The 54450-nt window shown below is 71.5% G+C and carries 47 protein-coding genes (1 of these 47 cut by a window edge); 30 read left to right on the plus strand and 17 right to left on the minus strand.

All coding sequences use genetic code 11. The annotated features are described in order from the left end of the window. The 3 genes from ABD466_RS16135 to ABD466_RS16145 all read left to right on the plus strand — a co-directional run. Nucleotides 1–597 carry the final stretch of a glycosyltransferase family 4 protein gene (locus ABD466_RS16135; protein ID WP_344657862.1) on the plus strand. The gene continues 1041 nt to the left of window position 1, outside the view, so the window shows 597 of its 1638 coding nt (coding positions 1042–1638); its start codon lies beyond the left edge, outside the window; its stop codon occupies nt 595–597. Nucleotides 598–635: 38 nt separating this feature from the next. Next, nucleotides 636–2189, plus strand: coding sequence for a hypothetical protein (locus ABD466_RS16140; protein WP_344657863.1), 1554 nt, complete (start codon nt 636–638; stop codon nt 2187–2189). 73 nt (nt 2190–2262) lie between these two features. Continuing rightward, entirely contained in the window at nt 2263–3813 is a 1551-nt protein-coding gene (locus ABD466_RS16145; protein ID WP_344657864.1) for a glycosyltransferase family 4 protein, read from the plus strand. A gap of 66 nt (nt 3814–3879) precedes the next feature. Here the strand turns inward: ABD466_RS16145 and wecB are convergent, their stop codons facing one another. After that, a complete protein-coding gene (gene wecB, locus ABD466_RS16150) occupies nt 3880–4986 on the minus strand; it encodes a non-hydrolyzing UDP-N-acetylglucosamine 2-epimerase (RefSeq protein ID WP_344657865.1) in 1107 nt (368 codons plus the stop codon). 131 nt (nt 4987–5117) lie between these two features. Between wecB and ABD466_RS16155 the strand changes: the two genes are divergently transcribed. Both ABD466_RS16155 and ABD466_RS16160 read left to right on the plus strand, forming a co-directional pair. After that, a complete protein-coding gene (locus tag ABD466_RS16155; protein WP_344657866.1) occupies nt 5118–5630 on the plus strand; it encodes a SigE family RNA polymerase sigma factor in 513 nt (170 codons plus the stop codon). Then, complete coding sequence (locus tag ABD466_RS16160; RefSeq protein WP_344657867.1) at nt 5623–7014, plus strand: hypothetical protein; 1392 nt, start codon at nt 5623–5625, stop codon at nt 7012–7014. Before ABD466_RS16155 ends, ABD466_RS16160 begins: the two co-directional genes overlap by 8 nt. Before the next feature lie 84 nt (nt 7015–7098). Here the strand turns inward: ABD466_RS16160 and ABD466_RS16165 are convergent, their stop codons facing one another. Both ABD466_RS16165 and ABD466_RS16170 read right to left on the minus strand, forming a co-directional pair. Continuing rightward, complete coding sequence (locus tag ABD466_RS16165) at nt 7099–8355, minus strand: nucleotide sugar dehydrogenase (RefSeq protein WP_344657868.1); 1257 nt, start codon at nt 8353–8355, stop codon at nt 7099–7101. Nucleotides 8356–8675: 320 nt separating this feature from the next. Continuing rightward, complete coding sequence (locus ABD466_RS16170) at nt 8676–9620, minus strand: LuxR C-terminal-related transcriptional regulator (RefSeq protein ID WP_344657869.1); 945 nt, start codon at nt 9618–9620, stop codon at nt 8676–8678. A gap of 440 nt (nt 9621–10060) precedes the next feature. Between ABD466_RS16170 and ABD466_RS16175 the strand changes: the two genes are divergently transcribed. The 9 genes from ABD466_RS16175 (at nt 10061) to ABD466_RS16215 (ending at nt 19583) form a co-directional block, all read left to right on the plus strand. Then, the gene (locus ABD466_RS16175) at nt 10061–10459 is read left to right on the plus strand and encodes a hypothetical protein (protein ID WP_344657870.1); all 399 of its coding nucleotides are present in this window, start codon (nt 10061–10063) and stop codon (nt 10457–10459) included. 155 nt (nt 10460–10614) lie between these two features. Then, nucleotides 10615–12096 (plus strand): ArnT family glycosyltransferase, encoded by a 1482-nt coding sequence (locus ABD466_RS16180; RefSeq protein ID WP_344657871.1) that lies wholly within the window; start codon nt 10615–10617, stop codon nt 12094–12096. Nucleotides 12097–12122: 26 nt separating this feature from the next. Beyond that, a complete protein-coding gene (locus ABD466_RS16185) occupies nt 12123–13580 on the plus strand; it encodes a glycosyltransferase family 4 protein (protein WP_344657872.1) in 1458 nt (485 codons plus the stop codon). Between the two features lie 132 nt (nt 13581–13712). Further along, the gene (locus ABD466_RS16190; RefSeq protein ID WP_344657873.1) at nt 13713–14672 is read left to right on the plus strand and encodes an ABC transporter permease; all 960 of its coding nucleotides are present in this window, start codon (nt 13713–13715) and stop codon (nt 14670–14672) included. A gap of 13 nt (nt 14673–14685) precedes the next feature. Next, complete coding sequence (locus ABD466_RS16195) at nt 14686–15609, plus strand: ABC transporter ATP-binding protein (protein ID WP_344657874.1); 924 nt, start codon at nt 14686–14688, stop codon at nt 15607–15609. Nucleotides 15610–15616: 7 nt separating this feature from the next. After that, nucleotides 15617–16729 carry a glycosyltransferase gene (locus tag ABD466_RS16200; RefSeq protein ID WP_344657875.1) on the plus strand — a complete coding sequence of 371 codons (1113 nt, stop codon included), beginning with the start codon at nt 15617–15619 and terminating at the stop codon, nt 16727–16729. Between the two features lie 105 nt (nt 16730–16834). Then, entirely contained in the window at nt 16835–17455 is a 621-nt protein-coding gene (locus ABD466_RS16205; RefSeq protein ID WP_344657876.1) for an acyltransferase, read from the plus strand. Next, complete coding sequence (locus tag ABD466_RS16210; RefSeq protein ID WP_344657877.1) at nt 17452–18555, plus strand: DegT/DnrJ/EryC1/StrS family aminotransferase; 1104 nt, start codon at nt 17452–17454, stop codon at nt 18553–18555. Before ABD466_RS16205 ends, ABD466_RS16210 begins: the two co-directional genes overlap by 4 nt. Next, nucleotides 18552–19583: a Gfo/Idh/MocA family oxidoreductase gene (locus ABD466_RS16215; protein WP_344657878.1), complete on the plus strand. Its 1032-nt coding sequence runs from the start codon at nt 18552–18554 to the stop codon at nt 19581–19583. The genes ABD466_RS16210 and ABD466_RS16215 overlap by 4 nt, the downstream gene beginning before the upstream one ends. A gap of 102 nt (nt 19584–19685) precedes the next feature. Here ABD466_RS16215 and ABD466_RS16220 read toward each other — a convergent pair whose 3' ends face one another. Both ABD466_RS16220 and ABD466_RS16225 read right to left on the minus strand, forming a co-directional pair. Then, nucleotides 19686–19817, minus strand: coding sequence for a hypothetical protein (locus ABD466_RS16220; protein WP_344657879.1), 132 nt, complete (start codon nt 19815–19817; stop codon nt 19686–19688). 360 nt (nt 19818–20177) lie between these two features. Beyond that, on the minus strand, nt 20178–20906 hold the full coding sequence (locus ABD466_RS16225; RefSeq protein ID WP_344657880.1) for a hypothetical protein: 729 nt from the start codon (nt 20904–20906) through the stop codon (nt 20178–20180). Between the two features lie 262 nt (nt 20907–21168). Between ABD466_RS16225 and ABD466_RS16230 the strand changes: the two genes are divergently transcribed. Together ABD466_RS16230 and ABD466_RS16235 are read left to right on the plus strand one after the other, a co-directional pair. Next, on the plus strand, nt 21169–22089 hold the full coding sequence (locus ABD466_RS16230) for a glycosyltransferase family 2 protein (protein ID WP_344657881.1): 921 nt from the start codon (nt 21169–21171) through the stop codon (nt 22087–22089). Then, nucleotides 22086–25055, plus strand: a complete 2970-nt coding sequence (locus ABD466_RS16235; RefSeq protein ID WP_344657882.1) for a hypothetical protein — start codon at nt 22086–22088, stop codon at nt 25053–25055. Before ABD466_RS16230 ends, ABD466_RS16235 begins: the two co-directional genes overlap by 4 nt. Before the next feature lie 16 nt (nt 25056–25071). Here ABD466_RS16235 and ABD466_RS16240 read toward each other — a convergent pair whose 3' ends face one another. Next, nucleotides 25072–26178 (minus strand): glycosyltransferase, encoded by a 1107-nt coding sequence (locus ABD466_RS16240; RefSeq protein ID WP_344657883.1) that lies wholly within the window; start codon nt 26176–26178, stop codon nt 25072–25074. A 121-nt stretch (nt 26179–26299) separates the two neighbouring features. Between ABD466_RS16240 and ABD466_RS16245 the strand changes: the two genes are divergently transcribed. Continuing rightward, complete coding sequence (locus ABD466_RS16245) at nt 26300–27292, plus strand: lysylphosphatidylglycerol synthase domain-containing protein (RefSeq protein ID WP_344657884.1); 993 nt, start codon at nt 26300–26302, stop codon at nt 27290–27292. Nucleotides 27293–27513: 221 nt separating this feature from the next. Here the strand turns inward: ABD466_RS16245 and ABD466_RS16250 are convergent, their stop codons facing one another. Continuing rightward, on the minus strand, nt 27514–28440 hold the full coding sequence (locus tag ABD466_RS16250) for a glycosyltransferase family 2 protein (RefSeq protein ID WP_344657885.1): 927 nt from the start codon (nt 28438–28440) through the stop codon (nt 27514–27516). A 108-nt stretch (nt 28441–28548) separates the two neighbouring features. Between ABD466_RS16250 and ABD466_RS16255 the strand changes: the two genes are divergently transcribed. From ABD466_RS16255 to ABD466_RS16265, 3 genes are read left to right on the plus strand one after another with little or no spacing between them, the layout of a single operon-like run. Then, on the plus strand, nt 28549–29880 hold the full coding sequence (locus tag ABD466_RS16255) for a nucleotide sugar dehydrogenase (RefSeq protein ID WP_344657886.1): 1332 nt from the start codon (nt 28549–28551) through the stop codon (nt 29878–29880). Next, nucleotides 29880–30476, plus strand: a complete 597-nt coding sequence (locus ABD466_RS16260; RefSeq protein WP_344657887.1) for an HAD family hydrolase — start codon at nt 29880–29882, stop codon at nt 30474–30476. Before ABD466_RS16255 ends, ABD466_RS16260 begins: the two co-directional genes overlap by 1 nt. A 39-nt stretch (nt 30477–30515) precedes the next feature. Continuing rightward, nucleotides 30516–31043 carry a pyridoxamine 5'-phosphate oxidase family protein gene (locus tag ABD466_RS16265; RefSeq protein WP_344657888.1) on the plus strand — a complete coding sequence of 176 codons (528 nt, stop codon included), beginning with the start codon at nt 30516–30518 and terminating at the stop codon, nt 31041–31043. 15 nt (nt 31044–31058) lie between these two features. On the opposite strand, the gene ABD466_RS16270 is transcribed toward ABD466_RS16265, so the two are convergent. From ABD466_RS16270 to ABD466_RS16280, 3 genes are all read right to left on the minus strand, one after another. Further along, entirely contained in the window at nt 31059–32195 is a 1137-nt protein-coding gene (locus ABD466_RS16270; protein WP_344657889.1) for an LCP family protein, read from the minus strand. Between the two features lie 123 nt (nt 32196–32318). Beyond that, entirely contained in the window at nt 32319–34223 is a 1905-nt protein-coding gene (locus ABD466_RS16275; protein ID WP_344657890.1) for an LCP family protein, read from the minus strand. A 72-nt stretch (nt 34224–34295) separates the two neighbouring features. Then, nucleotides 34296–35129: a TIGR03089 family protein gene (locus ABD466_RS16280; protein WP_344657891.1), complete on the minus strand. Its 834-nt coding sequence runs from the start codon at nt 35127–35129 to the stop codon at nt 34296–34298. Nucleotides 35130–35234: 105 nt separating this feature from the next. On the opposite strand from ABD466_RS16280, the gene manB reads away from it, so the two are divergent. After that, nucleotides 35235–36329, plus strand: a complete 1095-nt coding sequence (gene manB / locus ABD466_RS16285) for a mannose-1-phosphate guanylyltransferase (RefSeq protein ID WP_344657892.1) — start codon at nt 35235–35237, stop codon at nt 36327–36329. Nucleotides 36330–36361: 32 nt separating this feature from the next. After that, nucleotides 36362–37408 carry a DNA-3-methyladenine glycosylase family protein gene (locus ABD466_RS16290; RefSeq protein ID WP_344657893.1) on the plus strand — a complete coding sequence of 349 codons (1047 nt, stop codon included), beginning with the start codon at nt 36362–36364 and terminating at the stop codon, nt 37406–37408. Here ABD466_RS16290 and ABD466_RS16295 read toward each other — a convergent pair. Continuing rightward, on the minus strand, nt 37386–37859 hold the full coding sequence (locus ABD466_RS16295) for a MarR family winged helix-turn-helix transcriptional regulator (protein WP_344657894.1): 474 nt from the start codon (nt 37857–37859) through the stop codon (nt 37386–37388). The two genes, ABD466_RS16290 and ABD466_RS16295, sit on opposite strands and share 23 nt — an antisense overlap. Nucleotides 37860–37970: 111 nt before the next feature. On the opposite strand from ABD466_RS16295, the gene ABD466_RS16300 reads away from it, so the two are divergent. Continuing rightward, on the plus strand, nt 37971–38405 hold the full coding sequence (locus ABD466_RS16300; protein WP_344657895.1) for a nuclear transport factor 2 family protein: 435 nt from the start codon (nt 37971–37973) through the stop codon (nt 38403–38405). Here ABD466_RS16300 and ABD466_RS16305 read toward each other — a convergent pair. The 3 genes from ABD466_RS16305 to ABD466_RS16315 are packed head-to-tail and all read right to left on the minus strand — an operon-like array spanning nt 38392 to nt 40856. Beyond that, nucleotides 38392–39582 (minus strand): coenzyme F420-0:L-glutamate ligase, encoded by a 1191-nt coding sequence (locus ABD466_RS16305; protein WP_344657896.1) that lies wholly within the window; start codon nt 39580–39582, stop codon nt 38392–38394. The genes ABD466_RS16300 and ABD466_RS16305 overlap by 14 nt on opposite strands. Nucleotides 39583–39584: 2 nt before the next feature. Further along, on the minus strand, nt 39585–40589 hold the full coding sequence (gene cofD, locus ABD466_RS16310) for a 2-phospho-L-lactate transferase (protein ID WP_344657897.1): 1005 nt from the start codon (nt 40587–40589) through the stop codon (nt 39585–39587). Nucleotides 40590–40601: 12 nt separating this feature from the next. Next, nucleotides 40602–40856, minus strand: coding sequence for a hypothetical protein (locus tag ABD466_RS16315; RefSeq protein ID WP_344657898.1), 255 nt, complete (start codon nt 40854–40856; stop codon nt 40602–40604). A gap of 475 nt (nt 40857–41331) precedes the next feature. On the opposite strand from ABD466_RS16315, the gene ABD466_RS16320 reads away from it, so the two are divergent. The 3 genes from ABD466_RS16320 to ABD466_RS16330 all read left to right on the plus strand — a co-directional run bounded on the left by ABD466_RS16320 (nt 41332) and on the right by ABD466_RS16330 (nt 47245). Next, nucleotides 41332–41589 carry a WhiB family transcriptional regulator gene (locus ABD466_RS16320; RefSeq protein WP_194896374.1) on the plus strand — a complete coding sequence of 86 codons (258 nt, stop codon included), beginning with the start codon at nt 41332–41334 and terminating at the stop codon, nt 41587–41589. Between the two features lie 185 nt (nt 41590–41774). Continuing rightward, the gene (locus ABD466_RS16325) at nt 41775–45467 is read left to right on the plus strand and encodes a glycosyltransferase family 2 protein (protein WP_344657899.1); all 3693 of its coding nucleotides are present in this window, start codon (nt 41775–41777) and stop codon (nt 45465–45467) included. Between the two features lie 161 nt (nt 45468–45628). Further along, nucleotides 45629–47245 (plus strand): DUF5719 family protein, encoded by a 1617-nt coding sequence (locus tag ABD466_RS16330; RefSeq protein WP_344657900.1) that lies wholly within the window; start codon nt 45629–45631, stop codon nt 47243–47245. A gap of 82 nt (nt 47246–47327) precedes the next feature. On the opposite strand, the gene ABD466_RS16335 is transcribed toward ABD466_RS16330, so the two are convergent. Further along, nucleotides 47328–47828, minus strand: a complete 501-nt coding sequence (locus tag ABD466_RS16335) for a metallopeptidase family protein (protein WP_344657901.1) — start codon at nt 47826–47828, stop codon at nt 47328–47330. Between the two features lie 106 nt (nt 47829–47934). Continuing rightward, a complete protein-coding gene (locus ABD466_RS16340; protein ID WP_344657902.1) occupies nt 47935–48294 on the minus strand; it encodes a DUF3499 domain-containing protein in 360 nt (119 codons plus the stop codon). A 215-nt stretch (nt 48295–48509) separates the two neighbouring features. Here ABD466_RS16340 and ABD466_RS16345 point away from each other — a divergent pair, with 215 nt between their 5' ends. The 3 genes from ABD466_RS16345 (at nt 48510) to ahcY (ending at nt 51618) form a co-directional block, all read left to right on the plus strand. Beyond that, a complete protein-coding gene (locus tag ABD466_RS16345; protein WP_344657903.1) occupies nt 48510–49874 on the plus strand; it encodes a phosphomannomutase/phosphoglucomutase in 1365 nt (454 codons plus the stop codon). 45 nt (nt 49875–49919) lie between these two features. Next, nucleotides 49920–50093, plus strand: a complete 174-nt coding sequence (locus tag ABD466_RS16350; protein WP_344657904.1) for a Trm112 family protein — start codon at nt 49920–49922, stop codon at nt 50091–50093. A 67-nt stretch (nt 50094–50160) separates the two neighbouring features. After that, nucleotides 50161–51618, plus strand: a complete 1458-nt coding sequence (gene ahcY / locus ABD466_RS16355) for an adenosylhomocysteinase (protein ID WP_344657905.1) — start codon at nt 50161–50163, stop codon at nt 51616–51618. Nucleotides 51619–51678: 60 nt separating this feature from the next. Here ahcY and ABD466_RS16360 read toward each other — a convergent pair whose 3' ends face one another. Next, nucleotides 51679–52725 (minus strand): RDD family protein, encoded by a 1047-nt coding sequence (locus ABD466_RS16360; RefSeq protein WP_344657906.1) that lies wholly within the window; start codon nt 52723–52725, stop codon nt 51679–51681. 167 nt (nt 52726–52892) lie between these two features. On the opposite strand from ABD466_RS16360, the gene ABD466_RS16365 reads away from it, so the two are divergent. Then, entirely contained in the window at nt 52893–53894 is a 1002-nt protein-coding gene (locus ABD466_RS16365) for a stage II sporulation protein M (protein ID WP_344657907.1), read from the plus strand. The last annotated feature ends 556 nt before the right edge of the window (nt 53895–54450 follow it).

Here is a 54450-nt window from a genome sequence, read left to right on the forward strand (position 1 = left end):
CTGCCGCAGCTGCCCCAGGCCCACCTCGCGCTGCTGGTCGGCTCGCGGTCCGGGTACGTCGCGGAGCTGACCGCCCTCGCCGGCGAGCTGCGCGTCGCCGGCCAGTTCCACGTGCTGGACTACGTGCCGGTGGAGGAGCTCACCGACTTCATCGCCTCGGCCACCATCGGCGTCGACACGCTGCGCCGCATCCCCACGCAGGAGCTCACGATCACCACCAAGTACTGGTCCTACATCGGGGCCCGGCTGCCGGTGGTGGTCAGCGACGTCAAGGCGGCGGGGGAGCTGACCCGGCGGCTCGGCAACGGCGAGGTGTTCGAGGTCGGCGACGTGGACGGCTTCGCCCGGGCGGTGCGCACCGTGGCCGCCGACCGCGCGCGCTACGCGGCCGTCTACACCGACCGGATGCTCGCCCAGCACAGTTGGGAAGGCCAGGTCCCGGAGCTGCTCGACCTCTACGAGCGGGTGAGCGGCCTGCGGCCGGTCCCGCGTCGGTTCGCGTCCGCCGCCGTGCCGACGATGCCGCCGCCCCGCGCGTCCTCACCCGAATCGGCTAACGTTGCGGCACCGGATGCCGCCGTTCCGGGAACGCCGTGAACGCGCGGCGCGAGTGACCGACCAGAAAGCCGCCGCGCATGCCCGAGCAGGACCAGCCGGACCACCAGGACCGCCCGTCGGACCACCCGCACCTGCCCGCCGCCCGCAACCGGGCCGTCGTCGTCTCCGCGGCCCCGGCCGGCACCGCCCGCGCCGCGCGCGCCGAGGCCGACCGGCTCCTCGACCAGGGCTACAGTGTCCTGTTCGTCACGCCGGCCTTCGGCAAGCGCAAGCCGGACCCCTCGCGCGGCGGCGTCCACGTCGTCGAGGCCCGGGTCGGCACCGCCTTCGACACCGCCCCCGGTGCCCTTGGCAAGCTCGGCCGCAAGGCGGTGCTGACCACCCGCAACGCCCGTGGCAGGGCGCTGCGCGACCCGGCCGCCACCTGGACCGCGGGCGACGTCGCCGCCGAGATCGGCCCCTACCTCGACGCCTTCGCGCCGGATGTCGTCGTGGCCGGCGACAAGACCGCCGAGAAGGCCGTCGCCAAGCTCGGCCGCACCGCCGTCGCCCCCGGCGCGGCGAAGCCCGTGGCCAAGACGGTGGACCCGGCGCCCTCCCTGCTCATCGGCTCCAACAACAACGCGGGCATGGGCTACGCCTGGGCCCGGGCCGTCGACACCCACGCCGGTATCAGGGCCCGCAACATCCAGAAGAAGAGCTACGCCTTCGGCTACGGCTCGGACATCAAGGCCGAGGACAAGGACTGGGTCGACCCGCTGTGGGGCCTGGGCCGCGTCGCCGACACCCTGGACACCGTCACGCACGTGCTGTCCGAGAGCGGCCTGGCGTTCTTCGGCCGGCTCAACGGCGGCCTGCTCGCCGACGACCTGCCCGAGCTGCGCCGCGCCGGCATCCGCGCCGGCCTGCTGTTCCACGGGTCCGACATCCGTTCGCCGGACCGGCACGTCGAGCTCTACAAGTTCTCACCGTTCCGGGCCCCGGCCACCGACGCCGACCGCGAGCTCACCGAGACGCTGCGCCGCAAGACCGCCGAGATGGCCGAGTGGGTGGCCGACTTCGACGGCCCGGTCTTCGTCTCCACCCCGGACCTGATCGACGACGTCCCGCAGGCCACCTGGCTGCCGGTGGTCGTGGACCTGGGGCAGTGGACCGAGGGCGCCCGCCCGCCGCTGGAGCGGGAGGTCCCGGTGGTGGTGCACGCCCCGTCGCGGCCGTTCATGAAGGGCTCGGACCTGATCGAGCCCACGCTGCGCGACCTGGAGGCCAGGGGCCTGATCGAGTACCGGCGCCTGGAGCACATCCCGCAGGCCGAGCTGGTCGGCGTGGTGCAGGACGCGGACATCGTGCTGGACCACTTCGTGATCGGCAACTACGGCGTGATGACCTGCCAGGCGATGGCCGCCGGCCGGGTCAGCATCGCCAACATCGACGCCAGGGTCCGGGGCCGGGTGCCGGTCGAGATCCCCACCATCCAAGCCGACCCCGACACGCTCGGCGAGGTCATCGAGGGTGTGCTGGCCGACCGGGACGCGGCGCGCGCGGTGGCCGCGACCGGCCGGGCCTTCGTCCAGGAGTTCCACGACGGCCGCAAGTCGGCCCAGGCGCTCGAGCCCTGGCTGCGAGGCTGAACCCGTCCGGGATGAAGGTCATATGAGCCGTTGCTAAACTCCGAGCCAGTCCACACCTGCCCCCGGAGGAACAGTGACCACGTCCGACCAGCGCCGTCCGAGAGTAGTCATGCTGGTCGGGAACTTCATCGACGGGGATTCCCGGGTGCAGAAGGAAGCGCGCTCGGCGGCCGAAGCCGGCTGGGACACCTACCTGATCGGGCGTCCGTACAGCGGCAAGCGTGAGGAGAGCAAGCTCGGCGAGGTCACGGTGCTGCGCCCGGCTGAGAGCATGGCGGCCACCAAGTACCGCACCTACCACCCGCGCCGTAGCGGCGTCGGCGGCCTGATCGCCTACTCCACGGTCGAGCTCGGCAAGGTCAAGCACCAGCGCCAGCGAATACGCCAGTCCAACCTGGCGGTGGAGCGCGAGCTGCTGGCCCGCCGCGCCGCCGAGGGCATGAACCCGGCCTCCAAGCTGGTCGACGGCGCCGTGCTGGCCGCCCGGGCCTTCGGCGTGAAGGCCGCCGGCTATTGGATCGCCGCGCGCAAGCAGGCGCTGGACCACAACTACGCGGTGGTGCAGGAGTCCCCGAGCACCGCCATCGAGCAGCTGCTCGTGAAGCGCGGCGGGGAGGGCGCGGTGTGGAACGCCCAGCCGCGCCTGGTCGACTTCGAGGACTCCTTCGGCCGGGCCGCCGACGAGCTGGAGCCGGACCTGATCCACGCCAACGACGCCGAGATGCTGGGCGTCGCGGTGCGGGCCGCGGCGCGTGCCAAAGCCAAGGGCCGCACCGTGAAGGTCATCTACGACGCCCACGAGTTCTTCGCCGGCGACACCCGCGACAACCCCACCTGGGCCCCGGCCATGGCCGCCCAGGAGGCCAAGTACCTGCCGCTGGCCGACGCGGTGATGAGCCCGATCGAGGGCTACGCCGCCTCGATGGTGGAGTTCCACGGCATCGAGAAGTTCCCCGGCCGCAAGCCGCCGGTGCTGGTGAAGAACATGCCGGCGCTGGCCGACCTGGCCGCGGCCGGGGACGACGTGCCGGGCGTGCGCGGGGCCCTGGGCCTGGCCGCGGACGTCCCGCTGCTGGTGCACCCGGGCAGCGTCACGAAGGTGCGCGGCCTGCAGACGGTGGTCGAGGCGCTGCCGGAGCTCGAGGGCGTGCACGCCGCACTGCTGGTCGGGCGCCGCGACGGCTTCGTGGCCGAACTGGTCACGATGGCGGAGCGGCTCGGCGTCGCCGACCGCTTCCACCTGCTGGACTACGTGCCCAGCGAGGAGCTGACCGCGTATCTGCGCTCGGCGACGGTCGGCATCGACACGCTGCTCCACATCCCGCTGCACGAGCTCACCATCACGACCAAGTTCTGGTCCTACATCAGCGCCGGCCTGCCGGTGGTGGCCAGCGACGTCAAGGCCACCTCGGAGCTGACCCGGGAGCTCGGCAACGGTGAGGTCTACACGGCCGGCGACGCGCACTCGTTCGTCGAGGCGCTGCGCAAGGTGCTGGCCGACCCCGCCGCCTACACGAAGGTCTACACCGACGAGACGCTGCGCGGGTACTCGTGGGAGGGCCAGGCCGAGGTCATGCTCCAGCTGTACCGGGACGTGACCGGGCTGGACGTCTCGGCCTCCTGATTTCCGGCCCGGACGTCTCGGCCCCCTGATTCCGGGCCGGACGCCCCGGTCTCCCGGCCGGTCGGGCTACTCCGGCAGGTCCGTCGGCCGCAGCCGCGTCGCCGCCGTTCCGCCGGACAGCAGCACCTCGGCGATCCGCTCCCCGGCACGGCCGTCCCACAGCGCGGGCCGCCGGGCCGCCGGCGGGTCGGCGAGCACGCGCTGGGCGATCTCCACGATCCGTGCCGGATCCCGGCCGGCCAGCACGTTGGTGCCCTCGGACACGGTGATCGGGCGCTCGGTGTTGTCGCGCAGCGTCACACACGGCACGCCCAGCGCCGTGGTCTCCTCCTGCACACCGCCGCTGTCGGTGAGCACGATGCGGGCGCCGGCCTGCAGGGCGACGAAGTCCAGGTAGCCGGCCGGCGGGATCAGGCGGATCCGGTCGGTGGCGACCAGCTCCCGCAGCGCCGCCGCCGCCCGCGGGTGGGCCGGCAGGATCAGCGGGAGCTCCTCGGAGACCTTCGTCAGGGCGCCGACCAGCGGGGCGAGCGCCTCCGGCGAGTCGACGTTGGCCGGGCGGTGCAGCGTCACCAGGCCGTAGCCGCCGGCGGTCAGGCCCAGCCCCTCCAGCGCCCCGGAGGCCAGGGCGCGGTCCCGGTTGGCGAACAGCGTGTCGATCATGACGTTGCCGACCAGGTGGACCTGGTCCTCGCGGTAGCCCTCGGCACGCAGGTTGTCCACCGCGTCCGCGGACGGCGCCAGCAGGTAGTCCGCCAGCCGGTCCACCACGACCCGGTTGACCTCCTCCGGCATCGACCAGTCCCGGCTGCGCAGCCCGGCCTCGACGTGCGCCAGCAGCGTCCCGGCCTTGGCCGCGACCAGGCCGCAGGCCACGGTCGAGGTCACGTCGCCGACCACCACCACCGCGTCCGGCGCCTCCTCGGCGGCCACCGGCTCGAAGGCCAGCATGATCCGCGCCGTCTGCTCGGCCTGCGTGCCCGAGCCCGCGCCCAGGTAGCGGTCCGGCGGCCGGATGCCCAGGTCCCGGAAGAACACGTCGTTCATGGCCTCGTCGTAGTGCTGGCCGGTGTGCACCAGCACGACCTCGGCGCCGCGCGCCTCCAGCGCGTCCATGACCGGCTTGATCTTCATGTAGTTGGGGCGGGCCCCCGCCACGCAGATGATCTTCAAGGATTCCGCCGTCTCGCTCGGGTCGCTGCCTGACCCGGCAACTCTAGACGACCTCCCGACGCAACCTCCGGGCCGCCGACCGCGTGCAGGGCTTGAGACCATCGACCGGCACGAGGAATTGGGGGAGGCACTTGGCGACGCCGAGCGACTTCGACGAGGTGTACGCGGCCACCGCGCCACGCCTGATCGGACAGCTGTATCTGGTCACCGGCGACCTGCACGACGCCCAGGACTGCGTCCAGGAGGCCTACGCGCGGGCCTGGACCCGCTGGGACCGGCTGACCCGGGACGGGAACGACCCCGTGGGCTGGGTCAAGACCACGGCCTACCGGCTGGCCGTGTCCCGGTGGCGGCACTACACCGCGGGGCTGCGGGCCATGGCCCGGCACGGCGCCCCGGCCGATCTGCCGCCGCCGTCGGCCGACGCGATAGCGGTTCGCGACGCGCTGGCGCTGCTGCCCAAGGGCATGCGCGCCGCGCTCGTCCTCTACTACCTCGGCGGCATGCGGGTGGCGGAGGTCGCGGAAGCACTGGACGTACCGGAGGGGACTGTGAAGGCCCGGCTGTCCCGGGGGCGCACGGCGCTCGCCGGACTGCTGGCCGACGCTCACGGATCCGAGGGATGGGAGATGACGCATGCCTGAGTTGGGGGACGAGATGAGCGAGCACTTCCGCGGTGTCCTCGCCGACGTGGTCGACGGCCAGGCCTGGGCGGGATACGCGGGACCGGCGGTGAGCGTGCGCAAGCGCGGGCAGCGCCAGCGGCTGCGGCACAGGGCGCTGACGGCGACCGGTGCCGCGGCGGCCGTGGTGGCGGTCGCGGCGGCGGGGACGGGCCTGGCGGGAGGCGGTTCGAACCGGACGGAGGGCCCGGCCTCGGTGCCGGGGACGGTGCAGACCACGCCGCTGAAGAGCCCGGTCCCGACGGGCAGCGGTCCTTACGTGGACCTGGCCAAGGGGCTCCTGCGCCCCGACGACCTCGGTTCCGGATTCACGGCCATGGCGGTCCAGCCCATGCGGCCGGCGTTCGACCGCGCGCTCTGCGCTCAGTTCAATCCGATCACCACCGCGGGCACCCCGATCCACCAGGAGCTCGACGGCCTGGACACGGACAATGTCCGCCTCATGACCGGCGAGACCGTCTTCCAGTTCGCCGACCCCGGCAGGGCGCACGACGCGTACCGATCCGCCTATTCGTCTGCCCAGGCATCCAGTTGCCACCGCGTCGCCGGACAGCCGGATCCCGTCTTCCAGGACGTCCCGGGCGTGGGCGACGGCGCGTTCGTCTTCCAACAGCCGTGGGGCATGTCGAGCGACCGCCAGTGGATCGCCTTCTCCCTTGTCGGCTCCGTCCTCATCGAATACGACGTCATGCCGGGCTCCGACAAGGGTCTGAAGACGCTGCCGGACGGCTGGCTGACGGGCGTGTTGCAGAAGGCGGTCTCCCGCGTGCGGAGCGCGCCGAGCGTCGACCAGCCGCAGAACCTGCCCCTGCCCACGCCGCAGCAGCCGCCGTCCGGGGTGACGGAGCCCTCGCCCACGCCGCTCCCGGTGTCAGAGCCGGTGGACGGCTACCTGTTCGCCCCCGCCGACCTCGGGAAGGGCTTCGGGGCGGACAAGGGCGAGGCGTGGCACGACAAGCGGGCGATCCCGGCGTCCACGTCGGTGGACGGGATGATGTACCGCGCCACGATCACCGGCGGCGACGGCGAGTTCATGGTCAACGAGCGCGTCTACCGCTTCGCCGACGCCTCGGCGGCCCGGGCGGGGCTGGCGGCCTACGACCAGTTCCAGGGCCCGAGCCTGGGCTCGCCCCAGCCGCTGGCCGGCTTCGGCGACAAGGCCTGGATCAAGCACTGGAAGGACCAACAGGGCGGCGTGACCGTGGCCGTCCAGGTGGGCGACAAGGTCCTCACGTTCGACGTGCTCGCCGGCGGAGCCTCGGCCGACCAGCCGATTCCCGGCGGCGACGCCTGGGTGCAGCAGATCGCGCACACCGCGCTGCAGCGTCTGGCGGCCGCGAAGTAGCACGCTGACCAGCGGCGCCGCCCGCTGGCGGAGAACGCCGGAGCCCGGCTCCCCACCCCACAGGGGAAGCCGGGTTCCGGCGTCTCACAACACTTCGACGTTCGGACCGCTCAATCGGTTCCGGCAGTCGAGCACGTATTTCGCGTGCCGCGCGACAGCCTCGTAGTCGAACTCGGCGTGTTCGGCGAGCAGCACCACCGCGTCCGCGGCCGCGATCTCCTCCGGCGTCGCCTCGACCCGGACCAGGCGGGCGTCGGCGTGGATGTCGTCCACCACGTGCGGGTCCGCGCCGCGCACCTGGGCGCCCAGGTCCAGCAGCAGCTCGGCGACCCGGGTGGAGGGGGACTCGCGCGCGTCCGAGGTGTTCGCCTTGTAGGCCAGGCCCAGCAGCAGCACGCGGGAGCCGTTGACGGTCTGCCGGCGCGCGTTGAAGGCCTCCATCAGCCGGCGCACCACGTAGTCCGGCATGTGGTTGTTCACATCGTTGGCCAGCTCGACGAACCGGAACGGGACGCCGACCGTGCGCTCCACCTTCCAGGACAGGAAAGACGGGTCGATCGGCAGGCAGTGGCCGCCGACGCCGGGGCCCGGGGTGAACTTCATGAAGCCGAAGGGCTTGGAGGCCGCGGCCCCGATCGCCTCCCACACGTCCACGCCCAGCGCCTTCGCGAACATCGCTATCTCGTTCACGAGCGCGATGTTGACGTGCCGGAAAGTGTTCTCGATCAGCTTGGCGAGCTCGGCCTCCTTGGGCCCGGAGACCGGGACGGTGGTCTCCACCAGGCCGTCGTAGAACTCCTTGACCACCGCCAGGGAAGCCTCGTCGATACCGGACACCACCTTCGGCGTCTTGTCGAACGGCCACGCCTTGTTGCCCGGGTCGATGCGCTCGGGGCTGAACCCGGCGTGGAAGTCGCGGCCGGCCGCCAGCCCGGAGGCCTCCTCCAGGATCGGCACCATCAGCTCCTCGGTGGTGCCCGGGTAGGTCGTGGACTCCAGCACCACGGTCGCGCCGGGTCGCAGGTGCGCACCCAGGGTGCGGGCACAGGCCTCGATGTAGCTCAGGTCCGGCACACCGTCGCGCAGCGGAGTCGGCACAGTGATCACCGCGAGGTCGAAGCCGGCCAGCGCGGACGCCTCGGAGGTGGCGCTGTAGGCACCGGACTCCAGCACGGCCCGGACCCGCTCGGAGGCGACGTCCTCGACGTACGACTCGCCGGCCGCCAGCTGCTTCACGCGGTGCGGGTCCACGTCGTAGCCCACGACGCGATGCCCGACTTCGGCCGCCCGGACCGCGAGCGGCAGGCCCACGTACCCCTGGCCGGCGACGACTACGTGCATGATGACTCCGAAAGCTCGAATCCGCCGCGCGCCGCCGAAAGGCGCCGCGCCGCGCCAACTCTATGTGAGTGGGGCGGACGTCTCACGTCCGCTCATGTCCTGTATCCGGGCGGTTACGCGGGTCGCCATGCGGGGGCGGGCGAGTCAAGGGGCGTTAACGGCCGGTCAGCGGCTGGTTCCCCAAGGTTCGCCGCCGGTCGGTGGTCAGGCTGCGGTCAGGCGGCTGCCAGTCAGTGGTCAGCCAGTGGTCAGTCGGCGGCCGGAACCTGCCGAGTTCACAGCCGAGCGGTCACAGCCAGTGGCCGCAGCAGCCGACGGCCTCACAGCCACCCGCGCCGCGCCGCCTGCACCCCGGCCTCGAACCGGCTCTCGGCGCCCAGGCGGTCCATCAGGTCGGCCATGATCCGGCGCACCGTCCGCGCCGAGATCCCCAGCCGCTTGCCTGCGGCGTCATCGGTGAGGCCGTCGGCCAGCAGCCGCAGTAGATGCCGGTCGGTCGCAGACAGCTCGGCCGCGGTCTCCTCCTTGGTGGGGGCGCCGAGCGGGACGGCGTCGGTCCAGATCAGCTCGAACAGCGCGATCAGCTGGTCCACCAGTCCGGGTTTGCGCACGCACAGCGCGCCCGCGCTGGGCTGCTCCGGCTCGATGGGCACCACCGCGGTGCGGCCGTCGACGATCAGCAGGCGGCGGGTCACAGCGGGGGAGACGCGGATCTCGGTGCCACGCTCGGCGAGCCAACGGCCGTAGGCGACGGTGTGCGGGTCCTTGCGGACCGACGCGTGGTACAGCACCCGGGAGCGGATACGGCGGGCGACGTCCTCGTCCGCGTCCTTGGCGCCTTCCAGCGAGGCCGACGGGATAGCGCTGCCCGGCACCATCGACAGCACCTCCACGGTGGCGCCGGCCATCAGCTGCTCCAGCTCGGCGTGCACCGAGTCCAGCCCGATCAGCCGCTCGGCCGGCTCCCGGTCGGCCACCGCCGCCCGGCCCGCCGCCACCGCGTCCCGCCCGGCGGCCAGTTCCGCCTCCTGCCGCCGGACCAGCAGCTGCATCCCGGCGACCAGGGAGACCGGATAGAGGGTGCCGGAGCGTTCCCGGGAGGGCCGTAGCAGGGCCAGCTCCACAAGGCGGTCCAGGGTCTCCCGGATCTGCGCCTCGTCAGTGCCCAGGCGCGCGGTCAGCTCCCGGACGCCGACCGTGGGGTCGGCGAGCATCGCGCTGTAGACCGCCTGCGCGAGCGGATCCAGTCCCAGCGAACCCAGCACGGCAGCCCCCTCACAACGGTCCAAGCCTCCACGCCGGACCCCATGCTCGCAGCCGAACACCCTGGCGATCAAGGGGGATTCGGCACGATTCCGCCGAGCCTCGCGTGGCCGGGTCCGGCCTGTCCTAAGGCGGACGCCGGGATCCGGTTCCCTCCGGACCGGGGCTCCGGTGAGACTCGAACGCGGTGAACACCCGGGTGCACACGGGCCCGTTCCCAGCCACCCGGGCTCACTCCAGGAAGAAGATGACAAGCAATGTCCCGTCTCAAGCGGATCCTCTCTGTTTCAGCGCTAGCCGTCGGCGTCGCCGCGCTCACGGTCTCCCCCACCGCCGCGCGCCCCCAGCCCGCTCCGCTCGCCGCGGGCACCGCCCCCTCCGCGTCCGGAATGCCGGGCTGCATGAACTGCTGGAGTCTCACCGCTCAGTGAAGGAGATCGACATGGAACTGATCATGGTGGCCGTGGAGCGCTCGGGCATGGTGGGCGACCGCGGACTGTGCGCGGCGACGCTGCGCTACGCGCTGCAGGCAGTCTCCGCCGGCTCCCCCCGGGCTCTGGAGCACGCGCACGTCGTCGTCGACGAGGCCGGCGTCTACCCGGCGCGCCTGGTCGCCGGTCTCTACCTGGCCTCGGAACCGGACCTGCCGGGCTCCGCCCGAGATGCCGCCGTCGGTCTCGTGCGCCGCGCTCTGGCCACCTCGCCGCTACTCGCGGACTGGGCCGTGGAGTGGGCCGAGGGGCCGTACGGCTACGAACTCCTGGACGACGCCGAAGCCAGTGTGGACACCTACCGGTCCTACGACCCCTACCGGTCCCTCGACGGTTCCATCCGGATCTGACTCCCGACCGCTTCACCCCGACCCCGCCAGGTCTCGTGTGCCCCGCCGATCCCCACTCGGCGGGGCACACGGTATTCGCCCGCGATCTTCGTGATGGAGTGTGATCGGACCAGCCGGGCGTTTCCACGCATGTCGGTCGATCGTTGAGATCTCACATGCGACTGCCTTATCGGAGGATCGATCCGGGCGCGGCGGCGGTGGCCGTGCTCGCGCTGGTGCTGCGCACACCGCTTCTCTTCGCCGCCCTGCCTGGAGTGGGCAACTCGGACGAGCCCCTGAACATCGCGGTCGGGGTGCGGATGGCGTCGACGGGGACGCTCGATGCGCATACCTATAGATACCCGGGGCTGCTGTACGAGGTGATCGCCGGAGTCACGCAGGCGTTCCGGGCAGTGGGCCTTCACGTGTCGTCCCACGGGGCGATGCGGATCGAGAACCTCGGGGTCGCCCACACTGACGCGCGGTCGCTGATCGTCGCGATCCGGTTCGTCGGAGTCATCGCTTCGGTGGCGACGTGTCTTCTGGTGTGGGCAACAGTGCGGGGAGTGCTGAAGAGTTTCGGGACATCGGAGCGGTGGGGGAGGATCGCGGCCGCTCTCGCTGCGGTCACCGTGGCGGTCTCTCCGTTGGCGACGGCTAACAGCGTCTACGCGACGCCGGACGTATATGCGGGCTTCGCAGTAGCGCTCACCTTGTACGGAACCACGCGCATTCTCCGGGCAATGCCCCATGGGGAACTCATCTGTGGTTTCGGCGTGGGGCTCGCCTTGGGGGCGAAGTATCTCGCTGCCGCGGTGCTTCCTGTGATCGTCGCTTATGCATTGAGTCCGGGACGACGGAAGGATCTCCTCAAGGTCGCGGGGATCGCCGCAGCGGTATTCGTGGTGACGACGCCCGGGCTCGTGCTCCATCCCGGCGCCGTCCTGGCTGGAGTGAAAGCCGAGGCCATCCACTACCAAGCGGGCCATGTCGGCGCCGAGGGCGATGCGCCGGGGTTCTATCTGAACGCCCTCTTCCGCGATCAACCGGTGTTGTTGGACGCTGCGGGGGTCGCACTTGTCGCCGTCTTCCGTACTGGCGATCTCGTTCGCAGGACCTTGATTGTCATCTTCGCCTATGCGATTCCCCAGTTCCTCCTCCTGTCCACGATGGCAGTGCGGTTCGACCGGAATCTCGTTCCCCTCACCCCGGCTCTTGCGGTTCTCGCCGGTGTAGCCGGTCCGGTGATGTTCCCCCGCCGCCATCGGCGCGCCGTGGCCGCCGTCACCGCCGCCGCGGCGTTCCTGCCCCTTGCGTCGTCGGCACGCCTCTACCCGCGTCTGGACGAGCACTCTCGTACCCAGGCGGCCGCGTGGGTGGCCCACCACGTCCCCGATGACCAGCCGGTCGCGGTGGAGAGTTATGGTCCGTGGCTCGACCCGGACCGCTTCCACCTCGTCCCGCTGACCTTCGCCACTGATCGACCCGCCGTCCAGGCCCGTGCCCTGATCCTCACCCAGCACGCCGCGGGCCGCTTCCTGTCCGACCCCGTCCGCTATCCCCGCGAAGCCGCCGCCTACCGCGAGCTCACGAGCCGCTACCGTCTGGCAGCGAGGTTCACGGCGGGCTCCTGGATCGAGGTCTATGTGCCGCGATGAGGCCCGGCCGCACTAGCATTCCTCGTGTGACAAACGACCGCCGCCCTCGAGTCGCGATGCTCGTCGCCAACGACGTCCGCTTGGACTCGCGGGTGCAGAAAGCCGCCTACAGCGCCGCGGAGGCCGGCTACGACGTCCTCCTGCTCGGGTACGAGCCGAGCCGCAAGGGCAGGCCGTCGCAACCCGCGTTCATCGGGGCCGCGCAGGTCGTGCGGACCGGGCTGCACAACAAGTGGCAGATCGCGCAGTGGCCGTTGAAGGACGGCGGGGCGCCGTCGCTGCGGGTGCTGCCGTTCCGGGCGCTGTCGTTCGCCTCGTCGCTGGACTACAAGATGCGGCGTCGGATCGTGCAGCGGATCAAGGAGCCCGGTACCGGCGACGGGAGTGTGAAGCACCGCGCCAAGGAGCTGTTGTGGAAGGCCTACTTCCGGGACGGTGACTGGCGGCGCACGGCGCGGCACCTGCTGTGGCTGGAGGCGAGCTGGGCGGCGCTGATCGAGGAGTTCGAGCCGGACATCATCCACGCCCACGACATGCACACGCCGGGTATCGCGGTGCGGGTGGCGGAGCGGCTCGGGAAGCAGGGCAAGAAGCGGCCCAAGGTGCTGTACGACGCCCACGAGTTCGTGGCCGGCGTCTCGATGCCCGAGCAGCGGCGGCTGGCCTACGTCGGGCTGGAGGGCGAGTACGTCCGCGAGGCCGACGCCGTCATCACCGTCTCGCCGTTGCTCGCGCAGTGGCTGCAGGAGCGCTACCACCTCGCTGAGACGCCCGGCGTGGTGGCCAACGCTCCGATGCTGCACGTCCCCGGCGAGGAGCACGAGGACGTCGCGCCCGAGGACGCCCCCAGCCTGCGCCGGGCCTGCGGCCTCGCGGACGGGGTCCCGCTGCTCGTGTACTCCGGCGCCGTCTCCCCGATGCGCGGCATCGCGACCATGGTCGAGGGCCTGCCGGAGCTGCCGGACGTGCACATGGCGGTGGTCCGCGGCGCCGACACCGAGTTCACCCGGGCGCTGGAGAAGCAGGCCGAGGAGCTCGGCGTGCGCGACCGGCTGCACCTGGTCGGCTACGTCGCGCCGCACCTGGTGCCGCAGTACCTGGCCTCGGCCGACATCGGCGTGATCCCGATCCTGCACACCCCGAACCACGAGGTGGCGCTGATCACCAAGTACTACGAGTACATGCACGCCAAGCTCCCGATCGTGGTCTCGGACGTCCAGGCGATGGCCGACTTCACCCGCGACCTCGGCAACGGCGAGGTCTTCACCGCGGGAGACGCCCACGAGTACGCTCAGGCGGTCGCCAAAGTGCTCGCCGACCGGCCCGGCTACGCCGCCCGCTACACTGACGACCTGCTCGCGGCCAACTCCTGGGAGGGCCAGGCGGAGGCGCTGAGCGCGGTGTACGCGCGGCTGCTCGGCCGGTCCCCGGAACCGCGCACGGGGGTCCGGGCGTTCGGTGAGACGGACGCGCCGAGCGCTTAAGGTGTCACCACGGGGACATTCGCAGGACCGCAGAGCGTCGCCCGATAGTGTGACCGATGCGATCAGCGACACCAGTTCGACAGCACGACCCTGACCCCCCAACAGGTGCTATCTAGCAAGTGGAGTGTGAGCGTGGCGACCGCCACCAGTGAGACGGGCTCCGAGCAGGAGTCCCGGACGAAGGCCCCCGAACCGCCGCGCCCGGCCGCCGAGCAGGTTCACGTCTTCGAGCCCTACCGATACGCGCTCCCGAAGCTGGGGCCGTACTTCCGGGACCTGTGGCAGCGGCGCCAGTTCGCCACCCACATGGCCTCCTCGACGCTGAAGGGCCAGCACTTCGACAGCTTCTTCGGCCAGTTCTGGCTGGTGCTGAACCCGATGCTGCTGGCACTGGTCTACTTCCTGCTGACCAGCGTGATCGCCGGCCAGGGCGGCGGCATGAAGCACTTCGTCGGCCTGCTGACCGGCCTGTTCGCGTTCTTCTACACGCGGAACATCATCCAGTTCGCCAGCCAGTCGATCACCGGCGGCGGCAAGATGATCATCAACATGTCGTTCCCGAAGATGCTGCTGCCGCTGTCGACGACGTTCACGGCGATGCTGATGTACTTCCCGACGCTGTTGGTCTACGGGCTCTTCTATCTGACCGTGCACAGGTCCTTCACATGGAACATCCTGTGGGTCATCCCGATCTTCCTGATCCAGACCGTGTTCAGCTACGGCCTGGGGCTGCTGTTCGCGGCGGTCACGCTGTACTTCCGCGACATGTCGACGCTGCTGCCGTATGTGCTGCGGATCTGGATGTACATCACGCCGGTGCTGTTCTCGCTGAGCTACGTGCGGGCGAAGGTCAACGCCGGCTCGCTGCCGCACTGGATCCTGTACTTCTACAAGTGGGACCCGCTGTCGCCGATCATCAACTCGTGGAACACGGTCCTCGTCGGCGACGGTGAGCGCCCGTTCACCTCGGGTGCGTCGTACGCCCCCCAGCTGAACGAGATGCTGGCCGGTACCGGCTGCGCCGTCGTCGCGCTGCTCATCGGCGCCTGGTACTTCATGTCGAGGGAGCGTGAGTTCGCTGTCCGCCTCTGAAACCGTCGAGACCGTGGATGTCCCCGCGACTCCCAAGATGATCGACAAGCAGAAAGAGTCCCGCCTCGCGATCAAGGTCGAGGACCTGCACCTCTACTACCGCACCAAGGCCGAGGCCAACCCGACCCTGAAGGCCGCCCTGATCCGCAAGGCCAAGCGCCAGAAGGTCGAGCAGAAGGTCATCAAGGCCGTCGACGGCGTCTCCTTCGAGGTGCCGCACGGCACCGTGCTGGGCGTCATCGGCCACAACGGCGCCGGCAAGTCCACACTGCTGCGCGCGCTCTCCGGGATCCTGCCCCCCACTCAGGGGCGCGTCGAGGTCCGCGGCCGGGTCTCCACGCTGCTGGCGCTGGGGGTCGGCTTCAACCAGAACCTGACCGGCCGGGAGAACATCATCCTCGGCGGCCTGGCCCAGGGCTGGTCCAAGGACCAGATCCGGGAGAAGGAGAACGCGATCATCGACTTCGCGGACCTGGACATGCTGTCCGAGGGCGCGATGGACCGGCCGATGAAGACCTACTCCTCCGGCATGTACGCGCGCGTGGCCTTCGCGGTCGGCGTGCACATGGACCCGGACATCCTGCTCGTGGACGAGGCCCTGTCCGCCGGCGACGCCCGGTTCAAGGAGAAGGCCACCGAGAAGATGCTCGAGCTGTGCGAGAACGCCCGCACCATCGTGCTGGTCTCGCACGGCCTGGAGACCGTCCGGCACATGTCCAACCACTGCATCTGGATGGACCACGGCCACCTGGTGCAGAGCGGCGACCCGGACGAGGTCATCGACGCCTACATCGAGCAGCAGCGCAAGGACCGGGAAGCCGCCGACGCCAAGAAGCGGGCCGCCGAGGCCGCGGAGGCCAAGGAGGACCAGGCGCTCGCGGCCAAGGCCGAGCGGACCAAGGAAGCGCTGCACAAGGCCATCGGAGAGGATGTCTGACGCTCCGATGTCCTCCCTGTTCCCGGACCGCATCGACGTCTCCATCATCACCGGCGGCCACGACGTCGCCGACGCCCGCCTGCACCGCCTGGCCGCCGCGCTCCGCCGCGCCGGCCTGGCGGTCGAGGTGATCGGCCTCGGGGCCCCCGAGGCCGGGCCGGTGGACTGCGCCGTGCGCACCCTCGGCCGCCGCTCCGCCAAGAAGCGCCTCAAGGCGGACCTGGCCCTGCCCTTCACCGCCCGCGGCAAGGTACTGCTCACCGTCGACCCGGACATGGTGCCGGGCGCGACGCTGGCCCGCTGGTTCAAGGGCCGCAAGGTCGTGGCCGACGTGCACGAGGACTACCTGAAGCTGCTCAAGGACCGGGCCTGGGCCCGGGCGTCCTGGAAGAAGATGGCGGCCACCACGCTGGTCCGGATCTGCACCTTCTGGACCAAGCGGGCCAACATCACGGTCGTCGCCGACGACCACGTGCCGCCGATGAAGGGCCGGCGGCGCCTGGTGGTGAAGAACCTCCCGGACTTCTCCTTCCTGCCCGAGCCCGGCGAGCCGGACCGCGAGGTCCCGCGCGCGATCTACATCGGCGACGTGCGGCGCTCGCGCGGCCTGCAGGCGATGCTGGCCGCGGTGGAGGGCACGTACACCTGGGAGCTGGACGTGGTCGGCCCGGTGCTGAACCCGGACGACCAGGCCTGGCTGGAGAACTGGCGCGCCACCTCCTCGGAGCAGGTGCGCAACCGGATCCGGTTCCACGGGCGTCTGGATCCTCAGAAGGCCTGGGCGCTGGCGGACGGGGCGTGGGCCGGGCTCGTGCTCCTGGACGACACCCCGGCCTTCCGCGAGGCGGTGCCGAGCAAGCTGTACGAGTACCTGGCCGTCGGCCTGGCCGTGGTGGCGACCCCGCTGCCGCGGATGGCCGAGCTGGTGAAGGAGTCCGGAGCGGGCGAGGTGGTGGCGGACCCCGCCGCCGCGTCGGCTACGCTGCGGCGGTGGTCGGAGCAGTACGACGAACTCCTGGAGGCGCGGCGCGGCGCCCGCAAGTGGGCCGCGGAGCACCTCACGGGGACCTCGCCGTACGACACGCTCGCGGAGCAGGTCCGCGGGCTGGCCGGACACTGACGCCGGACCGAGCTGGACTGAGGCTGGACCGAGGCTGGAAACCGAGCCGCCGGCCGGGCGCCTGCACCCAGGCGAGGCCGCACGAGCGATCCCGGAGAACCGAGAGTGACAGAACAGAAGCAGGGTAGCCGGGAAGGCGTGCGGATCCTGCCCAGCGCGGACGTCGACGACCGCGCCGAACTCGGCGCGGGCACCAGCGTCTGGCACCTGGCGCAGGTCCGCGAGGGCGCGCGGGTCGGGCGGAACGTCGTGATCGGCCGCGGGGCCTACATCGGCCCCGACGTCCCGGTCGGCGACAACTGCAAGATCCAGAACTACGCGCTGGTCTACGAGCCGGCGGTGCTGGAGCCGGGCGTGTTCGTCGGGCCCGCCGTGGTGCTGACCAACGACCACTACCCGCGCGCGGTCAACACCGACGGCAGCTCCAAGTCCGGCCACGACTGGACTCCGGTGGGCGTCACCCTGCGCGAGGGCTGCTCGGTGGGCGCCCGCTCGGTGTGCGTGGCCCCGGTGACGATCGGGCGCTGGGCGCTGGTCGCCGCCGGGTCCGTGGTGACCAAGGATGTTCCGGACTTCGCCCTGGTGGCCGGCGTGCCGGCCAAGCGGATCCGGTGGGTGGGCAAGGCCGGCGAGCCGCTGGAGGATCGCGGCGACGGCCTGTTCGTCTGCCCCAAGGACGGATCCGAGTACGTAGAGATCGACGGTGTTCTGAAGGAGAAGGCATGACGCTCCCGTTCATTCCCCCGGCCCGTCCGGTGACCGGCGAGGATGAGATCGAGGCCGTGGTGCGCGTCATGCGGACCGGACAGGTCGCCGCCGGCCCGGAGGTGGAGGCGTTCGAGGACGAGTTCTCGCGGCTCGTCGACGGCCTGCACTGCGTCGCGGTGAACTCCGGCACCTCGGCGCTGCACCTGTCGGTGCTGGCGCTGGGCGTCAAGCCCGGTGACGAAGTGATCATGCCGTCGTTCTCCTTCGCGGCGACCGCCAACTCGGTGGCCGTCGTCGGCGCCGTCCCGGTCTTCGTGGACATCGAGCGCGACTCGTTCACCGTCGACCCCGCCGCGATCGAGGCCGCGATCACGGAGCGGACCGTCGCGATCATGCCGGTGCACCTGTACGGGCACCCCGCCGCGATGGGCGCGATCATGGAGATCGCCCGCAAGCACGGCCTGAAGGTGATCGAGGACTCCGCGCAGGCCGTCGGCGCCAGCCTGGACGGCAAGGCGATCAGCACGTTCGGCGACGCCGCGTGCATCAGCCTGTACCCGACCAAGAACATCCACTCCATCGAGGGCGGCATCGTGGTCACCCCGGACGCCGAGGTCGCGCGCCAGGTCCGCCTGCTGCGCAACCAGGGCATGGAGGAGCGGTACAAGAACGAGGTCATCGGCCTGAACAACCGCCTGTCCAGCGTGCACGCCGCCGTCGGCCGGGTGCAGCTGACCAAGCTGGCCGGCTGGACCAAGCAGCGCCAGGAGAACGCGCGGTACTTCGACACGCACCTGCAGGGCGTGGGCGTCCCGCCGGTCGCGCCGGGCGCCGAGCACGTCTACCACCAGTACACGATCCGCGTGACCGACGATGTGGAGGGCGGCCGCGACGGCCTCGCCGACCGCCTGAAGGAGCGCGGCATCGGCACCGGCATGTACTACCCGATCCCGATCCACCGGCTGCCCTCGTTCCAGCGCGACGACGTGCTGTCCCGGGTGTCCGGCGAGCTGGTGGAGACCGAGAAGGCGGCCGCCGAGGCGCTGTCGCTGCCGATCATGCCCACGCTGTCGCAGGACGAGCTGGAGCGGATCGTCGCCGGGGTGAACGCGCTGTGAGCTCTGTGAACGGCGGCGCCACCAACGGCACGAAGCTGCGCGCGGGCCTGATCGGCCTGGGCATGATGGGCCGGCACCACGCCCGGGTCCTGGGCTCCCTGGACGGCGTGGAACTGGTCGCGGTCGCGGACCCCGGCGGCGACGCGCACGGCGCGGCGAACGGCCGCCCGGTGCTCAACGACGTCCGGGAGCTGATCGCGGCCGGGATCGACTTCGCCGTCGTCGCGGTCCCCACGGTGTTCCACACCGAGACCGGTCTGGCGCTGGCCGAGGCCGGTGTGCACACCCTGGTGGAGAAGCCTTTAGCTCCGGATGTGGAGTCCGCGACGCTGCTGACCGAGACGTTCGAGCGGGCCGGCCTGGTCGGCGCGGTCGGGCACATCGAGCGCTTCAACCCCTCGCTGCAGGAGCTGCGCAAGCGCCTGGAGGAGGGCGAGCTGGGAGAGGTGTTCCAGGTCGTCACCCGGCGCCAGGGCCCCTTCCCGAACCGGATCGCCGACGTCGGCGTGGTGAAGGACCTGGCCACCCATGACATCGACTCCACGGCGTGGGTGACCCGGCAGCACTACACCACCATCTCGGCGCACACCGCTTACCGTTCGGGCCGCGAGCACGAGGACCTGATCGCCATGACCGGCCGTCTCGGCGACGGCACCGTGGTCAACCACCTGGTGAACTGGCTGTCGCCGATGAAGGAGCGGGTGACGATCGTCACCGGCGAGAAGGGCTGCTTCGTCGCCGACACCCTGACCGCCGACCTGACGTTCTACGCCAACGCCTCGGCCCCGACGATCCCCACCTGGGAGGCGATGCAAGCCTTCCGTGGAGTATCCGAGGGCGACATGGTGCGCTTCGCCATCCCGAAACCGGAACCACTGCGCACCGAGCTGGAGGCGTTCCGGGACGCGGTCCTGGACGTCGACGGCGGCCGTGAGCGGGTGGTGAGCATGCGCCAGGGCCTGCAGGTCGTGCGGGTCGCCGAGGCGGCGCTGGCCTCGGCCGCGAAGGGTTCGACCGTCGAGCTGTGACGAGCTGTGAGCCGTGAGCCGTGAGCTGTAGCAAACGGTGAGCATGATGTGATCGGCGGTGCCGACGGCCCTGATACGGGGTGGTCGGCACCGCCTCCTCGTTCAGGAGCGCGTCCGCGCACCTTCGGAGGCCCAGGCGCCCGCACCCGACGGGATGCGCACCATGGAGCGGCCGAGGCTGGGCGCCGACACGACACGCACGACCGAGTGCGGCGCGGCGGCGATCCGGATCATGGTGGTATGCGGTGCCCGCGCGAAGCGGGCCTTCCCGCCGGCGGCGTGACCGGCGTGACCGGCGTGACCGGCGTGACCGGAGCGAGTCCGGCACGCTTTGAGGGAAGCCCCGACACCGAGGGCGACCAGCACCAGAAGGGCTGACGTGACGACGACGCGCGCCGGCCTCCGTGTTCGGTCATCCCTGTCCTCGCGTGCCTCATCTGGTCCTGGTCGGTTTCCACCGGGCTCTGCCGCGGGTCGGGTCGTCATGGCTGCGCTCCTATGCTGAGACTCTCGGCCCACTCTCCGTCTCCTGGGCGCCTTCTGCGACCAAACCCGGTCCTTCTGGGCGAACCGGCGCGGGCTTCGCCCGAGGCGTCACCGATCCGCCTGGACGATCTCCTCGGCCCTGCTCCGGAACGTCCGCCATCTCCGCTCGCTGTCGTGCTCGGCTCCGGCGGCGTCGCTGCTCAGGTCGGCCGCGTGGCCGATCATCTCCGCCGCCGAGTACAGGCGCATCGCCGAGGTCCGGCGGCCGTCCAGGTCGGCGCGCAACGCCGCCGGGGTGAAGTCGACGCCGTCCAGGATCTCCGCGGCGCGCTCCAGCAGACGCCCGGCCAGCGTCGTCAGGCCCGCCGCCCGCCAGTCGTTCGCGATGATGCGGTGCCGTTCCCCCAGGACGTCCGCGAAGCCGTCCATCGGCAGCAGGGCCGCCGCCGTCGCCCAGGACGCCTCCATGGCCGCGGCGAGCCATTCGCCGCTGCTCAGGGCGTCTTCGGCGAGCGTGCGCAGGTCGCGGATCAGGCGCGTGATCTCCGGAGGGCGGCCCTCGCCTTCGAGGAACAGCACGCCGTCGAGCTGGACCGCGTCGGGCGCGTTGAGGTCCTCGGCGGCCTCGAACGGGCTCAAGACGGACCGCTCCGACCGTTCGGCCGTCGACCAGCGGTCCGCGAGGGCCTGCAAGGTGCGGGCGTGCCGTTGCAGAAGGACAGCCTGCTCGCGCGGTGCCGACGAGTAGAACTTCTCGTGATCGCGGTGGAACCTCGCCAGGTTCAGGATCGCGTGCATCAGCTGGTCGGCTTGGTGAGACGTCTCGGAAGCGTTCATGCGGCTCGTTCCTCCTCCGCGACAGTCCCCAGGCGTTCGCGGACAGACGGGAACCGCCGGTTTCAGCCTATCGACGGGTGTCGGCACCCGCGCTGTGAGGACGCTGGCCGGGAAGAACATACGTTTGCAGCCCTCGTCCCGGGATAACCGGTGGGCTGAGGCCCTAACGCGTTCCTTATCTGCGTTTGACGTACTTCACGAAACTCTAAGGGTCCTCGCGGACACTGATCTCCTTACACGGGACGAGTCCGTACAGTGCCTGATGAAAGGGGCTGGATCCTTGGAGAACGAGCAGCCTCCTCCCCACGTCAGCGTGGTCCTTCCTTGTTACAACGAGGAAGCCCACGTTCTCTTGGAGATCCGGCGCATCTGCGCCGCCCTGGACGCAGCCGGCTACCCCTACGAGGTGCTGGCGATCGACGACGCGTCGACCGACGGGACGCTGGAGGTGCTGCGCAAGGCCGAGATCGAGTACCCGAACGTGAAGGTGGTCGCCTTCGCCCGCAACGGCGGCGCCGGGACCGTGCGCCGCATCGGGTCGAAGATGGCCGCCGGCGACATCGTGGTGTGGACCGACGCCGACATGTCGTATCCGAACGAGCGCATCCCGGAGCTGGTCGAGATGCTCGACTTCGACGCCGAGATAGACCAGGTGGTCGGGGCGCGCAAGGCCGAGATGGGTTCGCACCGGCTGCTGCGGATCCCGGCGAAGTGGGTGATCCGCAAGATCGCCGAGAAGCTCACGAACCAGAAGATCCCGGACCTGAACTCCGGGCTGCGGGCCATGCGCCGGGAGGTCGCGCTGCCGTTCCTGCGGCTGCTGCCGCCCGGGTTCTCCTGCGTCACCACGATCACGCTGGCCTTCATGTCGAACCAGAAGAACGTGGTCTACGTCCCCATCGACTACGCCAAGCGGGCCGGCAAGTCCAAGTTCCGCTTCGTCACCGACGCCTACCGGTACATCCTGCAGGTGCTGCGGATGGTGATGTACTTCAACCCGCTGAAGGTGCTGATGCCGCCGGCCCTGTGGCTGATCGGGATCGGCGCCGTGAAGGCGGTCTTCGACCTGGTGACGCATCCCTTCCGGTTCGCCCAGAACACCGCGCTGCTGCTGCTCAGCGGCCTGATCATCGCGTCGATGGCGCTGCTGGCCGACCTCATCGTGCGATCGCGGCCGGAGTGAGCGCGCGGGGCTGGAACGCACGGCTGGTCACGGCCGCGGCCGTGCTCGCCGCCCTCTACCTGGCGGTCGGAGGCATCGCGTCCCAGCTGGCCGGGCGCAGCGTGCTGGCCGACACCGACTACATGGTGCGGTATGGCGCGTACTTCCATTCCGGCTTCGCCGAGTCTCAGAGCAAGAACCTCATGCAGTCGGACGTGTACAGCTCCGAGATCCCGGCCGAGTACCTGTTCGCACAAGGTGTGAAGTCCGGGCGGGTCTCGGCCTGGGATCCGTACATCGTCGGCGGCACCCCGCTGGGCGGGATCACCAACAACGCGTTGGCCTCGCCGGTGACCGCTCCGTTCTACGTGCTGCCTGCCTGGCTGGCCCCGGCCTACGAGCGGCTGGCCGAGGTGGTCGTCGGGCTGGTCGGGCTGTACCTGTTCCTGCGCCGCCTGAAGTTGTCGCCGCCGGCCGCGCTGGTCGGCGGCATGGCCTACGTGTCCGGCGCTTACATGGTGGCCTGGCAGGGCTGGCCGCAGACCCGGGTCGGGGCGTTCGTGCCGCTGCTGTTCTGGGCGGTGGAGCGGTTCGTCCAGCTGCGCCGCTTCCGGGACGTCGCGGTGCTGTCCCTGGTGGTCGGCGCGCTGATGCTCGGCGGCTTCCCGTCGGTCGAGGGCTACGCCCTGCTGACCGCAGGCTGTTACGCGCTGGTGCGGACCCGCCGCCTCGGGGATCTGGCCGGCCTGGCGACCGGGGTGGCCGCGGGCATCGGGCTGGCGATGTTCCAGTTGCTGCCGTTCGCGAAGTTCTACTCCTCGTGGCTGATCGAGGGTCGTGAGCAGAGCGGCGTCGACCACCTGAACCCGGTGAGCTTCCTGACGTCGTTCGCGCCGTGGTCGTTCGGCGGTGTGGCCTCGGACGGGCAGCAGCTGTGGATCCTGAACGAGAACGCCGTGGAGTCGCTGTCCTACGTCGGCGCGGCGGTGCTGGTGCTGGCCCTGGTCGGTGTGCTCGCGGCGCGGCGCGGCCGGGCGCTGCTGCCGCGCGGGGTCTGGGTGTTCCTCGTCGCCGCGGCCGCGCTGTGGCTGCTGCTGGTGTACCGCGGCGGCTGGCCGCTCGACGGGTTGCAGCACGTGCCGGTGCTGAGATCGCTGTTCGCGGCGAACTTCATCGGGCGGGCGCGGGCCGTGACCGGGCTGCTGCTGGCCTGTCTGGCGGCGGTCGGGTTCGAGCTGGTGCTGCGGCGGCGCTCGGAGAGCGAGGCCGCCTCGGCGCCGGCCTCGGGCGTGGCGACCCGCTGGGCCGGGCCGACGGCGGCCCGCTGGGCCGGGCCGGCGTGGGCCGGGCTGGTAATGCTCGCCGCCGGGCTCACGCTGTGGCGGCTCATCGCGCAGGGCCGCCGGGTGGCGGTCGCCGACGGCGGTGCCGAATCGGCGGACGGACACCTGGCGGTGTCGACGTTCGACGCGGAGATCGGCAGAGGGCTGCTGCTTCTCGGCGTGGCCGCCGTGCTCGTCGGGGTGCTCTGGCTGGTGCGGCGTTACGGGCGGGCGGTCAAACGGCTCGAGGTCGTGCGGACGCTGGCCGCGTGCGGAGTGCTGGTGATGGTCGCGGGGGAGGGGACGGCGTTCGCCGGGACGTACCTGCCCAGCGCCGCCAAGGAGACCTTCTACCCGGTCACCGACACGCAGCAGTACCTGGCCGCGAATCTCGGCAGCTCACGCTATGCGAGCACGGCGCAGGCATCGGTGCTCGGCACCGACTCGGTGTACGGCCTGCGCGCGCTCAACGGGCACGCGTTCCTGAACTCCGCGTTCGCCACCCTGGTGCAGGGCGTGCCGGGCGATCCGATCCCGGCGCCGACCCGGCTGCAGTTCAGCGCCGATCCGGCCCAGGCGACGAGCCCGATCCTGGACCGGCTGGGGGTCGCGTACTTCACCGCGTCGCCGAGCGAGCCGGTGTTCGGCACGCACGTGGCGGCGTCGACCGACGGATCCTCGGTCGTGCTGGAGCCGAACGTGCCGGTTCGAGTGACGCTGCCGGTGGCCGACGACGTCCGGGCGCTGGGGCTGACGCCGTCCGGGACGCCGGACGAGGTGTTCCCGTACACGAAGACGTCGGCGGACGACTGGATCGAGGTGGCTGTCTCCGACGGGTCCGGCACCGTGACCACGCGGCGGCTGACCTCCGGGATCAAGGCGGGCGTGGAGTTCGACGTGCCGGTGGCCCTGGACTCGGCGGCGAAGGGGCCGCGCACCGCGACCATCACGCTGCACACGGCGAAGACGAACCCGTTGGCGGTGCAGGCGAAGGCCGGCACGGTGGCGCTCGCGTCGGTGGTGGACCCGGGCGACGGTCTGCGGGTGGTGCACGCCGGATCGTCGGTGGTCTACCAGCGGCTCAACGCGCTGCCCCGGATCCGGTGGGCGTCCTCGGCGGTGGTGGTGCCGGACGCGGCCCAGCGGGTGCGGCTCCTGGCCTCCGGGAGCCTCGACGCGTCGACGGTGGTGCTGGACAGCGGAACGGCTTCGACCGGCGCGGCGTCCGACGGCGCGGTGACGGTGACGTCCGACGGCACCGACTCGGTCGCCACGACGGTGACGGCCTCGGCACCGGGATACCTGGTCGTGGCCGACTCGGACCAGGTCGGCTGGTCGGCGTCGGTGGACGGCGAGAAGGCCGAACTGGTGCCCGCGGACCAGGGCCTGGTCGCGGTCCAGGTGCCCGCGGGCACGCACACGGTGGCGCTGCACTACGCGTCGCCGGACGGCGGCCTCGGCGCCTTCACGAGCATCGCGACGCTGTTCGTGCTGATCGGCGGCGTCGGCGTGGAGACCTGGTATGCGCGGCGGGGACAGACGGTGACGTGGGACCTCGGCAGGCTGCGCAGGCGGTCGCGGGGTGTGGCCTCCGCGGGCTCGGATGAGGAGCCTGAACTCGGGAAGCCCGGGGACACGGACGTGTTGGAGGACGCCGGTGTGTGAGGCGCGAGCTCGTGCCTCAGCTTCCGCGCTTCGTGGGCTCGGCGGTCACGCCCAGCTTGGCGAGCAGCGGCTGAACGACCTGCTCCGGCGTGAAGTGTTCGCGGGCGGCCCGACCCGCCTTCTGCCGCAGTTCCCTGAGCCGCTCCGGATTCTCGGCCAGGTCCGCGAGGGCGGCGGCGAGCGCTTCGGCGTCGCCCGGCGGGACGTAGACGGCAGCGTCGCCGAATGCCCGCCGCTGCGGCGGGGTGTCGGAGGTGACGATGGCGCAACCTGCCGCCGCCCCCTGGTACACCTTGTTCGGGACCACGCGGCGTGCCTTCGGGCCGGTGCCGAAGATGCCGAGGCAGACATCATGTGCGGCCACCAGGCCCGGCAGCTCGGCGGCAGGGACCCAGTCGCGCCACGTGACCGCGGTCGCGGCGCCGGCGTTGCGGAGTGTCTCCTCCTTGTCCTGACCACCGCCGACCATGGTGAACTCCACCGGTCGGCCGGCCAGGCGCGCGATGGCCGTGCCGATCGTCGCCGCGCCCTGCAGGGGCGTGAACAAGCCGTAGAACACCACTCGCAGCGGACCGCCGTCGGGGCCCGCGTCCTGCTCGAACCACTCATCCGGCGCGCCCACCGGCACCACCACGGCCCGACCCCGATGCTTCGCGGGCAGCGTCTCGCGGTGCTCCTCGGTGTCCACGACGACGACGTGTGCGGCGCTGAGGGCCGCCGCGTCGATCGCCCGCAGCACCGGCTGGCGCAGGCCGGCGTTCACCTGCCGGTCGCGAGCGGTGTCGGCGGCTCCGATCAGGTGGTCCAGGACCACGCGGCGCCGCCCGAACAGCATGCGCGCCAGATGCACGTCGAAGTGGCCCAGGTATCCGACCACCACGACATCCGGCCGCGGCCCTCGCAGAGCCCCGCGCGTCAGGCGCAGCCAGCACCGTGCCAGCCGCAGGCCGAGAGCGGGCACTCGCCAGGGCTGGGCCAGCATCCGGACCCGCGCCGCTGTGTCGAATCCCAGCGGCGCGTTACACTCGCGCACCTCATGACCAGCAGCACGCAACCCCTCAGCGATGACTCCCACCCGCGGGTGCGCCGCCACGTCATAGGTGCCGAAGATCAGGACGCGCATGGTCAGCCACAGTAGCGGCTCCGGCTTCTCCCGCCGGTCCCTCGGCCCCGCACCCGCGAGTTCACCCTCTGAACCGCCGGTTTTCGAGCGCGGGTCCCTGGTGCTGGCGGATGATGCGATCGTGGGCGAACTCGGCGACGGAGCGACGACGCGGGACGTCGCCGACCCGGATCCCGTCCTCACGCCGACCACGACGCGCCGAGCCCAGCTCACCCGCGTCGCCTTCCTGGCGCTCACCCTCGCCGCCGGCGCCTACGCCGTCGCCCACCAGTGGGCGCGCGTCCGCGCCGGCTTCGCGGACCTGGGGCCGCTGCCCCTGGTCGCCGCGCTCGTCCCGGCCCTCGGTTCGGTCACCGCGATGATGCTGGCCTGGCGCGGCCTGCTGGGCTCCCTCGGATCCCCGCTCGGCCTCCGGGCGGCGGCGAGGGTCTTCTTCACCAGCCAGCTCGGCAAGTACCTGCCGGGTTCGGTCTGGCCGGTCGTCGCCCAGATGCAGCTCGGGCGCGCGCATCGCATCCCCCGCGCGCGCAGCGCCGCCACGGCCGCGCTCGCCATGCTGGTCTCGTTGGCGACGGCGCTCGTCCTGGCCGCCGCGACGCTGCCCACGGCCGGAGGCGCGCACGCGGCGGGCTACCGCTGGGCCTTCGCCGTGGTGCCGCTGCTCATCGCCGGGCTGCACCCCCGCGTCGCGAACCCCGCGCTGCGGGCCGTCTTCCGTCTCACGCGCCGCCCCGAGATCGAGCCGCTCACCGGCGCGACCCTCGGCCGCACCGTGCTGCGCAGCCTCGCCGGGTGGCTCCTCGCCGGCGCGCACATCTGGATCCTCGCCGTGGCCCTCGGCGCGCCGCCGCTGCGGACGCTGCTGCTCGCCACCGGCGGCTACGCCTTCGCCTGGAGCGTCGGCTTCATCATCGTCTTCGCGCCCGCCGGCGCCGGGGTGCGCGAGCTGATCCTCGTCGCCGCCCTCCAGCCGGTCCTGGACCCGGGCAAGGCCACCGTCGTGGCGCTCGCCTCGCGGCTGGTGACGATCGTCGCGGACCTGGTGGCGGCCGCCGCCACGGCGCGCGAGGGCGGCTCCCGGGAGGTCGCCGCCCCGATCGCCGAGGCCCGCTAGGGGCGGGGCTGGGCGGCGACCACCGCGTCGCCGTGCACCTCCGCCCACGCGGCGAGGGCCCGGGTCGGGCCGTGCCGGCCTCGGTCAGGGCGGTCGGCGCCCGCCCTCGCTCCGGGCACGGTGGACGACCCAGCGACGCGTGACCACCGTCTGGGTCGCGCGGCGACATGCCGGCCGGCTCAGGATTGCGGCTCAGCGGCTCAGCGGCTCAGGACTGCGGCTCAGGACTGCTTCGGCGGCAGCGGCGGCATCCGGAACGCCTTGCGCACCACCGGATTTCGCTTCACCGCCAGCTCCGTCGCGGCCATCCGCCAGCGCACGTAGCCCTTCTTCGAGTATCGCCACTCGCGCTTGTGCCGCGCCCAGTCCACTTTCCGCGGCTCCGGGACCGATCCCAGCCGTTCCGATGCCAGGGCCCGGTACTTCTCCTGCAGCGACTTCCGCAGCGCCGCGTCCTCGGCGTCCTTGTTGACACTGCTGATGTTCGCGTCGTGGCGGCGGTACAGGAACGTCGGCGTCCGCGAGTACACGAACTTGCGGCCGTCGATCAGCAGCGTCGCCCACACCGGGTACAGCATCTGCGCCAGCAGCGCCGGGTCCAGTTCCACGGCCTGGATCAGTTCGGTGCGGACGAACGCCCCGTCGTTGACGTCGATCCGGCCGATCAGCAGGTCGCCCAGGTGGGCGGCACGCCGGCGCTTGGCGAACTGCCGGTTCAGCTGCCCGTCGGTGATGTAGTACGACGCCGCCGAGACGTCCGCGCCGCGCCGCATGTTCCGCAGATGCAGCGTGATGTGGCCGGGCAGCATGATGTCGTCGTCGCCGAAGATCGTCAGGTACCGCGAGCGGGCCAGGGAGACGCCCAGCGCGATCGCCGCGCCCGGGTCCTTGCGGCCGTCGTGCACCTCGACCCGCGCGTAGTCCACGCTCACGGCGGTCCCGACGGCGGCGGCCTCGGCGCCCAGGGCGGCGATCAGCTCCCGCGTCGAGTCGGTGGGCGAGGCGTCGTCCACGACCAGCACTCGCACCGTGGCCCCGAGCTTTTCCGAGGCCGCGCGGGCCGAGGCGACGATCGAGTCGACCGTCTCCTTCAGCAGGCCCGGCCGCTCCCGCGTGGGGACGATGACTGTGAGTTCAAGGTCGGTCACGGCGCTCCTCAACAAGTAGACGGCATAAGGGTATTAGGAACCGAGCCGGGTACGCTTGCGTCCGCTACGTAATAGGAAGCAGAAGCCAAACCTGGAGTCCGGAGCACTGTGAAGATCAGCGTCATTGGAATGGGCAAGATCGGCCTGCCGCTGGCCGTCCAGTTCGCCTCGAAGGGCCACCAGGTCTACGGCGTCGACGTGGTGCCGCGCGTGGTCGACCAGATCAACGCCGGCGTCGAGCCGTTCCCCGGCGAGGCCGAGCTGGACGTGCGCCTGCCGCGGGTGGTCCGCGACGGCGACCTCACCGCGACCCTGGACGGCGTCGCCGCCGTGGCCGACAGCGACGCGGTCGTCGTCGTGGTCCCGGTCGTCGTCGACGAGGACGCGGTCCCGGACTTCCGCGCCATGGACGCCGCCACCCAGACCATCGCGGCCGGCCTGAAGCAGGCCGCCGCCAACGGCCGCACCGGCATCCTGCTGAGCTACGAGACCACGCTGCCGGTGCACACCACCCGAGCGCGCTTCCTGCCCGCCCTGGAGGCCGCCTCCGGCCTGAACGCCGGCCGCGACTTCCTGCTGTGCCACAGCCCTGAGCGGGTCTACACCGGCCGGGTCTTCGCCGACCTGCGCAAGTACCCGAAGCTGGTCGGCGGCATCGACGCCGAGTCCGCGGCCGCCGCGGTGCGCTTCTACGAGGCGGTCCTGGACTTCGACGAGCGCCCCGACCTCAAGCGCGGCAACGGCGTGTGGGACCTGGGCTCCGCCGAGGCCGCCGAGCTCGCCAAGCTCGCCGAGACCACCTACCGCGACGTCAACATCGGCCTGGCCAACCAGTTCGCGCGCTTCGCCGACCGCACCGGCATCGACATCTTCCAGGTGATCGAGGCCTCCAACAGCCAGCCGTTCAGCCACATCCACCAGCCCGGCCCGGCGGTCGGCGGCCACTGCATCCCGGTCTACCCGCGCTTCTACCTGTTCAACGACCCCGAGGCCTCCATCGTGCGCGCGGCCCGCGAGTCCAACCTCGCGCAGCCGGCCTACCTGGTCGGCCTGCTGGAGGGCCTGCTCGGCGGGATCGCCGGCGGCGGCGGCCTGGCCGGCCGCAAGGTGCTGGTGCTCGGCGCGGCCTACCGCGGCGGCGGCGTCAAGGAGACGGCGTTCTCCGGCGTGTACGGGCTCGTGGCGGCGCTGGCCGGCGACGGCGCGGTGCCGTACGTCTCCGACCCGCTCTACAGCGCCGAGGAACTGGCCGCCCTGGGCCTGCCGGCCTACGAGCCCGGCACCGAGGTCGACGGCGTCATCGTGCACACCGAGCACGAGGAGTACGGCGCCCTGTCGGCCGCCGACTTCCCGGGCGTGAAGGTGCTCGTCGACGGCCGCAACGTGACCGATCCGGCGAAGTGGGACGGGGTCGTGCGGAAGGTACTCGGGATCGCCTGATGCCGATACGCGCGATCGTCCTCGACATCGGCGGGGTCCTGGAGCTGACCCCGGACCTGGGCACCGCTGCCAAGTGGGAGGCGGAGTTCGGCGTCGGCTGGGGCACCGGGCTGGGCGAGGTCTTCCGCGCCGGTGAGCTGGGCCACGTCACGCTGGAGCAGGTCCACGAGCAGGCCGTCGGCATCCTCGGAGTGCCGGCGGCCCGGTTCCAGGCCTATATGGACGAGATGTGGGTCGAGTATCTCGGTACCTACAACCGCGAGCTGGCGGACTACTGGAAGGCCCGCCGAGCCGAGGGCTACACCACCGCGATCATCAGTAACAGCTTCGTCGGCGCACGCGAGCGCGAGGAGGAGGCGTACCGGTTCAGCGAGTTGACCGATCTCATCGTGTACTCACACGAGGTCGGGCTGCTGAAGCCGGACCCCGCCATCTACGAGCTCTGTCTGGACCGGCTGGGGATGCGCCCCGAGGAGACGGTCTTCGTGGACGACTACGAGCCCAACTGTGCGGCGGCCCGGGCGCTGGGGATGGCTGCCGTTCACTTTCAGGACACGGCGCAGGCCATCCGCGAGCTTGACGCGCTTCTGCAGTAGCACCGATTACTTCGCGCGCTCCTGATCGTCTCTACAGGCATGAGTGAACTCAAGCCGCTGCGTGTCAAGAACCTGTCCCTGCCCGAGTACGGACTCGAGGCGCTGGACTGGGAGGACGTCGAGCAGGCCGTCGCCGCCGCCGTGGCCGGCCCCGGCCGCTCGTGGTTCCTCACCACCCTGAACCCCGACGGTGCCCCGCACACCACCGGGTTCGGCCACGCCTGGTTGGACGGCGCCGTCTACTTCACCACCGGCCCCGCCATCCGCAAGACCCGGAACCTGGAGGCCGACCCGCGCTGCACCGTGGCCGCGCCGATCGACGGCTACGACGTCACGTTCGACGGCGAGGCGCACCGGGTCACCGACGCGGCGGTGATCGAGCGGATCGCCGCCGTCTACGCGGGCGTCGGGTGGCCGGCCGTCGCCGAGGGCGACGTCATCTCGGCGCCGTTCAGCGCCCCGAGCGCCGGTCCCGGGCCCTGGCAGGTGTTCCGGGTCGACGTGCTGGCGGCGGTGGCGCTGAAGTCCGAGGAGCCCTACGGCGCGACCAAGTGGTGGTTCGGATAGGCGTGGGCCCGGCGTTCAGGACGCCGTCTGCTCGCCCTGCTTCGCCGACAGCGCCAGCACGTCCGCCGGCACCGCCGTGTCCGTCCGCATCGCGTCGAAGAGCTCCTGCGCCTTGGACGCCAGCTGCACCCGGTTCGGATCCGGCTGGTACCACTGCCACGGCACCGTCAGGTAGGTGATGTTCTGCCGCGGCACCTGCTTCAGGTCCGTGGCGAAGTCCGCCAGCTTGTTGAGCGAGCCCAGGCCCGGGTCGGTGGTCAGCGCCTTGGTGGCCGCGTCGAGGACCTTGTAGAGCTTCTTCGGGTCGTCCAGCGTGCCGTTGGAGCTCAGGGTGTCCAGCGCCGCGTTCAGGAACTGCTGCTGGCGGCTCATGCGGCCGATGTCGGAGCCGTCGCCGAGGTTGTGCCGGGCGCGGACGAAGGCCAGCGCCTGTTCGCCGTTCACCACCGTGGTGCCGGCGGGCAGGTTCAGATGCGAGTCCGGGTCGTTGACCGGCTTGTCCAAGGTGACCGGGACCCCGCCCATGGCGTCCACCAGGTCCTTGAAGCCGGTGAAGTCCACCACCAGGACGTGGTCGATGGTCAGGCCGCTGATCGACTCCACGGTCTTCACCGTGCAGGCCGCGCCGCCGATCGAGTACGCCGCGTTGAACATCGCCGACTGCGGCTTGGACTCGGTGCCGTCGGGCTGCGCGCACCCGGGCAGCTGCACCATCGTGTCGCGCGGGATCGAGGCGACCGTCGCGCTCTTCCGGTCGGCGGCCACGTGCAGCAGCATCGTGGTGTCGGAGCGGGCCCCGGAGTTGCGGTCGCCGTACTGGCCGTTCGCCCCGTCGCGCGAGTCCGAGCCGATGAGCAGGACGTTCATCGCGTCGCGGGCGGCCGCGGGGACGGTGTTCCCGCCCACGGCGCCCCCGGTCCCGGACTCGGTGTGGATGTCGACGGTCTTGATGTTGTGGTTCAGCCGGTTGTACGCGGCCCACAGGCCGGCGGCACCGGCGATGGCCAGCACCGACAGGGAGGCCGCCGAGATGGCGACGACGCGGCGCCGCGTCATGAAGCCGCTGTCGGCGGGGCCGGCGTGGCGGCGGGAGCGGCGGGAGTCGCGGGCGCCGCTTTCGCGGGCGGCCGGGCCGGAGGTCTGGTCGTCCATGATGAGACGACACTATGTCATTTTCGTATTAAGTTCGTCTCAGATGTCCGGCTTATGTAACAGATGCGAGAACGGCCGGTCACAATTCCCCCGGAAGGGGCTGTGACCGGCCGTCTTCTGGGCCTAGTAACCCTTGGTGATGCCGGAGCAGAGGTCCTGGTCGGCGGTCCGGGAGTTGGCCGCGATGTCCGAGGGCAGCGGGGCGTTCGGGGTCGAGCCGCCGGTCGGGCTGCCCGTCGAGCCGCCGGACGGCGTGCCGGTCGCGCCGCCGGGCTTCGGGTGGGCGGCCGCGTAGTCGTCGCCGATGGTCAGCACCAGCTGCGTCCCGTACCCTCCGCCCTCGATCTTCGCGCCCGGGAACTGCGTGGCCAGCTGCTTGGCGTAGGCCTCCTGCTTGGCGGTGGCGTAGACGATCGTGGTGGTCGCCGCGTGCGGCGGCGTCTTCGTGCTGACCACGGCCTTGTAGCCGGCCGCCTGCAGCGACGTGGTGACGTCGGTGGCCAGCCCGTTGGTGGTGGTGCCGTTCAGCACCCGCACCGAGATCAGGGACGGGGAGATCGACGGCGGCGGCGGGGTCTGGGTGGACGGTGCCGACGACGGGGCGGCCGAGGACGAGGACGAGGACGAGGGCGTGGTGACGCCCGCGTTGCCCGCGGCGTCCGTGCCGTCCAGCAGGGTGTCGCTCTTCAGGTGGTCCCAGATCGCCTGCGCCGCCGGCTTGTCCATGTCCACGCGCCCGTCCTGGGTGCGGTAGTGGCCCGGGAGCGTCATGAACTGGATGTGCGCCGGGTTGACGCCCTTCATCGACGAGGCGAAGTCCATCAGGCTGTTCAGGCTGCCCAGTCCCTTGTCGAAGGTGGCGTATTTCAGGGCGTCGTTGAAGATGGCGCTGAGCGTCGTGGGGTCGTTCAGGACGCCGTCGCCCTCCATCTTCTTGATCATCGAGCCCAGGAACGCCTGCTGGCGCCGGGTGCGGCTGATGTCCGAGCCGTCGCCCAGGCCCTCGCGCTTGCGGACGTAGTCCAGGGCGGTCTGGCCGCGGACGGTCTGGATGCCCTTCTTCAGGGAGATGTGGTCGCCCTCGACGCTGTTCACGTCCTTGGGCACGCACACCTCGACGCCGCCGATGTCGTCGGTGAGCTTGGCGAACGCCGCGAAGCCGACCACGATCGTGTGGTCGATGCGGATGCCCGACATCGCCTCTATGGTGTTGATCTCGCAGGCCACGTTGCCGTTCGGGGTGTTGCCGACCGCGAAGGCGGCGTTGAACTGGTTGTTCTGGACGCCGGTGTGCCCCTTCTTGGGGTTGTTCGGGTCGATCTGGCACTCGGGGATCGTCACCAGCATGTCGCGCGGGATCGAGATCCCGACCGCGTGCTGGTGGTCCGCGTAGACGTGCAGCAGGATCGAGGTGTCCGAGCGCGCGCCCTGGCCGGTCTGGCCGCCGCCGAAGGCGTTGTTGCCGTTGTCGCGGGCGTCCGAGCCCACCAGCAGGATGTTCTCCGGCCGCTGGCCCTGGGCGTTGGCCGAGGCCTCGGCCGGCCGGTTCGCCGCCAGGCCGGTGTCGTTGAAGGTGTTGATGCTGCCGTTGAAGTGCTGGTACGTGAAGGCGCCGGCGCCGATCACGGTGATCGCCAGCGAGGCCGCGGACACCGTGATCACGCCCCGGGGGGCCAACCGGCCGCCCTTGCCCGCCGGTATGGACGCGCCGCGCCCGGTGCGCCCGCCGCGGCCGCTCGGGCCGCCGGAGTCCAGCTCGCCGTCGGTCGCGCTGTCGGGGTCGTAGCGGTAGCCGCCGCGGCCGCGCGCGCGGCCCGGGGTGTCGTCGCCGTACCCGCTCTGGTTCGGGACCGGAGCCTGCCCGCGGGAACCGCGCCGCGGCTCCCGCGCCGGGGGCTCGTCATGGTCGTACGCGTCCCCGTACCCGGCCGAGGACTGCTGATCTTGCCGCCCCGCGTACCACGCGTCGTCGGATTGCCGGGCCGCCCGCTCCCACGGGGCCGGCTCGGCGTTGCGCTCGCCTGCCACAGAATCTCCTCACACCGGGGCCCGCGAGGTGCGGGCCCGAGTCGCGACCGCGGTCCCTCCCGTGCGACGACCTTAGTCGACCAGGAGGACGCCGAGTGTGCCCTCACCGGTTCCGCCGGCGCCGGCCGCGCTCTGTCCCTGGCCGAGGCCCAGGGAGGTGACGCGGGCGTTCACCTTCTCCGCGGCCATGCGCCCGGGAAGGCGCGCCGGATCGACGTTCCGGCACAGTACCAAGGAAGCCCCGGCGGCGAGCTCGGAGGTCAGGGCCGCCCGGATCTCGGGGCGGGAGGCGAAGCCGCAGCCGGCCAGCACCCGGCTGCCGGCGGTCAGGTTCCAGCGCGCGGCCGCGTCCACCGCGTCCTTCACCATCTCGCCCTGGGTCCAGCTCTGTCCGTCGGCGATCAGCGCGGGCGCGTCGGCCTCGACCGGGGAGTACGGCGTGAACGCGTCCGGTTGCGACGGGGCGACCGCGGCGTAGTCCGTGAAGCCCTCCGGCACCTGCTGGAACGGCGCGCCCAGCGGCCGCAGCGCCAGCGCGATGCGCTCGCCGCGGCAGGCCAGCGCCTCGCCGAGGCTGTCCGGCCCGGCGACCACGGCCGCCGCGCGTTCCACCGCCGCCGGATCCTCGCCGACGCTCGCCACCACCCCGGCCGCCCAACAGGCCAGCAGCCAGATCGGGGTCTGCCAGTGGGTGGGCAGCAGGATCGCGACCTCGTCGCCCGGGGCCAGCGCCAGCTCGTCCTGGATCAGGTTCGCGGTCTTGGCGACCCAGTTGTCGGTCGTGGCGTATGACAGCTCGACCCGCTCGCCGGTGTGGTCGTCGTAATACGTCAGGAACGGCCGGGACGGGCCCTGCGCGAGCGCGGCGCGCCACAGGCCCGGGAAACTACTGTTCGCTGCGGTCACGCCGAGAGGATACGGGGGAAACAGCTTGCTGTTGTGCAACCACGTCCGTCGGGGACCGTTTATGCTGGCCCGCACGGCTCTGGACAGGATGAGGGGAACGAAAGAGTGACCGAGGCGATCCTTCTGGTGGGAGGCAAGGGCACCCGTCTGCGCCCGCTGACGGTGAACACCCCGAAGCCGATGCTGCCGGTCGCCGGAGTCCCGTTCCTCACCCACCAGCTGATGCGCGCCCGGGCGGCGGGCGTCCACCGCGTCGTGTTCGCCACCGCCTACAAGGCCGAGGTGTTCGAGGAGTATTTCGGCGACGGGTCCGACCTCGGCCTGGAGCTGGAGTACGTGACCGAGGACGTGCCGCTGGACACCGCCGGCGCGATCCGCAACGTGGCCGGCAAACTGACCAGCGCGCCGGACGAGCCGGTCCTGGCCTTCAACGGCGACATCCTGTCCGGTGTGGACGTGCGGGCCCTGGTCGAGGCGCACACCGCGCGCGGCGCCGACGTCACCCTGCACCTGTCGCGGGTGACCGACCCGCGGCCGTTCGGCCTGGTGCCCACCGACGGTGACGGCTGGGTGACGGCGTTCCTGGAGAAGCCGCAGCGGCCCGAGGACATCGTCACGGACCAGATCAACGCGGGCTGCTACGTCTTCCAGCGGTGGCGCATCGACGAGATCCCCTTCGGCCGCCGGGTCTCGGTGGAGCGCGAGACCTTCCCGGGCCTGCTGGCCTCCGGCGCGAAGGTGCTCGGTGTGGTGGAACAGTCCTACTGGCTCGACCTGGGCACCCCGGCGGCGTTCGCCAAGGGCTCGGCCGACCTGGTGATGGGCCGGGTGACCTCTCCGGCGGTCCCGGGCCCGGACCGGCGCGAGTACCCGGAGGCGCTGGTGCTGGCCGGCGCCGAGATCGCCGAGGACGCGGTGGTCGACGCCGGCACCACGGTCGGCTCCGGCGCCGTGGTCGGGGCCGGAGCCCGCGTCGGCGCCTCGGTCCTGGACGCCGGCTCGGTGATCGGCCCCGGCGCTCGCGTCACCGACTCCATCGTCGGCGTGGGCGCCCGGATCGGCGCGGGCACCGTGCTGGACGGCGTCGTGGTCGGCGACGGCGCCCTGGTCGGCGCCGAGAACGAGCTGCTGGCCGGCACCCGGGTGTGGTGCGGCGCGGTGATCCCGGACAAGGCGGTCCGGTTCTCCAGCGACGAGTAGGGCGACGAGAAGCGAGTAGGCTGACCCGCGCCATGACAGACGACGAGGACATCCGGGCGGTCTGGGCTGCTCGGAAGGGGCGCAGCGGCGGCGCCGCCGCCGACGCGTACCGGCGCCCGTCCCGCCGGCCGTTCGTCCCGTCTGCCCGCTCGGCGTCGCGGACTCCTGCCGCCGCACCTGTCGCGGCCGTCGAACCCGAAGTCCGCGTGACCCTTCCGGTCGACGCCGCTTACGACCTTTCCGCCTCCGTCGGCACCCTGCGCCGCGGCGGGGGCGACCCCACCTTCCGTCGCACTCCCGACGGCTCCCTGTGGCTCGGCTGCCGGACCCCGGCCGGCGACCCCGGCACCCTGCGCCTGCGGCGTGCGACGCCGGAGACCGTCGAGGCCGAGGCCTGGGGCCCCGGCGCGGGCTGGCTCGTCGGGACCCTGCCCGACCTGCTCGGCCTCGGCGACACCGAGCAGGTCCGCGCCGAGTTCGCCGAACTCGTGCGGGCCCAGGGCAACGTTCAGCTCATCCAGTCGCTGCGCCGCAACGCCGGCCTGCGCGTCATCCGCAGCGGCCGGGTCTGGGACGCGATGGTCCCGGCGGTGCTGGAGCAGCGCGTCACGGTCCAGGAGGCCCACCGGGCCTACCAGGTTCTGGTGCGCCGCTACGGCATCCCCGCCCCGGGCGCACCGGCCGACGTGCGGCTGCACGTCTCGCCGTCACCGCGCGAGTGGGCCCTGATCCCGTCCTGGGAGTGGATCCGCGCCGGTGTGGACGGCAAGCGCTCCCACGCGATCCTCGGCGCGACCCGCGTCGCGGCCCGGCTGGAGGAGACCGTCGGGATGGAGCGTGACGAGGCCGCGCGCCGGATCCGCACCGTCCCCGGCATCGGCGTGTGGACCGCGGCCGAGGTGATGCACCGCGCGCACGGGGACGCCGACGCCGTCTCGGTCGGCGACCTCCACCTGCCGCGCATCGTGTGCGGCGTGCTCGGCGACCCCACGATGAAGTGGGACGACGACCGCATGTTGGAGCTCCTGGAGCCCTATCGCGGCCACCGCTACCGGGTCAGCGCTCTGCTGTATCGCTGAGCTTCAGCCCGGTGTGGTGCTCGACCACCCGCACCAGCATCGCGAGCAGGGCCTCCCGCTCCTGCGGCGTCAGGGGGGCCAGCAACTCCTCCTGGGCCGCGGCCACCTCCGCGTCGAGCTCTGCCAGGAACTCCGTCCCGCTGTCGGTGATCCGCACGAGGTTGCGCCGGCGGTCGGCCGGGTCCGGGGTCCGTCCGAGGAAGCCCCGTTCCTCCAGGTCGGTGACCGCCGCGGTGACGTCGCTGCGGTCCAGTCCCACGCGCCGCCCCAGGTCGGCCTGGCTCGTCGGCCCGCTCTCGGCGAGCGCGGCGAGCAGCGAGTAGTACGAGCGGCTGGTGACGCCGGCGGCGTGCATCCGCTCGCCGATCAGGCGGTGGCCCTGGTTCGAGGACTGCCCCAACAGCCAGGTCGCGAGGCCGCGGAGGCGGACGGGCATGGTGCGCGGATCCATGGGCGCAGCCTACTTCCGGGTCCGGGGTTGACAGGAATGGTTGGCCGGACCAACATTGGTCTCACCAACGAAAACGTTGGTCAAACCAACGGTAATTCCGGGGAGCGGATCATGACCGGCTACGACATCCAGACCCTCGCGGACCGCGCGGAGATCACCGACCTGTTCGTCAAGCTGGGACGGTGCCTGGACGAGCACCGCTTCGACGAACTGCACGAGCTGTTCACCGAGGACGTCGTCGGGACCACGCCCGGCGGCACCCAGAACGGCCGCGACGCCCTGGTCGCCCAGGCGCGCCGCAACCACGAGGACTACGACCGCCTGACCCACCAGTTCACGAGCGTGCTGGTCGAAGTCGACGGCGACGCCGGCAGCATCCGCGCCTACGTGACCGGCTCGTTCGGCCACGAGGCCGACCCGCGCCCGGAGCGCGTGCTCACCGGCCTGTACCGGAACAAGGTGGTGCGCACCACCGGCGGCTGGCGGATCAGCGAGCTGACCGTCGAGCCCAGGTTCCGGGTCGAGGCTGCCGTCAGCGCACAGTGATGAAGGAACGGGGATCCCGCGGAAGCTGCTGAGGGGGTGCTTCCGTGGGCTTCCCCACGGCGATCACGCCCAGCGGCTCCCATTGAGCGGGCAGCTCCAGATGTCCTCTCAAGACGGTCGCGTCAGCAGGACGCCATGTAGCACCCAGGCCCTCGGCGGAGAGCGCGACTAGGAAGTTCTCCACAGCGGCTCCCAGAGACGCCACGGCGAACTCCGTATTAGCGAGGCGACAGGGCACCACCAGATACGGGGCGCGCTCCAACACGGCGTCGGCCAAGGTGCCGGCGAGATCCTTCCTCGCGGTCTCCGACTCCAGGAGGACGAACCGCGGCTCCGTGCCTTCGGGCGAAGGAGCCGTCACGGCGGCGGCGACCGCGCGCCGGACGACGTCCCCGGAGACAGGATCCGCCGTGAACGACTCCGAGTCCCGGCGGCGCAGCACCGCTTCCCGCATGGCCTCCGACGTCCCCAGCGAGAACATGTCGTTCTCCGCGGAACGGATCAGGGGACGGACGCCCGGTCCGGGCTCGGGCGTCACCAACTCGGGCAGCCCGCGGATCAGCGCCACCGGGACCCCGTCGGCCTTGCCCTTGACCACCTCGCCCGCCGCGGCCAGCTCGTCCACCACCGCGGCCGCGGTCACCTGCAGCTCGTTGCCGAACGTGTCGGTGCTCCCGCGGTGGTCCACCAGCGCGTCGACGTACGCGCAGCCGATGGCGACGTCCGTCTGTCCCTCGCGCCAGGGCCGTCCGAAGGTGTCGGTGACGACGACCCCGACCGCCACCCGGTACCGGGCCCGCAGCGCGTCGGCCAGCTCCCGCGCCGAACCGTCGGGGTCCTCGGGCAGCAGCAGCACCGTCCCGGCCGGGGTGTTGGAGGCGTCCACACCGGCCGCCGCCATCACGAACCCGTGCCGGGTCTGGACGATCCGCGTCGGACCACGCCGTGCCACCAGGCGCACCATCTCGGCGTCTATCGCGGCCTCGCGGTCGTCGGCGCGGACGAGCCGCCCCTCGGCCTTGGACAGGATCTTGGACGTGACGCACAGGATGTCGCCGTCCCGCAGCCCCAGGCCCGACGCGCTCAGCGCGGCGTCGATCAGCGCCGCCACATCATCGCCCGGCCCCACCTCGGGGATCCCGGGAACGGCGTGCACCGTGTAGGCGGCGCCGGCCACGGCTAGACCGCCGGCCGGGCGGAGCGGGCCGCGATCTCGCCGGCCAGGTCGAGCGCGGCCTGGGCCATCGCCTGCGTCGCTTCCGGCGAGGACATCATGAGCGGGACCGCGCGGCACGCGATGCCGGCGGCCTCCACCTCCTCGACCGCCGCGCGGTCCGCGTCCACGTCGACCAGCCAGCCGTCCAGCAGGTCGGCACCGTAGTGCTTGGCGACCGCGGCCGCCGAGACCTCCACGCCGACGGCCTCCAGCACCTTGTCCGCCATGCCGCGCACCGGTCCGCCGCCGACGATCGGCGACAGCCCGACCACCGGCGCCTCGGCATCGGCCACGGCCTGCCGCATGCCCGGGATCTGCAGAATGGTGCCGATCGACACCACCGGGTTCGACGGCGGCAGCACGATCACGTCCGCCTCGGCGATCGCCGCCAGCACGCCGGGTGCCGGCTTGGAGTCCTCCACGCCGACGGACACGACGGCGCGCGCGTCGGGCGCGTGCATCCTGACCCAGTACTCCTGGAAGTGCACCGCGCGGCGCCCGCCCGGCGCCTCGGCGTCGTCGATCACGACGTGCGTCTCGACCCGCTCGTCGGTGGACGGCAGCAGCCGCACCGGCAGCTTCCAGCGGGTGCACAGCGCCTCGGTCACCGCAGACAGCGGATACCCGGCGCCGAGCATCTGCGTGCGGACCAGGTGCGTGGCGATGTCCTTGTCGCCGAGCGTGAACCAGTCGGGGCCGACGCCGTACTCCTTCAGTTCGTCGGCCACGCCGAACGTCTCGCCGGCGCGGCCCCAGCCCTGGCCCTCGTGAATGCCGTCGCCCAGCGTGTACATGACCGTGTCCAGGTCCGGGCAGATCCGGAGGCCGTGCATCGTCATGTCGTCGCCGACGTTCCCGACGACGGTGATCTGTGCTGGTTCGGAACCCGCGGACGGTGCGGTGGCGGCGATGAGGCCGCGGAGGAAACGGGCTCCGCCGACGCCTCCGGCAAGGGCTGTGATGCGCATGGAGGCAGTATTTCAGGAGGCGAAGCGCTGCCCGGCGGCGTCCCACCGGAGCACGCCCGCCGGCGCACCGCCTTCGGCCCGTGCCGCCGCGGCCAGATCGGCGATGGTCACCCGCGGTTCCGGTATCACGATGTCCGGGTGGGGCGTGGCGCCGAGGAACATGGCGACGAGGTCCGGGGCGAGCGCGTCGTGGGGGAGCGCGGAAACGGCGCCGTGCGCGGGGCGCGGCATGGTGGCGGTGGGCGCCGGAGAAGCCTGACGAGGCATAGGGGGTACTCCGCTATTGCTTCCGGCACTGCGAGGCCGGGAGGGGTCGGGTCTGTGGGTCGGTCAGCTGTGACGGCGACAGCGACAACACAGACCGCGACACGGCTCGGACGCCGAGCCCGCGGCGGAGCGCGCAGCGGTGACCACGGCCGCGGCGGGGTTCAGGCCCCGGCGGCTCTCGGCGGTCACGATGCGCGTGTTCATGGTGCCTCCACCTCATCCGGCGGCCGGGGTGGCTGTCAAGCGTGGTCCGCATGCCGGGTCGCGTATTAGCTCCAACAGGTGAATCGCGTGGTCGCTACCAGATCCCGGCTTGACGGCCCGGTAATGACGCGCGTGTAATTTCAAACGTGTCGTGATGATCTCCGCACGGGGAGTGATCTTCCTCTCCGGCGGACCAGGTAGGGCCAGGAGGCGTGCGGTGGCCGAGGCCGCGGAGTACACACAGGGCGCGGACGAGGCTTGCCACGCCGAGGTGTACCGCATCTACCCGCTCCACAACGGGGTCGACGAGGACCGAGGCTGGCAGTCCCGGGCGTTGTGTGCGCAGACCGATCCCGAGTCGTTCTTCCCGGAGAAGGGCGGATCGACGAGGGAGGCGAAGAAGATCTGCCTCAACTGCGAGGTGAAGGCCGAGTGCCTCACCTACGCGCTGGCCAACGACGAGCGGTTCGGCATCTGGGGCGGGCTGTCCGAGCGGGAGCGCCGGCGGCTCAAGCGCGCCGCCGTGTGACCCGGCGTGCCGGGCCGGGCGGCGGAGTGTGAGAACTCTGCCGTCCCACGGTTTCCCCTTGCCGGAGAACGCAATTCGGGCATAACGGCATAGCCTGCCGACGTCTCGGCGGCCTCGCGTATGGTGGTCCCTCAGTCCGCCCCCGAGCGGGGAATCAGCCGAGACCGGAGCCGTGCCAGCGCAGCATGTCCCAGTACCCAGAATCCGGATACCGGACCGGCGGCCTGTCCGCCCCCGGGCAGTCCGCACCCGGGGCCTACGGCTCCCAGCCCGGCGGCACCGGGCAGTTCGCCGTGGCCGACGCCGAAGCCCGGCGCCGGGCCGCCGCCGAGGCGGCTGTCAACGCCTTCCCGCACCACGTGGTCACCGCGGTGGTCGTCGCCCACGACGGCGCCCGCTGGCTGGAGGAGTCCCTCAAGGGCCTGCTCGGCCAGCTCCGGGCGCCGCAGCGGATCCTCGCCGTGGACACCGGGTCCAAGGACGACTCGCTGGCCATCCTGGACGAGAACCTCGGCCCGGAGGCGGTGCTGCAGGCCAAGCGCAACACCGGCTTCGGCACCGCGGTCAACCACGCCCTGAAGGCCGCCCCGGTCGCCGACTACGAGCTCTACGGCCGCGGCGACGCGCCCATGGTGGAGTGGCTCTGGCTGCTGCACGACGACGCCGAGCCCGCCCCGGACGCGCTGCTGCGCCTGCTGGAGATCGGGGAGTCGCACCCCAACGCCGGTGTCGTCGGCCCCAAGATCCGCGGCTGGTACGACCGGGAGCTGCTGCTCGAGGTCGGCGTCACCGTCACCAGCGACGGCCGCCGCTGGACCGGCCTGGAGGCCGGCGAGCACGACCAGGGCCAGCACGCCGAGCCGGACCGGGTGCTCTCGGTGTCCAGCGCCGGCATGCTCATCCGGCGCGAGGTCTGGGACCGCCTGCGCGGCCTGGACCGGGCCATCCCGATGTTCCGCGACGACCTGGACTTCTGCTGGCGCGTGAACAACGCCGGCTGGGACGTGCTGATCGCGCCCAAGGCCGTGTTCTGGCACGCCGAGGCGGCGGCCCGCGGCGAGCGGCGGATCAGCGCCGGCGTCTCCCGGCCGCACTTCGAGGACCGGCAGCACGCCCTTTACGCGGTGACCGTCAACCACCCGGGCCGGTTCCCGGCGCTGACCTTCCTGCGACTGTTCTTCTGGTCGCTGCTGCGGGCGATCGGGCTGGTGCTCAACAAGGCGCCGCTCACGGCGGCCGACGAGGTGCTGGCGGCCCTGGCCTACGCCGGCCGCATGGACCGCATCATCCGCGCGCGGCGCGCGCGGGCGAAGACCCGGGCGCGGCAGCCGGTCGACCTGTCCGACCTGTTCCCGTCCAGGATGCAGGTCTTCCGGCACAGCTTCGAGGCCGCGTTCGAGGGCTTCCGCTCGCGCAACCAGCGCGAGGAGGAGGTGACGCGGGGCTCCGTCGAGTCCGGGCCGGTCTCCGAGGAGGCCGAGTCCTTCGACTCCGGGACACCGTGGCTGGTCCGCGCCGTCCGGATGCCCGGGAACTTCGTGTGGATAGCCCTCACGGTGCTGATGATGGTCGCCGCGCGGGAGGTCCTCACCGGCGGGCGGCTGATGGGCGGTGCGCTGCTGCCCGCACCCGACGGGGCCTCGGACCTGTGGCACGCCTTCTTCTCGGGCTGGCACGGGGTCGGGACCGGGTCCACCTCGCCGGCGCCGCCGTACCTGGCGATCGTGGCCCTGGTCGGCACCCTGCTGTTCGGGCACGCCAGCCTCGCGGTGACGGTCCTGCTGCTCGGATCGGTGCCGCTGTCCGGCCTGACCGCCTACACGGTGCTGAAGCGCACGGTCGAGTCCAGCCCGCTGCGGGTGTGGGGCTCCATCGCCTACGCGGTGCTGCCGGCGGTGACCGGGGCGATCTCCGGCGGCCGGCTGGGATCGGCGGTCGGGATCATCCTGCTGCCGCTGGTGGCCTCCGGCGTGCTGCTCGCCATAGGCGGGCCCGGACGCAAGGGCTCCGTTCGCGCGGCGTGGCCCGCGGCGTTCGCGATCGCGATCGGCATGGCGTTCGCCCCGATCCTGTGGCTGCTCGCGGCGCTGCTCGCGGTGGGCGCCACGGCGACCGTCTTCTGGCGTTCGACCGCGGACTTCGCCACCGTGCTCTTCCGGCTCGCGGTGCTGCTGGTGACACCGATCGCGGTGCTGATGCCGTGGTCGCTGCAGCTGGTGCAGCACCCGACCGCGTTCCTGTTGGAGCCGGGACTGCCGCCGGTGCCCGGCCGGCAGCCGGACCCGACGCACCTGCTGCTGGCCAACCCCGGCGGGCCGGGGACGTACACGTACTGGTTCACCGGCGGACTGCTGCTGGCCGGCCTGGCGGGTCTGCTCCGCACCGGCCCGCGCCGCCGGATCACCTTCGCCGGCTGGACGCTCGCGCTCGCCGGTTTCGCGGCCGGCCTGCTGGCGCTGCAGGTGCACCCGACCGGCCTGGCCGGCGGACTGCCCCAGCAGCCGTGGAGCGGCGTGCCGACGGCGGCGATCGGCTTCGGCCTGATCGTGGCCGCCGTGATCGGCGCCGAGGGCGCGCGGAACTACTTCCAGGTGTCGCACCTGAGCTGGCGCCAGCCGGCCGCGCTGGTGGTGGCCCTGGCGGCGGTGGCGACCCCGCTGGCCGCGGCCGCCTGGTGGGTGACGCACGGCGTCGCCGGGCCGGTGCAGCGTGCGGAGGCGGACTTCCGGCCGGCCGTCGTGTCGGTGCAGGCGCAGCTGCCGGACCAGCCGCGGGCGCTGATCCTGAGCTCAGGGGCGCAGACCGCGATCGGGTACGGCGTGGTGCGCGGGGCGGGCGCCACGCTGGGCGACGCGGACTACCAGGTGCCGAAGGCGGACGCGGACCGCATCAGCGGGCTGGTCGGCGGGCTGCTGTCCGACTCCGGCGGGACCGAGCTGCAGGGGCTCGCGAACATGGGCATCCGGTACGTCGTCGGGATGAAGACACTGCCCACGGACTACGTGCGGATCCTGGACTCGACGCCGGGCCTGAACCGGCAGTCGGAGATCGAGGGCGTGAACCTGTGGAAGATCGCCACGCCGGCGGCGCGGCTGTCGCTGCGCGGGCCCGGGGCGGACGATCCGAAGGCGCTGCAGGCGGTGAGCGCGGACGACCGGTCGATGAAGGCGACGCTGGCCGCCGGCGGTGACGGCCGGACCCTGGTGCTGGCCGAGGACGCGGACAGCCACTGGTCGGCGAAGCTGGGCGGGACGGAGCTGAAGCCGACGACGGTCGACGGGTGGGCCCAGGGGTTCGAACTGCCGGCCGGCGCGAGCGGGACCGTGACGGTCTCGTACTCGAACATGTCGCGGACCGCGTGGCTCGCGGCCGAGGGCCTGTTCTTCCTGTTCGCCCTGATCATGGCGTTGCCGACGGGTGGCCGGGTCGAGGAGAGCGGGGGGCCGGAGCAGGACGACTACGTGCCGGCCCCGGCTCCGGTGCCCGCCCAAGCCTCGGAGTTCGACGCCGAGGGGCTGGAGGAGCGGCAGGAGGAGTACGAAGAGTACGAGGAACCCGCTCCGGCTCACGTATATGCGACGGAGTACTCGGGGGAGACGGAGTACCCGTCGTATCAGGAGCAGTACGCCCAGCAGGCCGATCCCTACGCCCAGCCGGATCCTTACGCGCAGCAGCCCGACCCGTATGCGCAGCAGGACGATTCGTATGGTCAGTATCCCGATCCGTACAGCCAGCAGCACGATTCTTATGGGCAGCACCCGGATCCGTACGGGCAGCAGCAGCCAGAGGAATACGGCGGGTACCTGCGGCCTGGCAGCGGCGAGTACGAGCGTCCTGATTTCGATACCGATGACTACCGGCAGGGAGGCTACCGATGACCCGGCCGACCCGTCCTTCAAGGCCTGGTGGCAAGGGGCGCCCGGCGCGTACTCCGGGCGCTGCTAATACGGCTGCTTCCACACCCGGGCCTGCTGCCGGTGCGCCGACCCGTGTCACTTCTGCGCGTGCGCGGGCGCTGGCCCAGCGGCGGACGTCACCGGTGGGGACGTTCGGGGCGCTCGGGGTGGTGGCCGTCGTGCTGCTCGCGGGCCTCGGTTATGGGTTCTCGACGCGTGACAAGAATCCGGCCGCTATCACGCAGACTTCGTCGCGGAACCTGCCTGTCGGCAGTGCCACCGGCGTGTGCCAGGGGGAGATCGGCTCCGGTGCCGACACTTCGACGACCCTCACCACGTTCAGCCCGGGTGGCGCTTCGCCGGCCGGCAGCGGTACCGCCGCCGGTGGGACCGTGGCCGACGGGGCCACGGTGCAGTACATCGACGGCAAGGCCTTCGCCCCGTTGAAGATCGGGCCCGTGGGGACGAGGTCGACGTCGTCCCAGGTGACGCAGTTCACCATGGTGGCCGACGACGCCGGGCTGCCGCATCCGGTGCCGCTGGTGATCCAGGCCAGCGGTTCGAATGCGCCCGGTTTCACGGCGAGCGAACTGCTGCGCAGCGACTCCGGCTCGAAGCGCGGGCTGGCGGCGTCGGCCTGCACGACGCCGGGGACGGACTTCTGGTTCGCCGGCGTCTCGATCGGCAACACCGAGCGGGACTCGTACCTGGAGCTGGCGAACACCGACACCGCTCCGGCGACCGTGAACATGACGTTCTACGGGCCGGACGGCCAGATCGACACCGGCACGGTCGGGCACGACATCACGGTGCTGCCGAAGACGTCGATGCAGTACCTGCTGAGCACGGCCCTGGCCGGCAACACCCCGAAGACCGGCGTCGCGAGCGTGCACGTGACGACCACGCAGGGGCGGGTCGCGGCACAGGTGCTGGACTGGGACCGGGCGCAGAACGGCGCGAAGGACGGGCGCGGGTTCGACTTCATCCCGGCGCTGGGGCCGAACCAGGCGCAGCAGATGACGCAGACGATCCCCGGCGTCCCGGCGCCGGGCCAGACGCTGAGCAAGTTCGACCTGGTGCTGACGGCGACGAGCGACAAGCCGGTGTCGATCGATCACATGTACTGGTTCGGGAAGAGCGGCCGCATCGAGCTGTCGGGGCAGACGACCGACGCCGCGCAGGGGTACACCAAGCGCGACGAGCCGTTGAGTCTCACACCGGGTCACACGATCGTGGTGGACATGAAGGACGCGCTGAAGGACCCGGACGAGGCGGCCACGCTGCAGGTGGTCGGGAGCGGCGGGCCGTTCGTCGCGGGCGTCCGCCTGGTCGAGACCGATCAGAAGAGCAACACACAGGACACCGCGTACCTCTCGCCGGCCGGCTCGGTGACGGGGCAGGCGATCATCCCGGACAGCAACATCGGCGGCCCGGCGAAGACCGTGCTGCAGCTGACGGCCGCGGGCGACAAGGGCGCCACGGTGCAGGTGACGACGATCGGCCAGGACAACAAGCCGACGACGGACACGGTCCAGGTGGCCGCCAACAGCACGGTCGCGTACGTGCCGAAGGCGACCGGATGGTTCACGGCGATCGTGCAGCCGCAGGCCGGCGGGGATCCGGTGTACGGGGCGCGAGTCCTGACGGACGCGCCGAACAAGGGCGGGATCCAGGCGACGGTGCAGAACCTGGTGGACGCGAGAGTGCTGGTGGCGGTGCCGCCGGTCGCGGGCGACCTGTCGGGGGCGGTGCGCAGATAGGGACCGAACCGTTGGCGGCTACCAGCTCGTGAGCTGGTAGCCGCCTTCTGCCGGGAAGCCCCGATCCGCCTGCTGGGAAGCCCTAATCCTCGTCCCGTCCCTGGTCGACGTCGTCCGGCTCGACACCCATCAGCTCGGCGACCTGTTCCACGACCACTTCGTACACCAGATCGGCCAGCTCCGGCCGACCCGCCGCGCGGGCCTCGACCGGCCGCCGGTAGATCACGATCCGCACCGGCTCGCCCGGGCGGTCCGCGATCACCCGGCCCAGGGGCACCACCTCGTCGCTCCAGTGCTCGGCGTCGGCCGGCGGCACCTCCTCGACGGCCAGTTCGATCTCGGCCAGCCGGGGCCAGCGGCGTTCGAGGCGTTCCACGGCGTCGAGGACCAGTTCGTCGAACTGTTCCGCGCGGGTGAGGGCCAGGGGGACTTGGGGTGGCGCCAGCGGGCCGCGCAGTCCCCGCCCCCGCCGGTCGCGTGTGTGCTTCCGGCGGCGGGGCTCCTGCCCGGCCCCCGACCTGATCGAGGCTGTGGTGGGCACGGGTCGAGCGTAACCGGGGATGCGGCGCTCGGCGACAGTCATTCCGGACGTGTCGTGGACACGGGGCGACGACCTGGGATTTCGCCGGTGATGTTGCTGTGTGTGATGGTCCCGGGGGTCTGGTCCACCCTCGGTGGTCACACCCGTCTCACGCGTCGGGGTCGGGGAGGGCGCGGAGGTGGGTGCGGGGACGGGCGAGGAGGGCCGCGTCGGCCCCGTCGCGGTCGTGGGGGCGGCGGGCGGCCTCGCGGACGGCGTTGGCCAGGGCCTCGAGGTCGTCGGAGGACGGCTGGAGGGGGCCCGGGTCCGGTTCCGCCAGGCGCAGGACGGCCCAGCCGCGCGGGGCGGTGAGCCGCTGGGAGTGCTCGGCGCACAGGTCATAGCTGTGCGGCTCGATATAGGCGGCCAGGGGGCCGAGGACGGCGGTGGAGTCCGCGTACACGTACGTGAGCGTCGTGACGGCCGGACGGCTACACGCGGTTCGCGAACATCTGCGGGCTGGGCTCACTTGGTGGAGATTAGCGCTTGGCGGGCCGGTTGGAACACTGGCACGCCCTAGGTCGTGTCCTGGGTCGTCCGGGTGGTGGTCCCGGCCGTCCGCATGCGGGTCCGGAGAGCCCGCCGAGATAGGCTCGACGGCGCGTCGACCGCGACGTGGCACCGTGGTTATCGACTGACCCGCGCATGCGCCGGCATGCGTCCTGATTCTGAAAGCGGGAGATAGTGGCCGGGCACGACTTGTCCCTCATCGTGAAGGCGTACGACGTCCGGGGCGTGGTCCCCGACCAGCTCGACGAGAGCGACACCGAGGCCCTCGGGGCCGCCTTCGCCGCGTTCGCCGGCGCCCCGACCGTGGTCGTCGGATACGACATGCGGCCCAGTTCGCCGGCCCTGGCCGCGGCCTTCGCCCGCGGTGCGGCGTCCCGGGGTGTGGACGTCGTCGACATCGGCCTGGCGTCCACCGACCTGCTGTACTTCGCGTCCGGCGCGCTGGACATGCCCGGGGCGATGTTCACCGCCAGCCACAACCCGGCGAAGTACAACGGCATCAAGATGTGCAAGGCCGGGGCCGCGCCGATCGGGCAGGAGTCCGGCCTGGTGGAGATCCGGGAGAACGCCCAGGCGATCCTCGGCGGCGCCGAGCCGCCGGCGGTCGACAAGGCCGGCACGGTCACCGAGCGCGACATGCTCGCCGAGTACGCCGCGTACCTGAACAAACTGGTGGACCTGTCCGGGATCCGTCCGTTGAAGGTCGTCGTGGACGCCGCCAACGGCATGGGCGGGCACACCGTGCCGACCGTGTTCCAGGGGCTGCCGCTGGAGGTCGTCGACCTCTACTTCGAGCTGGACGGCACGTTCCCGAACCACGAGGCGAACCCGCTGGACCCGAAGAACCTCGTGGACCTGCAGAAGGCGGTCGTGGAGCACGGCGCGGACCTGGGCCTGGCCTTCGACGGCGACGCCGACCGCTGCTTCGTGGTCGACGAGCGGGGCGAGCCGGTGTCGCCGTCCACCGTCACGGCGCTGGTGGCGGTGCGCGAGCTGGCCAAGCACCCGGGCGCGACCGTCATCCACAACCTGATCACCTCGGCGGCGGTGCCGGAGATCGTGCGCGAGCACGGCGGCGTCCCGGTCCGGACCCGGGTCGGCCACTCCTTCATCAAGCAGGAGATGGCCCGCACCGGCGCGGTCTTCGGCGGGGAGCACTCGGCGCACTACTACTTCCAGGACTTCTGGAAGGCCGACACCGGCATGCTGGCCGCGATGCACGTGCTGGCCGCGCTCGGCGGGCAGGACAAGCCGCTGTCCGAGCTGGCCGCCGACTTCTCGCGGTACGCGGCCTCCGGCGAGATCAACAGCGAGGTCGCCGACCAGGCCGGGCGGACCGCCGCGGTGCGGGCGGCGTTCGAGTCCCGTCCCGGCGTCACCGTGGACGAGCTGGACGGTCTGACCGTCACCGGCGAGGGCTGGTGGTTCAACGTGCGGCCGTCGAACACCGAGCCGCTGCTGCGGCTGAACGTCGAGGCCGCCGACGCGGACGCGGTGGCCGCGCTGCGCGACGAGGTCCTGGCCCTGATCCGGGCCTGAGCCCGGACCGCCCACCTTCCGATCCGACCCGACAAGGAGACCTCCGTGATCGAGCCCTCCCTCCTGGAGATCCTGGCCTGCCCCAAATGCCACGCCCCGCTGCGCGAGGAGGCCGACGCCACCGAGCTGGCGTGCACCGACCCCGAGTGCGGTCTGGTCTACCCGGTCCGCGACGGCATCCCGGTGCTGCTGATCGACGAGGCCCGCAAGGCCGCGTAGGCCCGCCGTCCTCACCACCCGCTACATTCGATAACGCAACGTCAGCCGACGAAACAGGAGAAACGCCGTGAGCGTCCTCACTCCGAGCGACTACAAGGTCGCTGACCTGTCCCTGGCCGAGTTCGGCCGCAAGGAGATCACCCTCGCCGAGCACGAGATGCCCGGGCTGATGGCGATCCGCGCCGAGTACGCGGACGCCCAGCCGCTGCGCGGCGCCCGCATCTCGGGCTCGCTGCACATGACCGTGCAGACCGCGGTGCTCATCGAGACCCTCGCGGCCCTCGGCGCCGAGGTGCGCTGGGCCTCCTGCAACATCTTCTCCACCCAGGACCACGCCGCCGCGGCCGTCGTCGTCGGCGGCGGCACGCCCGAGGAGCCCGCCGGCATCCCGGTCTTCGCCTGGAAGGGCGAGACGCTGGAGGAGTACTGGTGGTGCACGGAGCAGATGCTCCGCTGGCCGGACGCCGGCGACGGCAACACCGGTCCGAACATGATCCTGGACGACGGCGGCGACGCCACCATGCTGGTCCACAAGGGCACCGAGTTCGAGAAGGCCGGCGCGGTGCCGGACGCCTCGGCCTCCGACAGCGAGGAGTGGCAGGTCTTCCTGGCTCTGCTGCGCCGCTCGCTGCCCGAGGACGGCAACCGCTGGACCGCCATCGGCGAGCGGATCAAGGGCGTCACCGAGGAGACCACCACCGGCGTGCACCGGCTGTACGAGATGGCCAAGGAGGGCTCGCTGCTCTTCCCGGCGATCAACGTCAACGACTCGGTCACCAAGAGCAAGTTCGACAACAAGTACGGCTGCCGCCACTCGCTGATCGACGGCATCAACCGGGCCACCGACGTGCTGATCGGCGGCAAGGTCGCGGTGGTCTGCGGCTACGGCGACGTCGGCAAGGGCTGCGCGGAGTCGCTGCGCGGCCAGGGCGCGCGGGTGATCGTCACCGAGGTGGACCCGATCTGCGCGCTGCAGGCGGCGATGGACGGGTTCCAGGTGGCCACCCTCGAGGACGTGGTGGGCACCGCCGACATCTTCGTCACGGCCACGGGCAACAAGGACATCATCATGGCCGCGGACATGGCCGAGATGAAGCACCAGGCGATCGTCGGCAACATCGGCCACTTCGACAACGAGATCGACATGGCCGGCCTGGCCAAGGTCCCGGGCGTGGTGAAGACCGAGGTCAAGCCGCAGGTGCACACCTGGACCTTCCCGGACGGCAAGACCATCATCGTGCTGTCCGAGGGCCGGCTGCTGAACCTGGGCAACGCCACCGGCCACCCCAGCTTCGTGATGTCGAACTCGTTCACCAACCAGGTGATCGCGCAGATCGAGCTGTTCACCAAGACCGCCGAGTACCCGGTCGGCGTGTACGTGCTGCCGAAGCACCTGGACGAGAAGGTGGCGCGGCTGCACCTGGACGCGCTCGGTGTGAAGCTGACGAAGCTGTCGCCGGAGCAGGCCGCGTACATCGGCGTGCAGGTCGAGGGCCCGTACAAGCCGGACCACTACCGGTACTGAGCACGAAGCACGAGAAGAGGCCGGTCCCGAGGGGCCGGCCTCTTCGTCGTCTGGGGGTGGTCACTGCGGCGGCTTGAAGCCTCCGTCGTCCGGGGTGGTGATGCTCTCGGGCACCACCTGGTCCGGCGCGTGGCCCGTCACCTGCTCCGTTACATGGTCCGGCGCGTGGTCCGGTTCTCGATCGGCCACCGGCTCCGGGGCCCGGTCCTGGACCGGCGGTGTCGGCAACTGCGCCAGCTGAGGGTCCGCAGGTCCCTGCCACGCCGGCGCGGCCGGAGCCCCGCCGACCGTTCGTCCCGCCCCGGCGTAGGCCGGATTCTGCGCCTGCGCCCGTTCCCAGGCGGCCCGCCGTTCCATGTCCACGGCCCGCATCTGCCGCACACGCCGTTCCGCGGTCACGGCCGCCAGGTACGCCCACGGCGGGGTGCCCGGAGGCGGCAGTGCGACGTACCGTACGACCTCGCTCGCGAGCTCGTACCCCATCCGCGCGGCGACGTCCGGCCGCATCTCGTGCATCCGCGTCAGATACTGGCGGGCGGCCAGCGCCAGGTCGTCCGGCAGCACCGAGAGGTCCAGCTGCTGCGCCCAGCCCAGGAGCGGGTACGGCATCGCCAGCGCCGCCATCCCCGCCGCGCTGACGCCGGCGTCCGGTGCCCGGTCCCGGACCACGACCGTCCCGGCCAGCCAGTCACCGGTGCGCCGGCCCTGTCGCGAGCAGAAGGACGTCACGACCGCCAGCACGCCCGCCGTGAGGTAGATGTCGAAGACGCCGGTGAGCGCGCGCACCAGGGCGTGACGGAACCGGACCGGCCCGCCGTCGCCGCGCACCACTCGCAGGCCGAGCGCCATCTTGCCCAGGGTGCGGCCGCGGGTGACGGTCTCCAGCAGCGCCGGGTAGCCGACCAGCACCGCGACCGACATCACGATCGCGAGCCCGGCGGCCACCGCTTCGTCGACCGTGGCCGACACCAGCCCGAGCACCATGGCGAACACGGCCAGCAGCCCGATCTGGACCAGCAGGTCCAGCATCCGGGCCAGGGCCCGGCTCGGCAGCTTCGCGAGCCTCAGGTCCAGGGCCACGCCCTCGCCGATGACCAGGTCGCTCAAGGTCGTCCACTCCACTCCGCCGGTGACGTTGTTGCGGCAACCGTAGACCGCTCATACGGTGGGCGCACAGTCTCGCCCACCCGTCTCCCACCACCGCCCGCCGTGGAGACGCTGCGCGTCACTGTTTTCCGACCAGAGACTTCACGCAGAGGCAGGGGTCGTCCGACGTGGACATCGACGCATACGCCGCGGCACACCACGCCGAGTGGGGCCGCCTGGCCGAGTTGTCGAACCGCGGCGGGGCCCTGAACGGGGCCGAGGCGGACGAGTTGGTGGCGCTGTATCAGCGGGTCGCGACGCAGCTCTCCGTGGTGCAGTCCGCAGTGCCGGACGCAGTGGTGGTCGGCCACCTGTCGTCGCTCCTGGCCACCGCCCGCGGCGCCATCGCAGGTCCGCGGGTGCCGGCGTGGAAGGAGATCCTGTACTTCTTCACCGACGGTTTCCCCGCCGCGCTCTACAGGGCGCGGCACTGGTGGATAGCCACGGCGGTGGTGTCGCTCGTGGCGGCGTTCTTCATGGGCTGGTACATAGCCGCGAACCCGCGGGTGCAGACCGAACTGGCGTCACCGGATCTGGTGAACGGCGTCTTCCAGCCCGGCGGCCGGTTCGAGACGTACTACACGGAGTTCAGCCCCGGCTCCTTCGGCTTCAAGGTGTGGGTGAACAACGCCTGGGTGTCGGCGCTGGCGCTGTTCGGCGGCGTGACCCTGGTCTTCCCCTTCGTCGCGATGTACCTGAACACCGCGAACCTGGCGATCGACGGCGGCTTCATGGCCGCCCACGGCCGGTTCGGCACGTTCCTCTCCCTGGTCGCCCCGCACGGCCTGCTGGAGCTCACCGCGGTGTTCGTCGCCGGCGGCTGCGGAATGCGGATCGCCTGGGCCATCCTCGCGCCGGGACCGCGCACCCGCGGAGAGGCGCTGGGGGAGCAGGGCCGCGTGCTCGGCACGATGGCGCTCGGTCTGGCTTGCGTGCTGCTGGTCTCCGGCACGATCGAGGGATTCGTGACGGGCCATACACCCGCCCCGGTACGCCTGACGATCGGATTCACGGCGGAAGCACTCTTCCTGGTATACGTGTTCTCCATCGGTCGACGCGCCGCACTGCGGGGCGAAACCGGCGATGTGACCAGGGCGGACAGGGGCGACACCCTGCCTACCAGGGCTTGATCGCCGGCGTCCGTCCGATCAGCGAACAGATGGTTTCAGCCCTCTGAGTGATGGGTATCCAACGCCGATTGGTAACGGGCCTCAGACGTGTGCCATACTGAACGGGTTCCCCTCCAAAGAACCGGCATCGACCTCCGGGTTGACACACCTGTTCGGGGAGCGTAAGTTAGAGGGGTTGCTGTCAAGCAGGTGAACGGGCGAGAGTCCAAAAAAACCATGCTAGAGTAACCAAGCCGCCGGGGCAAGGGTTCGGATAAAGAATCCCCAACCGGTAATCGCAATCAAGCGAAAAGCGAAATTGCGGGAAACGCAGAGGATCTGCTAAGATCTCAAGCGAAGCAAGACAAGAGAAAAACAAAGCAAGACCTGACAACGCCGGGTCGCGAGCGGTCGGAACGGAAGTTCTGACACGGGTGGTTCGGGCGTCTGTTTCTTGAGAACTCAACAGTGTGTGACAGATTGTGATGCCATGCGACCTCAGCGCCAGCGCTGAGTGTCTTGAACACATGGTAGGCAGACGCTCTCCGACCCCCGTCGGGGATGACGATCTGTCCGC

The sequence above is a fragment of the Catenulispora subtropica genome (assembly GCF_039531675.1).
In the GTDB taxonomy this organism is placed as follows: Bacteria; Actinomycetota; Actinomycetes; order Streptomycetales; family Catenulisporaceae; genus Catenulispora; species Catenulispora subtropica.

Coding starts and splice junctions, on each gene's coding strand:
- ABD466_RS16140 (WP_344657863.1), top strand. CDS start 636: ATGCCCGAGCAGGACCAGCCGGACCACCAGGACCGCCCGTCGGACCAC.
- ABD466_RS16160 (WP_344657867.1), top strand. CDS start 5,623: ATGCCTGAGTTGGGGGACGAGATGAGCGAGCACTTCCGCGGTGTCCTC.
- ABD466_RS16165 (WP_344657868.1), bottom strand. CDS start 8,355: ATGCACGTAGTCGTCGCCGGCCAGGGGTACGTGGGCCTGCCGCTCGCG.
- ABD466_RS16175 (WP_344657870.1), top strand. CDS start 10,061: ATGGAACTGATCATGGTGGCCGTGGAGCGCTCGGGCATGGTGGGCGAC.
- ABD466_RS16180 (WP_344657871.1), top strand. CDS start 10,615: ATGCGACTGCCTTATCGGAGGATCGATCCGGGCGCGGCGGCGGTGGCC.
- ABD466_RS16200 (WP_344657875.1), top strand. CDS start 15,617: ATGTCCTCCCTGTTCCCGGACCGCATCGACGTCTCCATCATCACCGGC.
- ABD466_RS16210 (WP_344657877.1), top strand. CDS start 17,452: ATGACGCTCCCGTTCATTCCCCCGGCCCGTCCGGTGACCGGCGAGGAT.
- ABD466_RS16220 (WP_344657879.1), bottom strand. CDS start 19,817: ATGATCCGGATCGCCGCCGCGCCGCACTCGGTCGTGCGTGTCGTGTCG.
- ABD466_RS16225 (WP_344657880.1), bottom strand. CDS start 20,906: ATGAACGCTTCCGAGACGTCTCACCAAGCCGACCAGCTGATGCACGCG.
- ABD466_RS16230 (WP_344657881.1), top strand. CDS start 21,169: ATGAAAGGGGCTGGATCCTTGGAGAACGAGCAGCCTCCTCCCCACGTC.
- ABD466_RS16240 (WP_344657883.1), bottom strand. CDS start 26,178: ATGCGCGTCCTGATCTTCGGCACCTATGACGTGGCGGCGCACCCGCGG.
- ABD466_RS16260 (WP_344657887.1), top strand. CDS start 29,880: ATGCCGATACGCGCGATCGTCCTCGACATCGGCGGGGTCCTGGAGCTG.
- ABD466_RS16265 (WP_344657888.1), top strand. CDS start 30,516: ATGAGTGAACTCAAGCCGCTGCGTGTCAAGAACCTGTCCCTGCCCGAG.
- ABD466_RS16270 (WP_344657889.1), bottom strand. CDS start 32,195: ATGGACGACCAGACCTCCGGCCCGGCCGCCCGCGAAAGCGGCGCCCGC.
- ABD466_RS16290 (WP_344657893.1), top strand. CDS start 36,362: ATGACAGACGACGAGGACATCCGGGCGGTCTGGGCTGCTCGGAAGGGG.
- ABD466_RS16295 (WP_344657894.1), bottom strand. CDS start 37,859: ATGGATCCGCGCACCATGCCCGTCCGCCTCCGCGGCCTCGCGACCTGG.
- ABD466_RS16300 (WP_344657895.1), top strand. CDS start 37,971: ATGACCGGCTACGACATCCAGACCCTCGCGGACCGCGCGGAGATCACC.
- cofD (WP_344657897.1), bottom strand. CDS start 40,589: ATGCGCATCACAGCCCTTGCCGGAGGCGTCGGCGGAGCCCGTTTCCTC.
- ABD466_RS16315 (WP_344657898.1), bottom strand. CDS start 40,856: ATGCCTCGTCAGGCTTCTCCGGCGCCCACCGCCACCATGCCGCGCCCC.
- ABD466_RS16325 (WP_344657899.1), top strand. CDS start 41,775: ATGTCCCAGTACCCAGAATCCGGATACCGGACCGGCGGCCTGTCCGCC.
- ABD466_RS16335 (WP_344657901.1), bottom strand. CDS start 47,828: ATGACTGTCGCCGAGCGCCGCATCCCCGGTTACGCTCGACCCGTGCCC.